Source organism: Flavobacterium sp. K5-23 (assembly GCF_023278045.1).
Taxonomy (GTDB): domain Bacteria; phylum Bacteroidota; class Bacteroidia; order Flavobacteriales; family Flavobacteriaceae; genus Flavobacterium.
Window position 1 is genome coordinate 3,415,998 of the sequence record NZ_CP056783.1, and the last position, 57,671, is coordinate 3,473,668.

The 57,671-nt window shown below is 33.4% G+C and carries 53 protein-coding genes and 4 tRNA genes (1 of these 57 only partly in view); 29 read left to right on the plus strand and 28 right to left on the minus strand.

Annotated elements, in window-relative coordinates; all coding sequences use genetic code 11:
- The 6 genes from FLAK523_RS14830 to FLAK523_RS14855 all read left to right on the plus strand — a co-directional run.
- Positions 1–276: the end of a serine protease gene (locus FLAK523_RS14830; protein WP_248904913.1), read on the plus strand. It extends 291 nt beyond the left edge of the window; only the last 276 of its 567 coding nucleotides appear in the window; its start codon lies off the left edge, out of view; its stop codon occupies positions 274–276.
- Positions 277–288: 12 nt separating this feature from the next.
- Entirely contained in the window at positions 289–1,806 is a 1,518-nt protein-coding gene (locus FLAK523_RS14835) for a flotillin family protein (RefSeq protein WP_248904915.1), read from the plus strand.
- Between the two features lie 289 nt (positions 1,807–2,095).
- Complete coding sequence (locus FLAK523_RS14840) at positions 2,096–2,383, plus strand: rhodanese-like domain-containing protein (protein ID WP_248904917.1); 288 nt, start codon at positions 2,096–2,098, stop codon at positions 2,381–2,383.
- Position 2,384: 1 nt separating this feature from the next.
- The gene (locus FLAK523_RS14845; protein ID WP_248904919.1) at positions 2,385–2,696 is read left to right on the plus strand and encodes a rhodanese-like domain-containing protein; all 312 of its coding nucleotides are present in this window, start codon (positions 2,385–2,387) and stop codon (positions 2,694–2,696) included.
- A gap of 235 nt (positions 2,697–2,931) precedes the next feature.
- Positions 2,932–3,780, plus strand: coding sequence for a transketolase (locus tag FLAK523_RS14850; RefSeq protein ID WP_248904920.1), 849 nt, complete (start codon positions 2,932–2,934; stop codon positions 3,778–3,780).
- A gap of 86 nt (positions 3,781–3,866) precedes the next feature.
- Complete coding sequence (locus FLAK523_RS14855) at positions 3,867–4,820, plus strand: transketolase family protein (protein WP_248904922.1); 954 nt, start codon at positions 3,867–3,869, stop codon at positions 4,818–4,820.
- 105 nt (positions 4,821–4,925) lie between these two features.
- On the opposite strand, the gene FLAK523_RS14860 is transcribed toward FLAK523_RS14855, so the two are convergent.
- Entirely contained in the window at positions 4,926–5,906 is a 981-nt protein-coding gene (locus FLAK523_RS14860) for an FKBP-type peptidyl-prolyl cis-trans isomerase (RefSeq protein WP_248904923.1), read from the minus strand.
- A 78-nt stretch (positions 5,907–5,984) separates the two neighbouring features.
- On the opposite strand from FLAK523_RS14860, the gene FLAK523_RS14865 reads away from it, so the two are divergent.
- The gene (locus FLAK523_RS14865; RefSeq protein WP_248904925.1) at positions 5,985–6,377 is read left to right on the plus strand and encodes an RNA-binding S4 domain-containing protein; all 393 of its coding nucleotides are present in this window, start codon (positions 5,985–5,987) and stop codon (positions 6,375–6,377) included.
- An 83-nt stretch (positions 6,378–6,460) separates the two neighbouring features.
- The gene (locus FLAK523_RS14870; protein WP_248904927.1) at positions 6,461–6,961 is read left to right on the plus strand and encodes a phosphoribosyltransferase family protein; all 501 of its coding nucleotides are present in this window, start codon (positions 6,461–6,463) and stop codon (positions 6,959–6,961) included.
- On the opposite strand, the gene FLAK523_RS14875 is transcribed toward FLAK523_RS14870, so the two are convergent.
- Positions 6,953–7,471, minus strand: a complete 519-nt coding sequence (locus FLAK523_RS14875; RefSeq protein WP_248904929.1) for a shikimate kinase — start codon at positions 7,469–7,471, stop codon at positions 6,953–6,955. The two genes, FLAK523_RS14870 and FLAK523_RS14875, sit on opposite strands and share 9 nt — an antisense overlap.
- Before the next feature lie 129 nt (positions 7,472–7,600).
- On the opposite strand from FLAK523_RS14875, the gene FLAK523_RS14880 reads away from it, so the two are divergent.
- From FLAK523_RS14880 to FLAK523_RS14895, 4 genes are all read left to right on the plus strand, one after another.
- Positions 7,601–7,673, plus strand: a tRNA-Lys gene (locus FLAK523_RS14880).
- A 36-nt stretch (positions 7,674–7,709) separates the two neighbouring features.
- A tRNA-Lys gene (locus tag FLAK523_RS14885) sits at positions 7,710–7,782 on the plus strand.
- Between the two features lie 39 nt (positions 7,783–7,821).
- Positions 7,822–7,904 (plus strand) — tRNA-Leu (locus FLAK523_RS14890).
- Between the two features lie 34 nt (positions 7,905–7,938).
- Positions 7,939–8,011, plus strand: a tRNA-Lys gene (locus FLAK523_RS14895).
- Between the two features lie 126 nt (positions 8,012–8,137).
- Here FLAK523_RS14895 and FLAK523_RS14900 read toward each other — a convergent pair.
- The 4 genes from FLAK523_RS14900 to FLAK523_RS14915 all read right to left on the minus strand — a co-directional run bounded on the left by FLAK523_RS14900 (position 8,138) and on the right by FLAK523_RS14915 (position 10,276).
- Positions 8,138–8,671: a DUF4252 domain-containing protein gene (locus FLAK523_RS14900; RefSeq protein WP_248904930.1), complete on the minus strand. Its 534-nt coding sequence runs from the start codon at positions 8,669–8,671 to the stop codon at positions 8,138–8,140.
- A gap of 5 nt (positions 8,672–8,676) precedes the next feature.
- A complete protein-coding gene (locus FLAK523_RS14905) occupies positions 8,677–9,255 on the minus strand; it encodes a DUF4252 domain-containing protein (RefSeq protein ID WP_248904932.1) in 579 nt (192 codons plus the stop codon).
- Between the two features lie 78 nt (positions 9,256–9,333).
- A complete protein-coding gene (locus FLAK523_RS14910) occupies positions 9,334–9,780 on the minus strand; it encodes a hypothetical protein (RefSeq protein ID WP_248904934.1) in 447 nt (148 codons plus the stop codon).
- A complete protein-coding gene (locus FLAK523_RS14915; protein ID WP_248904936.1) occupies positions 9,767–10,276 on the minus strand; it encodes an RNA polymerase sigma factor in 510 nt (169 codons plus the stop codon). Before FLAK523_RS14915 ends, FLAK523_RS14910 begins: the two co-directional genes overlap by 14 nt.
- Positions 10,277–10,399: 123 nt before the next feature.
- Here FLAK523_RS14915 and FLAK523_RS14920 point away from each other — a divergent pair, with 123 nt between their 5' ends.
- A complete protein-coding gene (locus tag FLAK523_RS14920; RefSeq protein WP_248904939.1) occupies positions 10,400–11,845 on the plus strand; it encodes a S41 family peptidase in 1,446 nt (481 codons plus the stop codon).
- Positions 11,846–12,126: 281 nt separating this feature from the next.
- On the opposite strand, the gene asnB is transcribed toward FLAK523_RS14920, so the two are convergent.
- From asnB to FLAK523_RS14935, 3 genes are all read right to left on the minus strand, one after another.
- The gene (gene asnB / locus FLAK523_RS14925; RefSeq protein WP_248904940.1) at positions 12,127–13,803 is read right to left on the minus strand and encodes an asparagine synthase B; all 1,677 of its coding nucleotides are present in this window, start codon (positions 13,801–13,803) and stop codon (positions 12,127–12,129) included.
- A gap of 194 nt (positions 13,804–13,997) precedes the next feature.
- On the minus strand, positions 13,998–15,623 hold the full coding sequence (locus FLAK523_RS14930; RefSeq protein WP_248904942.1) for an amidohydrolase: 1,626 nt from the start codon (positions 15,621–15,623) through the stop codon (positions 13,998–14,000).
- A gap of 85 nt (positions 15,624–15,708) precedes the next feature.
- Positions 15,709–16,158: a hypothetical protein gene (locus tag FLAK523_RS14935; protein WP_248904944.1), complete on the minus strand. Its 450-nt coding sequence runs from the start codon at positions 16,156–16,158 to the stop codon at positions 15,709–15,711.
- Between the two features lie 198 nt (positions 16,159–16,356).
- Between FLAK523_RS14935 and FLAK523_RS14940 the strand changes: the two genes are divergently transcribed.
- Positions 16,357–16,902, plus strand: a complete 546-nt coding sequence (locus FLAK523_RS14940; protein ID WP_248904945.1) for a DUF2911 domain-containing protein — start codon at positions 16,357–16,359, stop codon at positions 16,900–16,902.
- Positions 16,903–16,998: 96 nt separating this feature from the next.
- Here FLAK523_RS14940 and FLAK523_RS14945 read toward each other — a convergent pair whose 3' ends face one another.
- Together FLAK523_RS14945 and FLAK523_RS14950 are read right to left on the minus strand one after the other, a co-directional pair.
- On the minus strand, positions 16,999–18,765 hold the full coding sequence (locus FLAK523_RS14945; RefSeq protein WP_248904947.1) for a TonB-dependent receptor: 1,767 nt from the start codon (positions 18,763–18,765) through the stop codon (positions 16,999–17,001).
- 111 nt (positions 18,766–18,876) lie between these two features.
- Positions 18,877–21,891, minus strand: a complete 3,015-nt coding sequence (locus FLAK523_RS14950; protein ID WP_248904949.1) for a tetratricopeptide repeat protein — start codon at positions 21,889–21,891, stop codon at positions 18,877–18,879.
- 279 nt (positions 21,892–22,170) lie between these two features.
- Between FLAK523_RS14950 and FLAK523_RS14955 the strand changes: the two genes are divergently transcribed.
- From FLAK523_RS14955 to FLAK523_RS14965, 3 genes are read left to right on the plus strand one after another with little or no spacing between them, the layout of a single operon-like run.
- Positions 22,171–22,854, plus strand: coding sequence for a cell division ATP-binding protein FtsE (locus FLAK523_RS14955; RefSeq protein ID WP_248904951.1), 684 nt, complete (start codon positions 22,171–22,173; stop codon positions 22,852–22,854).
- Complete coding sequence (locus tag FLAK523_RS14960) at positions 22,854–23,744, plus strand: glycosyltransferase (RefSeq protein WP_248904953.1); 891 nt, start codon at positions 22,854–22,856, stop codon at positions 23,742–23,744. The genes FLAK523_RS14955 and FLAK523_RS14960 overlap by 1 nt, the downstream gene beginning before the upstream one ends.
- The gene (locus FLAK523_RS14965; protein WP_248904955.1) at positions 23,745–24,695 is read left to right on the plus strand and encodes a glycosyltransferase family A protein; all 951 of its coding nucleotides are present in this window, start codon (positions 23,745–23,747) and stop codon (positions 24,693–24,695) included.
- On the opposite strand, the gene FLAK523_RS14970 is transcribed toward FLAK523_RS14965, so the two are convergent.
- Positions 24,679–25,086 carry an FdtA/QdtA family cupin domain-containing protein gene (locus FLAK523_RS14970; protein WP_248904957.1) on the minus strand — a complete coding sequence of 136 codons (408 nt, stop codon included), beginning with the start codon at positions 25,084–25,086 and terminating at the stop codon, positions 24,679–24,681. The genes FLAK523_RS14965 and FLAK523_RS14970 overlap by 17 nt on opposite strands.
- Before the next feature lie 4 nt (positions 25,087–25,090).
- Complete coding sequence (locus FLAK523_RS14975) at positions 25,091–26,194, minus strand: glycosyltransferase (RefSeq protein ID WP_248904959.1); 1,104 nt, start codon at positions 26,192–26,194, stop codon at positions 25,091–25,093.
- 40 nt (positions 26,195–26,234) lie between these two features.
- Between FLAK523_RS14975 and FLAK523_RS14980 the strand changes: the two genes are divergently transcribed.
- A complete protein-coding gene (locus FLAK523_RS14980) occupies positions 26,235–27,371 on the plus strand; it encodes a glycosyltransferase (protein ID WP_248904961.1) in 1,137 nt (378 codons plus the stop codon).
- Here FLAK523_RS14980 and FLAK523_RS14985 read toward each other — a convergent pair.
- From FLAK523_RS14985 to FLAK523_RS14995, 3 genes are read right to left on the minus strand one after another with little or no spacing between them, the layout of a single operon-like run.
- Positions 27,368–28,636 carry an O-antigen translocase gene (locus FLAK523_RS14985; protein ID WP_248908105.1) on the minus strand — a complete coding sequence of 423 codons (1,269 nt, stop codon included), beginning with the start codon at positions 28,634–28,636 and terminating at the stop codon, positions 27,368–27,370. The genes FLAK523_RS14980 and FLAK523_RS14985 overlap by 4 nt on opposite strands.
- Before the next feature lie 7 nt (positions 28,637–28,643).
- Entirely contained in the window at positions 28,644–29,750 is a 1,107-nt protein-coding gene (locus FLAK523_RS14990) for a DegT/DnrJ/EryC1/StrS aminotransferase family protein (RefSeq protein WP_248904963.1), read from the minus strand.
- Positions 29,747–30,724, minus strand: coding sequence for a GNAT family N-acetyltransferase (locus FLAK523_RS14995; protein ID WP_248904964.1), 978 nt, complete (start codon positions 30,722–30,724; stop codon positions 29,747–29,749). The genes FLAK523_RS14990 and FLAK523_RS14995 overlap by 4 nt, the downstream gene beginning before the upstream one ends.
- Positions 30,725–30,839: 115 nt before the next feature.
- Between FLAK523_RS14995 and FLAK523_RS15000 the strand changes: the two genes are divergently transcribed.
- Complete coding sequence (locus tag FLAK523_RS15000) at positions 30,840–32,639, plus strand: gliding motility-associated C-terminal domain-containing protein (RefSeq protein WP_248904966.1); 1,800 nt, start codon at positions 30,840–30,842, stop codon at positions 32,637–32,639.
- Positions 32,640–32,658: 19 nt separating this feature from the next.
- Here the strand turns inward: FLAK523_RS15000 and FLAK523_RS15005 are convergent, their stop codons facing one another.
- Positions 32,659–33,261, minus strand: a complete 603-nt coding sequence (locus FLAK523_RS15005; RefSeq protein ID WP_248904968.1) for a trimeric intracellular cation channel family protein — start codon at positions 33,259–33,261, stop codon at positions 32,659–32,661.
- Positions 33,262–33,468: 207 nt separating this feature from the next.
- Between FLAK523_RS15005 and FLAK523_RS15010 the strand changes: the two genes are divergently transcribed.
- The 7 genes from FLAK523_RS15010 to FLAK523_RS15040 all read left to right on the plus strand — a co-directional run bounded on the left by FLAK523_RS15010 (position 33,469) and on the right by FLAK523_RS15040 (position 40,534).
- Complete coding sequence (locus FLAK523_RS15010) at positions 33,469–34,254, plus strand: RNA methyltransferase (RefSeq protein WP_248904970.1); 786 nt, start codon at positions 33,469–33,471, stop codon at positions 34,252–34,254.
- Between the two features lie 51 nt (positions 34,255–34,305).
- A complete protein-coding gene (locus FLAK523_RS15015) occupies positions 34,306–34,698 on the plus strand; it encodes an acyl-CoA thioesterase (protein ID WP_248904972.1) in 393 nt (130 codons plus the stop codon).
- Positions 34,699–34,788: 90 nt separating this feature from the next.
- Positions 34,789–37,008: a bifunctional (p)ppGpp synthetase/guanosine-3',5'-bis(diphosphate) 3'-pyrophosphohydrolase gene (locus FLAK523_RS15020; RefSeq protein WP_248904974.1), complete on the plus strand. Its 2,220-nt coding sequence runs from the start codon at positions 34,789–34,791 to the stop codon at positions 37,006–37,008.
- A gap of 164 nt (positions 37,009–37,172) precedes the next feature.
- Complete coding sequence (locus FLAK523_RS15025; protein WP_248904976.1) at positions 37,173–37,652, plus strand: Fur family transcriptional regulator; 480 nt, start codon at positions 37,173–37,175, stop codon at positions 37,650–37,652.
- Positions 37,653–37,714: 62 nt separating this feature from the next.
- Complete coding sequence (locus tag FLAK523_RS15030; RefSeq protein ID WP_248904977.1) at positions 37,715–38,986, plus strand: adenylosuccinate synthase; 1,272 nt, start codon at positions 37,715–37,717, stop codon at positions 38,984–38,986.
- Positions 38,987–39,043: 57 nt separating this feature from the next.
- Entirely contained in the window at positions 39,044–39,625 is a 582-nt protein-coding gene (locus FLAK523_RS15035; RefSeq protein ID WP_248904979.1) for an NUDIX domain-containing protein, read from the plus strand.
- A gap of 21 nt (positions 39,626–39,646) precedes the next feature.
- Entirely contained in the window at positions 39,647–40,534 is an 888-nt protein-coding gene (locus FLAK523_RS15040; protein WP_248904980.1) for a DMT family transporter, read from the plus strand.
- Between the two features lie 16 nt (positions 40,535–40,550).
- Here FLAK523_RS15040 and FLAK523_RS15045 read toward each other — a convergent pair whose 3' ends face one another.
- Positions 40,551–41,462, minus strand: a complete 912-nt coding sequence (locus FLAK523_RS15045; RefSeq protein ID WP_248904982.1) for an AEC family transporter — start codon at positions 41,460–41,462, stop codon at positions 40,551–40,553.
- Positions 41,463–41,633: 171 nt separating this feature from the next.
- On the opposite strand from FLAK523_RS15045, the gene meaB reads away from it, so the two are divergent.
- Positions 41,634–42,719 carry a methylmalonyl Co-A mutase-associated GTPase MeaB gene (gene meaB / locus FLAK523_RS15050; protein ID WP_248904984.1) on the plus strand — a complete coding sequence of 362 codons (1,086 nt, stop codon included), beginning with the start codon at positions 41,634–41,636 and terminating at the stop codon, positions 42,717–42,719.
- A 115-nt stretch (positions 42,720–42,834) separates the two neighbouring features.
- On the opposite strand, the gene FLAK523_RS15055 is transcribed toward meaB, so the two are convergent.
- From FLAK523_RS15055 to FLAK523_RS15080, 6 genes are all read right to left on the minus strand, one after another.
- A complete protein-coding gene (locus FLAK523_RS15055) occupies positions 42,835–45,915 on the minus strand; it encodes a hypothetical protein (protein ID WP_248904986.1) in 3,081 nt (1,026 codons plus the stop codon).
- A gap of 139 nt (positions 45,916–46,054) precedes the next feature.
- Positions 46,055–46,792, minus strand: coding sequence for an outer membrane lipoprotein-sorting protein (locus tag FLAK523_RS15060; protein ID WP_248904988.1), 738 nt, complete (start codon positions 46,790–46,792; stop codon positions 46,055–46,057).
- A 204-nt stretch (positions 46,793–46,996) separates the two neighbouring features.
- Positions 46,997–47,218: a hypothetical protein gene (locus FLAK523_RS15065; RefSeq protein ID WP_248904990.1), complete on the minus strand. Its 222-nt coding sequence runs from the start codon at positions 47,216–47,218 to the stop codon at positions 46,997–46,999.
- A gap of 20 nt (positions 47,219–47,238) precedes the next feature.
- Positions 47,239–47,469, minus strand: coding sequence for a hypothetical protein (locus tag FLAK523_RS15070; protein ID WP_248904992.1), 231 nt, complete (start codon positions 47,467–47,469; stop codon positions 47,239–47,241).
- A gap of 72 nt (positions 47,470–47,541) precedes the next feature.
- A complete protein-coding gene (locus FLAK523_RS15075; protein WP_248904994.1) occupies positions 47,542–48,450 on the minus strand; it encodes a prohibitin family protein in 909 nt (302 codons plus the stop codon).
- Positions 48,451–48,529: 79 nt separating this feature from the next.
- Complete coding sequence (locus tag FLAK523_RS15080) at positions 48,530–49,918, minus strand: MATE family efflux transporter (protein WP_248904995.1); 1,389 nt, start codon at positions 49,916–49,918, stop codon at positions 48,530–48,532.
- A gap of 224 nt (positions 49,919–50,142) precedes the next feature.
- Here FLAK523_RS15080 and FLAK523_RS15085 point away from each other — a divergent pair, with 224 nt between their 5' ends.
- The gene (locus FLAK523_RS15085) at positions 50,143–50,694 is read left to right on the plus strand and encodes a hypothetical protein (protein ID WP_248904997.1); all 552 of its coding nucleotides are present in this window, start codon (positions 50,143–50,145) and stop codon (positions 50,692–50,694) included.
- A 76-nt stretch (positions 50,695–50,770) separates the two neighbouring features.
- On the opposite strand, the gene FLAK523_RS15090 is transcribed toward FLAK523_RS15085, so the two are convergent.
- From FLAK523_RS15090 to FLAK523_RS15100, 3 genes are all read right to left on the minus strand, one after another.
- On the minus strand, positions 50,771–52,543 hold the full coding sequence (locus tag FLAK523_RS15090) for a cytochrome-c peroxidase (RefSeq protein ID WP_248904999.1): 1,773 nt from the start codon (positions 52,541–52,543) through the stop codon (positions 50,771–50,773).
- Between the two features lie 93 nt (positions 52,544–52,636).
- Entirely contained in the window at positions 52,637–54,079 is a 1,443-nt protein-coding gene (locus FLAK523_RS15095) for a hypothetical protein (protein WP_248905001.1), read from the minus strand.
- A gap of 186 nt (positions 54,080–54,265) precedes the next feature.
- Positions 54,266–55,147: a PPK2 family polyphosphate kinase gene (locus FLAK523_RS15100; protein ID WP_248905002.1), complete on the minus strand. Its 882-nt coding sequence runs from the start codon at positions 55,145–55,147 to the stop codon at positions 54,266–54,268.
- Between the two features lie 315 nt (positions 55,148–55,462).
- Between FLAK523_RS15100 and FLAK523_RS15105 the strand changes: the two genes are divergently transcribed.
- Positions 55,463–56,179, plus strand: a complete 717-nt coding sequence (locus FLAK523_RS15105) for a 3-ketoacyl-ACP reductase (RefSeq protein ID WP_248905004.1) — start codon at positions 55,463–55,465, stop codon at positions 56,177–56,179.
- Positions 56,180–56,327: 148 nt separating this feature from the next.
- Here the strand turns inward: FLAK523_RS15105 and mtaB are convergent, their stop codons facing one another.
- Positions 56,328–57,656 carry a tRNA (N(6)-L-threonylcarbamoyladenosine(37)-C(2))-methylthiotransferase MtaB gene (mtaB, locus tag FLAK523_RS15110; protein ID WP_248905013.1) on the minus strand — a complete coding sequence of 443 codons (1,329 nt, stop codon included), beginning with the start codon at positions 57,654–57,656 and terminating at the stop codon, positions 56,328–56,330.
- Between the last annotated feature and the right edge of the window lie 15 nt (positions 57,657–57,671).

Sequence of the window (57,671 nt, forward strand, 5' to 3'; positions counted from 1 at the left end):
TGTTTGTTCGTATATCTATTTTTTATAATTATTAAACAAGTTCAGAAATTAGAAGAAGATAATTCTTTTAAAATTTCAAATACATTAAATAAAACAGCCGAAGTTTATTTAACCATTCCAGAGAGAAAAACTGGTAAAGGAAAAATAATGATAAGTGTAAACGGCGCATTCCATGAACTAGAAGCAATGACTGAAAATGAAGCTATAGTTTCAGGCGCTCTAGTTAAAGTTGTGGCAATAGAAAATGAAAATATTATAATCGTTAAACCTTTTTAAACCAAATTAATAATGACACCAGTAATAATTATTGTAGTTGCCGCAATTGTGTTTTTTGCAACTATATCAGCCTTAGTATCGAGATATAAAAGATGTCCTTCTGATAAGATATTAGTAATATACGGAAGAACCGGAGGCACATCAGCAAAATGTATTCATGGAGGAGGAGCATTTATTTGGCCAGTGATTCAAGACTTTGCTTTCTTAGACTTAAAACCGCTTTCAATTGAAGCCAATTTAACAAATGCGTTGAGCCGTCAAAACATTCGGGTTGACGTTCCTTGCCGTTTTACCATTGCGATCTCTACTGAAACAGAAAGTATGAATACCGCAGCGGAAAGATTATTAGGATTAACCTATGAACAAATTCAAGAATTGGCTAAGGACATTCTGTTTGGTCAATTGCGTTTGGTTATCGCTACAATGACAATCGAAGAAATCAATTCTGACAGAGACAAGTTTCTTGATAATATATCTAAAAATGTTGATAGTGAACTGCGTAAAATTGGTTTGAAATTAATCAACGTAAACGTAACCGATATCAAAGATGAATCCGGTTATATTGAAGCTTTGGGTAAAGAAGCTGCTGCAAAAGCAATAAATGAAGCTAAAATTAGTGTTGCCGAACAAGAAAAAATAGGGGAAACTGGAAAAGCATTGGCAGACAGAGAAAAAGACACTCAAATAGCGGAAACACATAGAGACAGAGATGTTAAAATTGCTATTACACAAAAAGACCGTGAAATTAGTATTGCCTCAGCAGCAAAAGATGAAGCCATTGGTAAAGCTGAAGCACAAAGAGATACGAGAGTAAAAACGTCTGAAGCAAATGCTATTGCAATTAGAGGAGAAAACGAAGCGAAAATTGCCATTGCTAACTCTGAAGCGCTTCGAAGAGAAAAAGAAGCGGAGTCCTTACGTATAGCGATTACTGCTGAAAAAGTACAACAAGCAAAAGCACTTGAAGAATCTTATGTTGCTGAACAAAAAGCAGAATTAGCCCGTTCCGAAAGAGAACGTTCCACTCAGATTGCAAATATTGTAATCCCTGCAGAAATTGCTAAACAGCGTGCCATTATCGAAGCTCAAGCTGATGCTGAAAGAATAAGAGAAAATGCTAGAGGAGAAGCCGATGCGATTTTCGCAAAAATGGAAGCCGAAGCAAATGGACTTTACGAAATATTGACAAAACAAGCAGAAGGATACAAACAAGTAGTTGCAGCGGCAGGTGGAGATCCTACTAAAGCTTTTCAATTATTATTGATCGAAAAACTTCCTGAATTGGTAAGAACACAAGTAGAAGCTGTTAAAAACATCAAAATTGACAAGATTACCGTATGGGATTCTGGAAATGGTAATGGTGAAAACGGGAATTCATCGACTGCAAATTTCGTTTCAGGTATGATGAAAACAGTTCCTCCTTTAAATGATTTATTTAATATGGCCGGTCTAAATCTACCTAACTACCTTAAAGGAGAAGATCCAAAAAACGATAAAACAGAAGACATTAACCAAAAAGATGTAATATAAAATACTTAAACTAATGTGATTTAAATTTTAAAAAACATAAAGTTTATTTCCAAATTAATTTATAGCCCTGCTTCAGCGGGGCTTTTCTATTGATTCCAAATGAATAAAATCAAATTTAATAATAATGATAACTTCCTTTTAATTTCAAAAAATCATTATGTAACATATGTCACTGTATAGCCATAAAGGATATTGTACATTTGCCTTATCAAAAAACAATTTAAATTCATCTGGCAAGAGGTAATATTAATCCAACTTGCTTTTGAAAACAACTAATTTTATATTTACAATGAGCTTAGAAAAAATAATCCAAGAGAATCAAGGTACTATCGTTGATGTACGTTCTTATGCTGAATTTACTGGAGGAAATGTTGTGGGATCAATAAACATAGCATTAAATGAAATTCCAGAAAGAATTGAAGAGTTGAAAAAACTAGATTCCCCATTAATATTATGCTGTGCTTCAGGAAATAGAAGCGGACAAGCACAACATTTTCTTTCGCAACACGGAATTGAATGTTACAATGGTGGTTCATGGCTAGACGTTAATTATTACAAATCTAAAATATCCGAATAAAATGATAAATACCTTAAAGAAAATATTTGGCTTCGGCCCTAAAACTGACTATGCCGCTCTACTTAAACAAGGAGCTATAATCCTGGATGTTCGTTCCCCTTCTGAATTCAAGCAAGGGCATATTAAGGGATCTGTAAATGCGCCTTTGAACTCCATTACTAATTATGCGTCTAAACTAAAAAAAGAGACTCCTATTATTTGTTGTTGCGCTTCAGGAATGCGTAGTGCATCGGCAAAAAATATTTTGATAACCATTGGATTCAAAGAAGTATACAATGGCGGTGGCTGGAGTAGTCTAGAACAAAAAGTTTAATAATACCACTAATTCAGGAGAAGCTCTCCTAAATTATTCAATGATTTCAAATTAAAGTAGTCAACATTGGAAAACAAAACTCAAAAACAATGATTTCAATCCTCTTAATGCGTAAATAAAGTCCTGAAAAGGGCTTTTTTTATACCCATATATTCCATTACAACTAATGCCTAAATCATTTGTCTTACGCCAAAATAAAAATTACCTTTGCCACAGTTTAACTTTTACACACACAATGAAGCCTAACACACAACAATTAAACGATTTAACTATCCAAATCAGAAGAGATATTCTTCGAATGGTACATGCAGTAAACTCAGGACACCCAGGAGGATCTCTTGGTTGTACAGAATTTCTTGTCGCTTTGTACCAAAATCTAATGGATCGTAAAGAAGGATTTGACATGGACGGAATTGGAGAAGATCTTTTCTTCCTTTCAAACGGACATATCTCTCCAGTTTTTTACAGCATTTTAGCAAGAAGTGGTTATTTCCCTGTTTCTGAATTATCGACTTTCCGTCTTATCAATTCAAGATTACAAGGACACCCTACAACACATGATGGTTTACCTGGAATAAGAATGGCATCTGGATCACTTGGACAGGGATTATCTGTAGGTATTGGTGCTGCACAAGCTAAGAAACTAAACGGTGACACTAATTTAATTTACACACTTCACGGTGATGGAGAATTACAAGAAGGTCAAAACTGGGAAGCAATTATGTATGCATCTGCTAAAAACGTAGACAACCTTATTGCAACAATCGATTTAAACGGAAAACAAATTGATGGCCCTACTGATGAAGTATTAGCAATGGGAAGTATCCGCGCTAAATTTGAAGCTTTTGATTGGGATGTTCTTGAAATAAAAGAAGGAAACAACATCGAGGCGATTATTGCAGGAATGACTGACGCTAAATCTAGAACAGGAAAAGGAAAACCAGTTTGTGTATTACTTTATACTGAAATGGGTAACGGAGTAGATTATATGATGCACAGTCACGCATGGCACGGAAAAGCACCAAATGATGCTCAACTGGAAAATGCTCTAGCTCAAAATCCAGAAACTTTAGGTGATTACTAAATAATTTTAAATTTTGAATTGTAAATTTTGAATTACCACTCAGAATCTTTCAATTATTAAATTTTTAAATCTTTGAATTTAAAAAAATGAAAAAATATACAAATACAGGAAGTAAAGATACTCGTTCGGGTTTTGGAGCGGGAATGACTGAATTAGGTCAAAAGAATGAAAATGTTGTAGCACTTTGTGCGGATTTAATTGGTTCATTAAAATTTGATGATTTCAAGAAAAACCACCCAGAGCGTTTTTTCCAAATTGGAATCGCTGAAGCAAATATGATCGGAATCGCTGCAGGTTTAACTATTGGTGGTAAAATTCCTTTCACAGGAACTTTTGCTAACTTTTCAACAGGAAGAGTGTACGACCAAATTCGTCAATCAGTAGCTTACTCTGAGAAAAATGTAAAAATTTGTGCTTCACATGCTGGATTAACATTAGGAGAAGATGGAGCTACACACCAAATTCTTGAAGATATTGGTTTGATGAAAATGTTGCCAGGAATGACAGTAATCAATACTTGTGATTACAATCAAACTAAAGCAGCTACACTTGCAATTGCTGATCATCACGGACCAGTTTATTTGCGTTTTGGACGTCCAGTAGTGCCTAACTTCATGCCAGCTGACGAAGAATTCGTAATTGGTAAAGCAATCCTTTTAAACGAAGGTAAAGATGTAACTATTGTTGCAACTGGACATTTAGTTTGGGAAGCGCTTATTGCTGCTGAAGCATTAGAAGCAAAAGGAATTTCTGCAGAGGTAATCAACATCCATACAATCAAACCACTTGACGAAGAAGCTATTCTAAAATCATTGGCTAAAACTAAATGTATTGTTACTGCTGAAGAGCACAACATCCTTGGAGGTCTTGGAGAAAGCGTATCTAGAGTACTTGCTTTAAATAACCCAGCTCCTCAAGAATTTGTTGCTGTAAATGACAGTTTTGGAGAATCAGGAACACCTGAGCAATTAATGGACAAATACAAATTAAACAATCAAGCGATTGTTGAAGCTGTAGAAAGAGTTCTTGCAAGAAAATAATAAAATACATTTATCACCTTTCCTTTTGGAGAAGGTAATAAAAACCAAAAAAAATCCCATTCGTTTACCGAATGGGATTTTTTTATGACTCGTTGTCATTATGTATTAATGACAATTTTTATCTAAATGTTTTCTAACTCTAGTTGTATTTGTTGTATTACCACTACAATCAGGAACATTAATAAAAGGTATTAAAACACCATTTGAACCTGTAATTTCAAATCTAGTTGTATAATTATCTCCATCATCATCTATGTCTAAGAAATTAGGTATTCCATCACCATCAGTATCGTCAGGATTAACAACACCTTTTGCTAAAACTCGCATAAAATTATCACCGTTCACATCTTCAAGATAAGAAGGAATTCCATCTCCATCTTGATCTAATCGTTGTATTTCATAAAGTTTAAAACTAAATACTAACGGAGAATAAGAAGGAATTGAACCTTGTCCAGCATTATAATAGGCTAATCCAGATGGTAAAAACATTACCCCTGAGCCATAATTACTAAACGATACAGTACCGTCATTATTTGTTACATAGGTTCCTTTTTTAAACATTGGAAAAACTTCATTCCATCCTATAATTACGTTTAACAATCCAAAGAATTGCTGCGGCTTTGTATTTTGTTCAAAGAACGTAGGAGTAACTGTAGTTACACTAGCCTCTGTTTTACTTGTTAAGTATTCTCCTTTATATGCAGTTAATACAGCATCAGCATTACACGGAGATTCTCCAGTTCCTTCTCTCAATACTAAATAATATAATTTATAAGTAATATCATGTAACTTCACATCTTTACTTAAAAGTTTTGGAAATGTTGTTTTATTCAAATAAGACCAGATTGAAGGCTGAGTAGCTGCATTGGTGATTTTTAAAATCTCCACATCTTTATCAGCAAAATTCGGATCTGTAAAATCTATATAATACGCTTTTAAATAGGTTTCGATATCTACAATTTCAGTAGCATATTGTGCCGCATAATCTCTTGGCAATGCAACTTCTACAGTGTCCTTATCTTTCGAACAAGAAAATAGTGAGATAGATGTAATTATTAAAATAAAATAATACTTAAATTTGTTCATTATTGATGATTTTTAAGTGCGCAAGATACAATATTGATTTATTTTTGTAAACTATTTAACTCCGATTTTAGAAAATTTATGAGAATTGACAAATATTTATGGTGCGTTCGATATTACAAGACAAGAAATATGGTAACAGAGGCTTGCAAAAAAAACCATGTTACCGTAAACGGTCAGGTTGCCAAGCCCTCAAAGGAAGTTTTTCCAACTGATAAGATTACATTTAGAAAGGACCAAATCACGCAAATAATAACAGTGTTAGATATCCCAGAGAGTCGTGTGGGAGCTAAACTAGTTGACATTTATAGACGTAATGACACCCCTGCCGAGGTATACCAACATCTTGAATTATTAAAATTGTCTAAGGAGCATTACAGAAAAACCGGAACAGGAAGACCTACCAAAAAAGACCGAAGAGACATTGACGAATATGGAAATGAGGTTAATTCAGAGGAAGACGAAGTTGAATAAGACGCTACTAATCAACTTATCATAATCTCAAACAAAATAAAAAAAACCAAAAAAGGATTAGTCCTTTTTATATATTAAAAAAAATGAGCAAAAATATCATCCTGACAAATCAAGAAATAGAACATAAAACAAAAAGAATCGCTTACCAGATATACGAAACTTTTGCAGATGAAGAGGAGATTGTATTAGCAGGAATTGCCAATAGCGGCTTTATTTTTGCAAAAAAAATTGCCGAAACCCTTGAATCCATTTCGACATTGAAGGTTTCGCTTTGTGAAGTTCAAATCAACAAACAAAATCCAGAATTAGAAATCCATACTTCTTTAACAAAAGAGCAATACACTAATAAAGGTTTAGTTCTTATTGACGACGTGTTAAACTCAGGAACAACATTAATCTATGCAGTAAGACATTTTCTGGACGTGCCTTTGAAAAAATTCAAAACCGCAGTGCTAGTAGATCGAAATCATAAAAAATACCCTGTAAAAGCCGATTTTAAAGGAATATCACTTTCCACCTCTTTATTAGAACACGTTCAGGTAGTTTTTGACGAAAATGGAGAAAGCTATGCTTACCTAAGCTAGAATGGCCTGAATATCCAGCACCGTTTGATGAATTGATTTATTATCCACACTAACTATGTACTGGGCCTGGTTGTAATAATAGCTTCTTTCAAAAAGATGCATTGCAACAAACTCTTTTAACTCTTCCTCAGATTTATCCGCAACAAGCGGTCGTTTGCTTCTATTAGACATTAATCTATCCACCAGAGTCTCTATAGAAGCTTTTAGATATATAGACAGTACGCCATCCCCTTTTAACAATTCGTGGTTATTAGCATAACAAGGAGTCCCTCCTCCTAATCCAATGATCATTTTTCCAGGAGAATTCAATAATTCAATAAAAAGTTCGTGTTCTAATTTTCTAAAATAAATCTCCCCGTGCTTCTCGAAGATAGCGCTAACAGGTAAATTTACCTTTTGTTCGATGTATTTATCTAAATCGACGAAAGGAACACTACTGCTTTTTGACAGTGAATTTGCGATTGTCGATTTTCCACAACCCATATACCCTAATAATATTATTTTTTTCATGAGAATAAAAGCTTATAAACTAATGCGTTAAGAATAATTATAAAAAAAAGACAAATTTATAATAAAATTACTTGGAAAACTCCGGAATAAGTCCTTATATTTGCACCCGCATTCAAGCAAAGAAATTATGACTCGATAGCTCAGTTGGTAGAGCACATCACTTTTAATGATGGGGTCCTGGGTTCGAGCCCCAGTCGGGTCACAAATTGTGATCAACACATAATTTTCTTGAATGATTGACTCGATAGCTCAGTTGGTAGAGCACATCACTTTTAATGATGGGGTCCTGGGTTCGAGCCCCAGTCGGGTCACAATAGGTCAGGTATTTCACTACTTGACCTTTTTTTATAGGCCACGTGGAGAAACGGTAGACTTGCCATCTTGAGGGGGTGGTGCTCGTAAGGGCGTGTGGGTTCAAATCCCACCGTGGTCACGAATCATTAGCCTTCTTATATTTTTTTATTATAGACTCGATAGCTCAGTTGGTAGAGCACATCACTTTTAATGATGGGGTCCTGGGTTCGAGCCCCAGTCGGGTCACAATAGGTCAAGTATTTTATACTTGGCCTTTTTTATTGGAATTCAATTTAGAATTACAGCATTAACATAAATGAAAAAAGCGTCCAGATAAATTATCTGGACGCTTTTTTATATTTAGAAAACTATCTATTTCAATAATTGCTGCAAAGGCTTCAATTGTTCTAAATCGATATTTGATTTTTTAAGAAGTTGCAACATGGTCACAATATTAGTTGGATTCATATCTTTTCCTAATACACGTACCACCGCAAAACCATTTTCATTTTTATGAGCATAGAAAACAAACTCCTCGATATGCTCATCGGCACCAATATAACTCACCGAAGCTCCTTCTTTACCGGAACTAACCTTCATTAGTTGCTGATACTTTTCGTCCTTTAAAATCAAATTTACCTTCGCTCTTTCAATTTCAAATTCAACTTGGTTTTTATCATTTCGCTTATAAGCTAAAACATTCATCTTTTCAAAAGATTCCAGCGCCGTCTTTTGGTCTGCCGATAATGTTGCTTTATCAACATTCAAAATCGTAGGCGATATATCCAAAGCTATGAAATCTTTGTTTTCAGTGTTTTCAACAAAATACTTTTGCAAGGACGGTTCGCTTTTACAACCTCCAAGAGCAAGACTTATCACAATCGAAACTACATATATCTTTTTCATATTTTTTATTTTTTATTTTTTGCTGCCTTTTTTAAATCGTCCCCACCAGGAATTCTCATCTTATCAGTAAGAATAGAAATTTCATTCAAATCAAAATTACCGGTAAGAGACATTAATACCGTTTCATTTGCCTTGCTTCCTCCTTCAATAAACATCAACAACTCTCTTATTTGTGTATCTGTCGCTCCTGATTTCACAAATATTTTTACACTCTTACCACTATCATTCACTCGCATTAATTCCTCTAACCCGGAAGTTTTTATATATCTCTCAGCAGTTGCTTTCATATCAGCAGTTGTTGTGACACTTGTTGTTGTGAACACTTTAAGATTGTCTAATTTCTTTATCAGGTTCATATACTGCTGCGTTTCTCTGTCTGAAGTATCTACTTTCACCTTACTCATCAAGTCAAACATTTTTCTATTTACGATCAGGAAAGTTACCTCTTTCTGCCCTTCATATTTGTCAAAAGCATTTTGAGCGAAAAATGGGCTCGAAATTAAAACTAGCATTAATGTGATTATAAACTTTTTACTCAAGTTTAACTTACTGTTCTTTCTGTTTTCGTTTGTTGTTGATTTCATTTTATTTATATTTAATTTGATTGAATTCTGTTAATTGTTACTATTCAGGTTTTATTGCAAATCAAACCCATTCTATTTTTAATGCTTAACAAATATTTTATTCTTGGCGTTTTCATATTCCTTAACATATATTACACTTTCTATGCCAACATTCACCTGGCCTGACAACATCGCTAATGCTTTTTGCGTTTCTTTCAAAGCTACCTCTGGATCATCGTAAGTTCCTAGCTCTTTACTCATAACTTTATCCTCAGTAAAAACAAAAGTTATTATCCCAAATAAAACAACTATGGATGCTGCAATTGATACCCAAGCAACATAGCGTTTATTAGCTAATAGAGGAATTTCCTTTTCGAATTTCTGTTCTTTTCCTGCTCCAAAATAAGAAAACATTGGTTTATACTCCTCTAAATGCGGCGCAATATTCGAAGAAGAAAAATATGCCTTCAATTCATTTTCTTCAGAAATACTGGTTTCTCCTTGAAAGTATTTTTCCAGTATTATATCTATTTTATCTAATTCCATAATTATGTGTGTTTGTCATACTTTCTCTAATCGTTTTCCTTGCCCTGGAAAGCGCCACGCGAATGGCAGTTTCATTCATACCTACAATAACAGCAATTTCTTTAAATTCATATTGCTCGATATCACGCAACTGTATTATCAATCGTTGTTGTTCAGGCAAATTCTTAATAATTTTTTCCACCCATTTTAAACTATCAACATCCTCAACTTTTTTATCTAAACTAGGTTCTCTGCCAGTATAATTGTTATGGACAATTTTCAAATTCCCTGCTCTTTTCGATTTTAACTGATCTAAACAATAGTTTTTAGTCATTGTCATAGCAAATGCCTCCATATTATTATACTCTGACCAGCCTTCTTTTCTACCCCATAGTTTAACCAAAACCTCCTGAGTAGCATCTTCCGCTTCTTCTGTACTTACAAGTAATCGCTTAGCTAAGCGAAAGACTTTGTCTTTGAAAGGAGCAATTAAAAGAACAAACTCGTTTTGATTCATTGCATTAGATTTAGTAAATCGGTTATACTATCAAGACGAACCAATGTTAATTTTGTTACAAAGTATAGGAAATAAAACTAAAGTTATTAATTTTACGTTAAGTATACTATTAAAATACCCCATATGAAAACCACATACAAGTTTATCCTACTATTATTCTTAGCCGTTTTTTCTTTCCAAAGCTGTCAAGACAATGATGATTTAGGACCGCCAGCAAGTCTAGAAATCCAAAATTTCATTTGGAAAGGACTTAACCAATACTATTTATGGCAACAAGATGTTCCAAATTTATCTGATGATAGATTTGAATATCAAGACCAATTAAACACTTTTCTAAAAGGGAATCCTGTTCCAGAAGATTTATTTAATGCATTAAGAGTAGATAAATCTATAGATAGGTTTAGCTGGATTGTAAATGACTACGAAACATTAGAACAATCGCTTCAAGGAATCACTAAAAACAGTGGTGTAGAATTTGGTTTGAGCTACAAGGCTGGCAGTAGTACTGAAATTTTTGGTTGGGTACGTTATATTCTTCCAAATTCAGATGCTTCAACAAAAGACATCCAACGCGGAAACATTTTTTATGGTATCAACGGAACTCAACTTACCGTTAGTAATTATCAATCCTTATTGGCTCTAGAAAATTACACCTTAAATCTAGCCGATTATAACGGAGGAGCTATTACTCCAAATGGAGAATCAGTATCACTAACAAAAACCGTTTTATCCGAAAATCCTATTTTCATCAATACAGTAATTAATTCTGGCGACCACAAAATTGGTTATTTGATGTATAATGGATTCTATGCAGACTTCGACACAAAATTAAATGAAGCCTTTGGAACATTAAAAGCAGCAGGAATAACTTCTCTAGTGCTAGATTTAAGATACAACTCAGGAGGTTCAGTTCTTACAGCCACTAGACTGGCTAGTATGATTACTGGACAACATACCGGAAAAGTATTTGCTAAGCAGCAATGGAATTCTAAAATCAATTCCTATTTTGAATCTAACAATCCTGACTTGCTTAAAAACTTTTTTACTGACAAAATAGGAACTACACCTATCAACAGCTTAAATTTGACTAAGGTTTATATTTTAACATCTAAAAGTTCTGCTTCAGCATCTGAACTAGTGATAAATGGATTAGAACCACATATGAGTGTAATTCAAATAGGCGATATTACCACTGGTAAAAATGTTGGTTCAGTTACCCTATATGATTCTCCTACTTTTGGTAAAGAAAAAAGAAGCCCAAATCATAAATATGCAATGCAGCCTATTGTTTTAAAAATTGTTAATTCAGATGGTTTTGGGGATTATTTCAATGGACTTGAACCTACTTTTGCTTTAAAAGAAAACATAGGTAATTTAGGAGTTCTTGGAAACAGCACGGAACCTTTATTAAGTACAGCAATAGGTAAGATTACAGGAACTACAAAAATGATAATGAAAAGTCCTGAAAAAGATTTCGATTACTTTAAAGACACTAAATCAATCAACGGGGTTCTAAACCAAATGTACATTGAAAAAGCACCAGAAGGTTTATTAAAAGCATTAGAATAGTACAACTTAATAATAAAAACTGCCCAATCTTACGATTAGGGCAGTTTTTTTTTGTGTATAATTATGGGATAGACAACCGTTTTAACTCACTCAATTTTATTGTTCATTCATAATACAATTGTAAATACGCATCAACATCAGCTTACAAGTGAACCCTTTTAACTCTAGCTCTCGGATCTTTAATTTCTACTTATTTCAGGACGGGACAACCACAAAAAAAAGCCCTCAATAAATTGAGAGCACTTTTCCACTATATTCAAACCATCAATATTAATATAAAACTAAGCTTTTGCATAAGCATCATCATGAACACTTGCAACTGCTCTTCCTGAAGGATCATTCATATTCTTGAATGCTTCATCCCATTCCAAAGCGATTTTAGTACTACAAGCCACACTTGCTTCTTGAGGAACACATAGTGCCGCAGCATCACTTGGGAAATGTTCCGTAAAAATGGAACGGTAATAATATTCCTCTTTGGATGTTGGTGTTTGTAAAGGGAATTTGTATTTCGCATTAGCTAATTGCTCATCCGAAACTTCTACCGCTACCACTTCTTTCAAAGTGTCAATCCAGCCGTATCCAACACCATCAGAAAACTGTTCTTTTTGTCTCCAAGCTACACTTGGCGGCAACATATCTTCAAAAGCTTTACGAAGCACCCATTTCTCCATTTTGCGTTCGCCAGTTATCATTTTATCTTGAGGATTAACTCTCATGGCCACATCCATAAATTCTTTATCTAAAAATGGCACACGACCTTCAATACCCCAAGCAGCTAAACTTTTGTTAGCACGCAAACAATCGTACATGTGTAATTTACTCAACTTACGTACTGTTTCCTCGTGAAATTCTTGAGCATTTGGCGCTTTATGAAAATATAAATACCCCCCAAACAATTCATCAGCTCCTTCACCGGACAATACCATTTTGATACCCATGGATTTAATTACCCTAGCCATTAACCACATAGGTGTTGAAGCTCTAATGGTAGTTACATCGTAAGTTTCCAAACTATAAATTACATCACGCACTGCATCCAAACCTTCTTGAATAGTGAATTTAACCTCGTGATGAATTGTCCCAATATGATCTGCTACAATTTGAGCAGCCGCTAAATCTGGGGAACCCTCTAAACCTACAGAAAAAGAATGCAGCTGTGGATACCAAGCATCGGCAACATCATCTGACTCAATACGTTTTTGTGCATATTTTTTGGCTACAGCCGAAGTGATAGAAGAATCTAAACCTCCTGAAAGCAAAACTCCGTAAGGTACATCACTCATCAATTGTCTATGAACTGCTGCTTCTAATGCTTCTTTAATTGCAGGAATACTTGTAACATTATCTTTTACAGCATCATATTCAGTCCATTCTCTTTTATACCATTGTACAAATTCGCCGTTTTTACTCGTCAAGTAATGTCCTGGAGGAAATAATTCTATTTTGGCACAAAACCCTTCCAAAGCTTTCAATTCTGAAGCTACATAAAAAGTTCCGTGTTGGTCCCATCCTATGTATAAAGGAATTATTCCCATATGATCTCGAGCAACAAAATACTCGTCTTTCTCTACATCATAAATAGCAAACCCAAAAATACCATTCAGCTCATCAATAAAATGAGGCCCTTTCTCTTTGTAAAGTGCTAAAATAACTTCACAGTCACTTTCCGTTTTAAAGTTATATTTTCCTTCAAATTGCTTACGCAATGCTCTGTGGTTATAGATTTCGCCATTTGCCGCCAAAACTAAGTTTCCATCTTCGCTAAATAAAGGTTGTTTCCCAGATGCTGGATCTACAATTGCTAATCTTTCATGAGACAAGATTGCTTTATCATTACTAAATATTCCGCTCCAGTCCGGACCGCGATGACGAATGATTTTAGACATTTCTAATACTTGCGGTCTTAAAACTTCCGCTTTTTGTTTTAGGTCAAAGGCACATACTATTCCACACATAACTATATATTTTAAACGTTTTGTTTTACTTGATAAGACAAAGATGCAATAACAGTTATAATCGAGAAACACTATTGTTGTTTTTGATTACAAATTATAACCGTAACTGCAATTTTACGACTAGTATGTAATCAAAACAGGAGTAAATCTATCTTTTGCGGGAAATATTGTAAATTTTTCTTTTTATCAAAAGTTTAATTCATTTTGATTCCTTTCAGAAACGTTTGCGTTGGTTTCATTTTAACCATTTGATTTTCATTAATTTTCATTAAATCTTTATCATAAATTACAAAATCAGCCCATTTCCCAACTTCGAGACTTCCTTTTTCCTTTTCTTCAAAATTAGAATAAGCTGCCCAAATGGTCATTCCTTTTATCGTTTCCTCTCTAGTCAAAGCGTTTTCCATTTGAAAACCACTTTTGGGATATCCTTTGATGTCTTTTCTGGTTACGGCGGCATGAAATGTCAGCATTGGATTTACTTCTTCAACCGGAAAATCAGTTCCTAAAGCTATAATTCCAGCCTTTTGCAATAATTTTTTATAAGCATAGGAATTTTTCAACCTTTCTTTTCCCAATCTTTCTCCAACCCAATACATATCAGATGTAGCGTGGGTAGGCTGTACAGATGGAATAATCCCTAGTTTAAAATAATCAAAATCGGCTTCCTGTATAACTTGCGCATGTTCAATTTTCCACCTTCTGTCTTTCTTCCACTTTAAAACTTCTTTATAAATTTTCAAAACAACTGTATTAGACGAGTCTCCTATAGCATGTGTATTCAATTGAAAATCTGAAGCTGCAATTTGTTTCGAGAACGATTTCATTTCAGAAAACGGCGTTGTTAGCGCTCCGTATTGTTTTGGCATATCTGAATATTCTTTGTGAAGGCAAGCACCACGAGAACCTAAAGCACCATCTCCGTACATTTTAAAAGACCTTACATTTAAATTATCAGTTTTATAAATCCCTTTTTTAAGATAATCGTTCAGATTCTTTTGATTTGCAGAAACCATGGCATAAATATTAATTTTCAATTTCTTTGCCTTTTGCAAACTATCCATTAAATTAATAATATCTGGATCCAAACCAGCATCGTTAACCGTTGTTAATCCGTAATCGAACATAACTTTTTCAGCAGCCAATAGCGCTCTTATTTGAACCTTCCTACTTGGAGCTGGAATAATTTTATTAATTAAATTCATTGGGCCATCAACTAAAATACCTGTTGGCTCCCCGTTTTTCATTTCTATTTGACCACCTACAGCTTTTGTCTTATTGGTTATTCCGGCTAGCTTCAAAGCTTTACTGTTTACAACCATTGCATGACCATCTACCCGCCTTAAAACAACAGGGATGTCAGGGAATGCGATATCTAAATCAGATTTTGACGGATATTTTTTGTTATCCCAATCATTCTGATCCCATCCATTTCCGACAATAAAATCTGTTTTATTTTCTTTTTGAAAAGATTTAATGCGTGCGACTATTTCTTGAATGCTTTTTGTTCCATTTAAATCTACTTCTTGCAAAAAAAGACCATAATAATAAAAATGACAATGGGCATCTATCAATCCTGGATAAATGAATTTATTCTTGGCTTCTACAGTATTATTGGATTCATACTTATTTGTGATTTCATCGTTGGTACCAATAGCAACAATTTTACCTTCATTGATTGCCATCGCAGATGCTTTATCAAATGTATTATTTACGGTATAAATAGTAGCATCCGTAATAATGGTATCAACGGAAATTTTATTTATTTGATTACAGGATAACAACAAAAACAAAGCAAGAAGTGATGTAATACATTTCATAATAAAAAATTTAGAAAGGATAAATTAAGGAAAGAAGCCTGGATAGCACTAAACTGCAATCGGAATTATTCAGGCTGAAAAAAGTTTATAAAATTTCTTCAATCAAATATTTAGTGGTGTTGATCTCAAAAGTGAAACCAACTTTATTCCCCATTAAATGAGCCCCCAATGGTGATTGTGGAGACAAAGCAATAACATTTATTCCTTCAATATTAATTTTCGGGAGTGCCAGACTCAGGTAAAGATAAATTCCATTGGCTTTAACCAAACTACCTATAATAATTATTTCAGCAACTTTTGTAGAATCTATCTTATCCAAAACGGCTTTTTGGCTCAGTACTTCTCTTAATTTAGTATTGAGCTTTTCCTGTTCGATATGCATCATTGACAAAGCTGTTTCGTGCTTATCTCCAGCTGATCCTTTGGCATCGTTCTTTGAATCTTCGGTCAAAGCAGTAATCATATCTCTGAACACATCTATTCTATCTTGAACCAATTGGGAGTAATACTTATATATTTTTTGCTTGAAAGTCATTTTTGGGTTTTATAAAAATTAAGATGCGATATGCAATACTCTAATCACACCTATTCAAAGCAGTCAAAGTTATGTTATTATTCTAAAGTTGCACTAACTTTTTTCAATGGAGATTCAGATCTAAATTTTAACATGATTTTTTACATATATCAAAACACAATCGATAATTTTAGCATTCTAATCATTTTAATACAAAATATGAAAAAATCGACACTTATTGCCACAATGGCATTTGCCTTTACAACGCTTTTATCATCGAATATGAATGCTCAAAAATTTCCAGATCTTGACAAAAGTCCAATGGATGTAGCTTCATTTCCAACAGATTACAAAAATGCCGATAAAATCGCAAAAGTTACTTATAGCAGACCCGTATTAAAAGGACGTAATGTTAGCGAATTAGCTCCAAACGGAAAAGTATGGAGAACAGGAGCTAATGAAGCAACCGAAATCACTTTATACAAGGATATGAAGTTAGGACAAACTAAAATTAAAGCAGGAACTTATACCTTTTATGCAATTCCTGAAAAAGACACTTATACCATTATTATTAATAAAGACCTTAATGTTTGGGGTTCTTATTTTTACAAAGTAGAAAATGACGTGGCTCGCCTAGTTGTTCCTGTAACCGAAGGTAAAGAATCATTAGAAGCATTTTCAATGGTTTTTAGCAAATCAGACAATGGAATAATCCTAAATATGGGTTGGGACAAAGTAAGAGTTGCAGTTCCTTTTACGGAATAACAATTAATAAGAACATAAAAAAAATGGCTTCCAAAATAAAGGAAGCCATTTTTTTTATGCCAATTTTAAAAATCTTTATTCATTTATTTAAACGAATTAAAAATCAAATTTATAATTAGCTCCTACAGCTATTTGAAAACCCTGAACAGGATAATCCATCCATTTTTGATAAGAATTATTCAGGATATTATTTGCTTTTAGAAATCCTGATAACCTTTCGCTATATTTAAATCCAATGTTAGCATTAACATCAAAATAACTATCTAAGGTAGTTGGATTTGTACCTGGAGCGGTTATGAAAACAATATCAGTGTTGTTTTTTTGGTCTTTACGATCTCCAACATAAAATACATTAACCCCTGCATTCCACTTTTTAGTGATATTGAAGTCAATATTCGAATTCAGTTTTATCGTAGGCAGATTCCAAGCTTCTAATTCCATATCACTTGTATAATCATTATAAGAACCACCAATTCCAAAACTCACGTTTTCAGAGAAATCAGCTTTTAATTCCCCCGAAAAACCTAATGTTCTCACATCATCATAGGCAACACGCATAGAATTCCCAAAACCATAATCTTTATTTGAGCTGTCTTCATTATAATCATTACTTAAGAACAAGGCTTTGTTTCTTTCATTTAAATATGAAGCGCGAAGGTTATAACTAACATTACTAGCCAGTTTTCCTTTCAATCCCGCGTATATATCAAATTGTTTGTCAGTAGGCGCAATATTCAAAGTAGGAGAGACATAAGGATTTTTAGCTACAAAATCCATATAGGTGTTTTGTTCTAAATTCCCTTCGGCTCCAGCGTAAAAAAGCATCAAATCACCAACAACTTTATACGATGCTGAAATATTTGGATAGACGAAAAAAGAATTCTTACTGTTTTCAGTATCCAAACTATAGAACACAGATGCCCCAATGTTTAAGGTCCAATCGTCTTTAAGCATTACAAAACTTGGAGAAATCCCAAAATTCGTAAAACCATATTTTAAAGGTTGTGTATTTGTATTCGAATAATTATTTTTAAAACTTCCTCCTAGATAATCAACTGTAATATTAGTCGTTATAGATTCATCCATTACGGCAAATCGCAATGAAGGCTTTGCATAAAATCTATTTTCAGCAGAACCAAAACCGTCCGTAAAACGATTAAATCGAATTTTAGCTTCATCCAAAAGCCCTTCATTAAAATCAATTTTTCCGCCAGCTGTAATTGTATTGTACGACTGCATTGGCTCTATTCCTGTAACCAAACTAATTCTATCAGCCGGACTTAAACCTGAACCAAATCCTTTAGGCAAACCATACCAATTATAAATTTCATTATGATATCCTAAATCTAATTTCCAGGACATATTGTTTTGATTTGCTCCATACACAACATCTATAGCACTATCATAAAACTGATCGTCAAGCTCTACTCCTTTTATTCCTCCTTGTGATGAAAGGTGACGAAACATACCACCTACATAATTGTTATTGTCTAATGGCTGATGAACATACAATTCTCCTATTAGTTTGCCGTAATTACCAACACCAAAAGTCGCATAATTATTAAACAAATGTTCCTGTTTTGTTTTCTCCACTCCTTCCGCTTTCCCTTTTGAAGGGGTAAAAGTCGAAGCTACCGGAAAAGAAAAAATGGAGTATTTCACATTTTCTTTTTTAGCATTCCCCGCATCATCCAGCACAGCAGTTTCCTGTACCTTGAACGCATCTGATAGTGTGGGAGTATATGGCTTAACAACATTGACAACCTCAGCTCCTATATTGTCCTCTTTTTTCTGGGCAAACGAAAACTGAAATGCTATTAATACTAAAATTACAGTACTCTTATTTTGGAAATTGAATTTCATATTATATTTTTTTTGAAGGATAAAAGAAAAAAAGAATCTTTTAATTTGTGACTAAATGCTTCTTTCCTTCTTTTTATTTATCTTTTGATACTTATGTCTTGACTCTTCTAACTACTTTGAAATCGATGAATTTGTTTTTGACTCCTCGGCTTTAATAGTCTCAAGCTCTTTTTTAGCTTCGTTTATTACTTCAGGATATTCTGAGAAGTTTTGAATTACATTTTCCAAAATATAAGTTGCTTGAAAACTATCTTTTAATCCATAAAAGTTTTTTGCCATAAGTATTAATCCTTTGGCACCATAAAAACGATACCCTGAATAATTCTTCGCTAGTTTTTGAACTACAGTATTTGATGCTTCGTACTTCTTGTCTTTAAATTTAAAGTAAGCATCGTAATACAATGCTTCAGCAGCTAGTTCCCCTTTAGCAATGGTAAGCACTGTAGCATAAGCAGAACGAGCTCTCGACTCATCACCTGTTTGCATAGCAGAACGGGCAATTATAATTTGAGCATCACTTTTTACATTATCATCTGTCTTAGAATTATTCAATACTTTTTCAGCATAATTAACTGCATTCGAATAGTCCTTTGCATCATAATAACATTTCATCAAATTCGACTGTGCGAAAACTTTATTTTGAGGAAAATCGGCTTCATTTTCTAATCGAATTAAAACCGGAATTGCTTTTTCATTTTCTTTGTTTTTCAATAAAACCTGAGACAAGCGAGCCAAAGACTGCTCTGTAAACTCACCTCTAGGCTGTCCTATCACATATTCATAATTCGGTATTGATTTGTTTTCTAAACCTCCAGAGAAATACGATTGTGCCAGATAAAAATTAGCTTGCACTGCGTGAATCCCTTTTGGAAAACTAGAGATATAAGCACTAAAACCCGTAATTGCTTGTTTATTGTTGTTTTGCTCGAATTGTTTAAAAGCCGACTCATATGAATCATTATCTAAATCAGCATTAGAAATAGAAACAAAGTCAAGACCTCTAACCCAAGTAGCATACTCTTCCACTCTACCACTATCAACATAAATCAATCTTGCTGTCGCTACTGCCTCAAGCGCCTCAGGTGTTTTAGGGTATTCAGCAACAACTTTTTTGAATTTCGATAAAGCCTCTTCATTTTTGTCAGAGTTATAATAAATCAATCCCTGACGTAAAATTGATTTTGAAGTATAAGAACTGCTTTTAAACTCGCTTATTAAACGATCATACGTTTTTATGGCTAAGTCTGGTTTTTTTTCTGCAACATAAGTATTCCCTAATTCATAAAAGGCATCATCTCTATAACTGGATTTTTGAAACAACTGTAAAAAAGCATTTAGCTCCTCTATCTTCTTGTCGTTTTTAGCCACAAAACCATAACAAATCGCTTTTTGAAAATAAGCATAGTCAGCATCTGATTTTTTAAAGTCTATCACTTTATTATAAGCATCCATAGCTGGCCAATACTTAGATGTCACAAAACGACAATCTCCTAATCGTAAATAAGAATCATTCAAACGCACATAGTCCTCTTTCACTGAATCAATTTGATTTTGAAAATAAGTAGCCGCTTGATCGTATTCTTTCAATTTGAAATAAGCATAGGCAATATTATAATTACTGTTTTTATATTCTGGTGTTGCTGAAGCACGTGACATACCGGTAAATTGTCTATAGCTCAACAATGCATTTTTAAAATCGTCCAAAATATACTCCGTTTCCCCTTTCCAGAAAGTAGCTCTGGCAGCAAACTCAGGATCTATTTGACCATCAATAGATTTTTTAAACATTTTTGCAGCATCTTGATAATATCTATCCGCATACAATTCTAATCCTCTATAAAAAGTCACTTTTTGATAAGCCAGTTTATTTTCTGGTGTTTTATTCTTTTCTAATAATACTAAAGCCTCTTTATAGTTTTTTGAAGAGATATAAGAATCAATTAGCAATTTTTCAATAACTGAACGGCTGGCATTGTTTGGATATTTTTTTAAAAAACTTAACAAAACCTCTGGTACACTTTGATAAGAGTTCCCAATCTCGTAACTCAATTTAGCATAATTCAAACTAGCATCTTCTTGAATAGAAACATCAAATGCCATTTCCGAAGCATTTTTAAAAGCATTCAACGCCTGTGGTTTTTTATCTGAATTCAAATAACTTTCCCCTAAATGGTAATAAGCATTTTGAGCCACAAAATCTTTACCGTTTATGATTTTATTGAATTGAGAAATGGCGTTTTCATAATCATTTTGCTTGTAATAAGCATATCCCAGTTGATAAAAATCAGTATTACTCCACCTCCCTTTTTTTCCTTTATATTGAGCTAAATAAGGAATTGCTGCATCGTATTTTTTTAAATTAAAATAGCTTTCTCCAATAATTTTATTTAGTTCTGATTTTTCAATAGCACTAGATTTAGCCATCGCTTTTTCACCCAGCTCTATAGCTTTTTGAAAATTTCCCAACTTAAAATTCATATCAGCCTGATAATACGAAAGCTTCTCTTTGTATTTTTCTTCGCCTGATACCTCATCAAAATATTTAGTAGCTTGCTTGTAATCATCCCCTTCGTAAGCCATAAAACCTAAATAATACTTAGCTTGAGAACCATATTCAGCTGAATTTACAACTTTATTAAGATAAGTTGTCGCTTCTTTTTTCTTTTTGGAACTAAAATAACTATATCCTTTTTGAAAGTTAAACTTATCTCTTTCCGTACCGCTTAATTGGTTTTCGTTTACCTTTTCAAACCATTGTAAGGCTTGAGGATAATACCCTTGTTCAAAATAAAAGTGAGCCACTTCTTTAAAAGCCTGATTACTTTTTACACTTGTAGGATAATCAGAAACAAAACGCTCCATCAGCTCATCAGCATTGGGTTGATTATTCCTAATCGCACAATTAGCATAGTAATACGAACAATCGGATTTTAACTCTTCGTTAGCCGTTGTTGCTTTTACTTTATCAAAAATAACCTGAGCCGAAGCATATTGTTTTTGATTGAATAAAGAAAGTGCCGTATTAAAATCCTTCAACTCATGGGTGTAAACAGTTGATTTTTGTGCCGAAATACTAATTGAGGAGACAAAAAACAATAAAAAGAGGAATCTATTAAGTTTGTGCATTTTGATTTTTTTTAATATTCAAATGTATTATATTCTATGGTCTATAACGGGTAGGATCCCCGTTTTATTATGAACAATTGTTTTAACAACAACTTTGCCAACATTTAGGTAAAATATTCTTTTTTAAAAAAATTCGTACTTTACAGTTGTAGTAGATTGAATACAACTCTTTATTTAACTATTAAGCGTTTATATTTACATCTATCCCATTTTAATGACGAAATATATTTTGAATACAACCGTTTACTTATTACTTTTACCCAATAAACAATTTCAATTATGTCTCAACCGGTACTTTCATTAAAAAACACAACCATTTATCAAGGTCAAAAGGTCATATTATCTAATATAAACCTGGAGGTAAATCATGGTGAATTCTTATATATTATTGGAAAAACCGGATCTGGAAAAAGTAGTCTGATGAAAACTCTTTATGCTGATCTCGCTTTAACAGAAGGTGAAGGACATATCGTCGATTTTGATTTACATACTTTGAAAGAAGATGACATTCCTTATTTGAGAAGAAAAATCGGGATTGTATTTCAAGATTTTAAATTATTACCGGACCGTACTATAAAAGACAATATGTTATTTGTCCTAAAAGCAACTGGATGGGTTGACAATGAGGAAATGCAACGTAAAATTGATGAAGTATTGGATAAAGTTGGGATGAAAGATCATGCTAACAAGATGCCGCATCAAATCTCTGGTGGAGAACAACAACGTGTTGCCATTGCAAGAGCTTTGCTTAACGATCCTGAACTTATTCTTGCAGATGAGCCTACAGGTAACCTAGACCCACAAACTAGTGCGGAAGTACTTGAAGTTTTAAGAAACATCAATGCCAACGGTAAAACAATCATTATGGCCACTCACGATTATGCCTTATTGATGAAATACCCATCGAAAACTTTAAAATGTGAAGATACTAAAATTTTTGAAGTAGTTCAGAGACCAGCATAATGCTTTCCATTCTTATTCCAACATATAATTACAATGCTTTTCCTTTAGTTTTAGAATTGCATAAGCAGTGTGTGGAATCTAATCTAGTTTTTGAGATTTTATGTTTCGATGATTCTTCCACTTTTGAAATCCCCGAAAATAATCAAATCAATAGTTTAGATAAATGCAGTTATATAATCTTAGATAAAAACATTGGTAGAAGTAAGATTCGAAATTTACTGGCTTCGAAGTCGAATTATGAGTGGTTGCTTTATATGGATTGCGACACTTTACCTGAAAATTCTAATTTTATTTCAAATTACATCAGCCAAATTAATTCATCAGTCAAAGGTGTTTTTTTTGGAGGAATTATTTATACTGAAAACAAACCTGATAGAGACAAATTATTACGATGGGTATTTGGAAAAAAAAGAGAAGCTATTCCATTATCTGAACGAAAAAAAAATCCTTATAAAACTACATTCATCTCTAATTTTTTAATAAAAAAATCTATTTTTGAAACAATTTTGTTTGATGAAAAAATCAACACTTACGGCTATGAAGATTTTACTTTTATTCATTCATTAAAGGATAAAAACATAGAAATTCAACATATTGAAAACCCATTGTATCATCTGAATTTGGAAACTTCCGAATTGTTTATTTCCAAAACAAAAACTGCTCTTGAAACCCTTTTATTTATTTCAAAAAACAATTCGAAAATTAAAGTCGATAGCAAACTAATTAAAATCCACAAGGTACTTTCCCTTTTCAAAATCGAATTCTTGGCGGCAATGTTGTTTCAGGGATTACATATAAGGTTAGAAGAAAACTTAACTTCAAAAAAACCGTCATTATTGTTGTTTGACTTCTATAAAATAGGCTATTTTTGTTATTTAAACATAAACTAGATGCCTTTTTTTTCTGTCATAATTCCGCTTTTCAACAAGGAGAAACACATTGAAGCCACTTTAAAAAGTGTACTTAACCAAACATTTAATGACTTCGAAATAATAATAATCAATGACGGGTCAACTGATCAAAGTGTCGAAAAAGTATTGCCTTTTGAATCTAAAAAAACAACCCTGTTTCATCATCCGCAAAACAAAGGCCTCTCAGCATCCAGAAATACAGGAATAAAACACGCTTGCTCATCCTATATTGTTTTTTTGGACGCTGATGATATCTGGAAGCCAAATTATTTACAAAAAATATCTTCCTTAATAAACAACTTCACAGAAGCAAGAATATATGCAACAAATTATCTTGAAATTTACGCCAACACCATTGCTATTAAGCCTAAACTCAATCTAAAAAATTTTAAAAACGATGGAATTGTAGCTGACTTTTTCGAAAGCAGTTTATCCCAACCCATTTATTGCCCATCAGGTTTATGTGTCGAAAAATCAGTTTTAGAAAAAATAGGCTTTTATAACGAACAGATCACTTTTGGAGAAGACGTGGACTTTAATATTAGGGCCAATAATTTATTTAAACTGGCTTATTCACCTGAAAATCTGGTTGAATACACTATGTTTTCAGAAAATAAAATTACAAATTCTGAATTAAGAAACAAAACAATAACCGATTTTGATTCATATGAATCTCTTACCCAAAACAATCGAAGTCTAAAAAAGTACCTAGATTTCAACAGGTACATAATGGCTAAACAATATAAGATTGAAAATGACACTCTCAATTTTGATAAAATAAAAAAAAGAATTGATTCCAATCCTGAAATTTCCGGATTAAACTACAAACAACGTTTTTTATTAAATTCCCCTTTGTTTCTGTTGAAAATTATAAAAAAAATAAAAATTGGTTTGTTAGAAAAGGGAATCCGAATTACAACATATGATTAAACTTCAAATAATCTAAATATTCCTGAAAATCCCGAATATAATCGCCTTCAGAAAACACATCAGAGGCCATAACAAGGCAAACCGCTCCAGAAGAAAAATTCTCCAATTCACGCCAAACATTACTGTTTATCAGCAAGCCTTTGTCCGGCTTATTTAGTGTGACAATTTGTTCTTGGCTTCCATCTTTTAAAACAACATCAAAACTTCCTGAAATAGCAACCAGCACTTGTTTTAGCTTTTTATGTGAATGCCCTCCCCTTTTTGCAGAACTCGGGATATCATATAAATAATACACCCTTTTTATATCAAATGGAATTGCATTATGTTCAATAACAGCAAGATTTCCCTGGCTGTTTTCAATTTTTGGGATATTAATGATTTCAATATTCATAAGGCTAACTTACATCAATTTTAAGATATTCTAACCACTGATTGCCTATATTTTCCAATGAAAATTTTTCGATACTTTTAAGTGCGTTCTGTTTACAAAAATGATACAACTCAATGTCTTCTATCATCAAATTCATAGCTTGGGTCAATTTTTCAATATTTTGATCTTCTACTAATAGTCCGTTGTATCTATCAATTACAATTTCAGCAGGACCAGAAAGACAATCAAAAGAAATTACCGGAGTCTGGCAAGCAAGTGATTCTGCGAGCACATTCCCAAATCCTTCGTTCTTACTGGACAAAACAGTAAATACTGCATTTTTCATAAAACAAAACGGATTTTCTTTCCAACCCAGAAAATGAACCTTATCGACAATGTTAAGTTGGCCAACTTGCTCTTCTAATTTTTCACGAAAAACACCATCCCCTAATAAAACAAGATGAATATTCTCTTTTGGTAAATTAGAATGGTAATAAGCGGTTATCAGTTTATCAAATTGTTTGATATTATCCACCATTCTTCCTACTGCCAGGATATATTTAAAGTCGACATCAATCTCTTCTCTAGATTGTCTTTGAATACTTTCTATATCTATGGGATTGTTAATCGTAAATAAATTATTGTATTGTAATTCCTTTTGGATTTTCTCTTCTATTTTTTTAGAAACGGTGACAATTCCATATGCATCGGAATATATTTTTTTGGCTAGAAACTGCAATTTAGGGAAATACATCTCAGTCATATAGCTATGAACCGTCATTATATAAGGCGATTTGTAGAGTAACTTAGTAGTCAAAAACTCCTGAAACTGATTGTTTTTAACCCTAAAATCAATTATGTAATCAAAGGAATGCTCTTTTAAATATTTTCTAAGAATATTGAATCTTTTCAGTTTATTGAAGAGTCCATTTGTTTTGTTCTTCTGTTCTCCTAGATTTAAAAGCTGACCTGAATATTCGTATTCAATTATATCCAAAATTGTGACATGATGGACTTCCACATTCTTGTTTTCGAAAAATTGAGACAATAATGCGGCACAGCGTTCAGCACCGCCATTGGCGAGTTGTTCACTAATAAGACAAATTTTATAAACTTTCTTTTGAGTCATAAACCAAAATACCTAATTTCGAAAACAAATATAGACATTCATGAGGATTTTACTAGTAGGCGAATACAGTGGGTTTCACAATACCCTAAAAGAAGGGCTTATTCAGCTTGGCCATGAAGTAATTCTCATAGGGGATAATGATTTCAAGAACTACCCCTTGGATATTTCTGTTTATGCAAAAACCTTCAAAGACAATTATGTATTAAATAAAATACGGCAAGCCATTTTTAGGTTGACCACAATTGATCTCGCCCAATTAGAAATTGCCTTTCGATTCTTTTTAAACAGAAAAAAGCTAATTGGTTTTGATATTGTTCAGTTGATAAACGAATATCCTTTGCATTCTAATTTGTATTTGGAAAAAAAAATGTTGAATTATATTTTTAAAAACAATAAAAAAACATTCCTTTCCTCTTGTGGAGATGATTATCCAAGCGTAAAGTATATGCTTGAAGACAAATTTAAATATTCGGTATTAACACCATGCAAAACAAACCCAAAACTTGGGCATTGCCAATATACACTTTGCTATGCAACGAAACCCTTTAAAGAGTTACACGAATTTGTGTATCAAAATTGCATTGCCGTAATTCCTGGGGATTTAGATTACGCCATTCCGTTGCAAAATCATCCGAAAGCTCTTCCTTTGATTCCCTATCCTATTAACATAGATAAAAACGAATTCAGTCCTCTTATAATAAAAGACAAAATCATTATTTTTCACGGAATTAATGAGGCCAATTACTATAAAAAAGGAAATAATTATTTTGAAAAGGCACTAGAAATCATTGAAGAAAAATATGGTGATAAAGTCGAAATAACTACCACTCGAAGTATTCCTTATGCCACTTACATTAAGTTATACAATAAAGCACATATTTTATTAGACCAAACCTTTAGTTATGATCAAGGATATAATGCACTTGAGGCTATGGCAAAAGGTAAGGTGGTTTTCACAGGAGCAGAACAAGAATTCACAGCTCATTACAATTTAAAAGAAAGAGTTTGTATTAATGCGCTCCCAGAAGTAGAAAGTTTAGTGACTGAGTTATCCCATTTAATTGAAAATCCTGAAGAAATAATAGCCATTAGTAAAAGAGCTAGAGCTTTTATCGAAAAGGAACATGATTATATTATAGTTGCTAATAAGTATTTGGAAGTTTGGAAAAAAAACTAAAACAAGCTTTTCCTGAAATAAACCACTAATACGGTTAAGTAAACAAAATACGTTAGAGCGTGTGCTATAACAACTCCTTCAACACCAAAAACTGTAATTAGATATTTACTCGAAAAATAGAGTGTCGTAAGCGATAGTAATTCAGTTAATACAAATGGAACAGTCAGTTTTTTAGCAAAAAATTGAAACCCTAAAATCAAAGATGCCACTTTTAAAACATCACCAACTATCTGCCAAAAAAACAGGGTTGTTACAGGAAGAAATTCATCTGTAAAAAGAAGTTGAACAATAAAAAAGCGAGCAAAATAAATCAAGGTTACCCCAACAACAAAAAGAGGAATTATATTTTTATAAAAACTCCAAAACACCTTTTTCGTTTCCAGATTATTCTTGGACTCAACTAATTTAGGCAAAAAATAAACAGATAAAATAGTACTTACAAAAAGTAAATAGTAAGTCGATATTCGCATCATTGTTTCCCAAAAACCGGCTTGTTCAATCCCAATAGATTGTATTAAATTAGTCCTGATAGCTAAAAAAACCAGAGGCCCAAAAACGGCAGAAACCAAAACCATTACTGAATAAGAAGCCATTTTTAAAATAAAATGAAAATCAAAATATCGAATTCTAACACTGTTCCAAAAAGGAATTTCCTTATTTATGTAATAAAAAGTCACAAAGAACAATAAGGCTGGTGAAATTACAATTGACAATAATGCTCCTAAAGTCCTGAACTGTAAAATCAAAACCAGTGACAAAATCAGTCCTATTACATTACCAATACTATTTATCCAGATTACTTTTTTAAATCTACCCTTTCCATTAAGTACAGATGCCAAAAATATGGAAATACTATACCAGGGTAAGGCTAGAGCCAAGGCTTTAAATACAATTAAGTACTCATCGTTATTACCTAAAATTTTAAAACACCAATAATCCGCAAAAAAAAACAAGAAACCGCTTAAAAAAAAACCAACAAACAACAAACTGAAAAAGACCGTTGAAATTATTTTTTTTAATTGATTGTTGTCGTCTTTATTTTCAGCAACATATTTGACTATTCCGTTTTGAAATCCCAAAGTAGAAATCCCTTCCAGTGAAGATATAAAATTCCTGAGATTCCCAACTAAAGCTATACCTGATGGACCAACAAATACCGCTAACAATTTAGAAGTCACCAGCCCGATACCTATTTTTAACAGAACACTCATACTGTTTAAAGAAGTGATTTTAAACAAGCTTGACTGTAATATGTTTTTTAACACTCTCAATTTAGTATTTGTTTAAAACGGAGATAATAACATCAACTTCACCTGAAGTCAAGACAGGACTTATTGGCAAACTCAATACGGTATCGTGTATTTTTTCGGTAATTGGGAACGATAAATTATTCCATTGCTTCAAAGCTTTTTGTTTATGAGGCGGAACCGGATAATGAATCATTGATTGAATCCCATTTTCTAATAAATAATTTTGTAAATCGGCTCTTTTTTCTGTTCGAATAACAAATAGATGAAAGACATGACTTGTAGAAAAATCCCATTGAGGTAGAATTATTTTCTCGTTTTTAATTTCGGATAAATATCGTTTTGCAATTACTCTGCGTTTTTCATTGTCCAAATCTAAATTAGGTAGTTTTGCATTTAAAAAAGCGGCTTGCAGTTCATCGAGTCTCGAATTCACACCTACATAATCATTATAATATTTAGTTTCCGAGCCGTAATTCCGAAGCGAAAACAAGACTTTTGCCAAGGCTTCATCGTTTGTGGTTATTGCTCCACCATCGCCAAGAGCACCAAGGTTTTTACCAGGATAAAAACTGAATGCTTGGGCATTCCCTATTTTGGCTTTCGCCTTTTGGCTTTCGGTTTCAAAAAAAGCGCCATGAGCTTGGGCAGCATCTTCAATTACTATTAAATTATGTGCTTCGGCAATTTCGTTTATGGAATCCATTTCTGCCAACTTTCCATACAAATGAACGACCAGAATCGCTTTGGTTTTCGAACTTATATTGGTTACAATTAAATCGGTATTAATATTGAAAGTTTCCAATTTTGGCTCGACCAAAACAGGAATTAAATCCGATTGTAAAATTGCCAGAATACTGGCGATATATGTATTTGCAGAAACTATGACTTCGTCTCCTTTTTGAAGTAACCCCAACTGAATATAGCCTTTGAAAATTAGCACTAACGCATCCAGGCCATTCCCAACACCAATACAATATTGAGTTCCGCAATAACTGGCAAAATTAGCTTCAAACTCTTTTACTTCATTTCCTAAAATGTACCAACCACTTTCTAATACGCTTTTCATTTTTTCCTGAAAGGCAGTTTCGTAAGGGGAATTTATTAATTTTAAGTCAAGAAATGGTATCATATAATTACGTTATCCAGTTTAGAATAATGGGCCGTTTTTACTTCATAAAAATCATGTACAATAGTACTCGCTCCGAAACTCTCTTTCCAATAAGACAATCCTTCATTGAGTTTTTTACCCTGAGACACATTCGATATTCCAAAATCAAAATAACGTTTAGAAACAAATTTTTTGGTTATTAGAAAATGGATTAGAAAGTCTAAACTACCTAGCTTACTGAACTCTGGATTCATTGAAATATATTGGCAATGAGCGACTGTTGTGGTTTCAAAAACAGTAATTCCAGCAACGATTTTATCGTTATGATATACATTAAACTGACGTATATTCATTGGAAAAAACCTCTTTAATCTATTTATTTCATCCAAAGAATGAACAGGATTCTCATTGTGTTTGCTATTCAAATTCGGAATCAGTATTTCGTTCCAAAAGGCTTCAAAACTATGTTCTTCTTTTATTTGCAGATTATTATCAATTCCTTTCTGCACCCCTCTTTTTCTTATTTTCGAATAATTGATTTCCTGCGATAAATCAATAACCACAAGGCAATCACGACGTACTAGAAGGGCATCTACAAGAAATAACGCATATTGAATTTCTTCGGCAGGTTTACTGTGATAAATAGATGGAATTGTCTTAAGATATAAATGGTCAATTCCATTACTATTCAAATAAAACAAAACGTTTTTAAAAATCTCAATAACCGAAATCAATTTTGTTTTTTCTTTATAAATCAATCCACCATAAGTCAATCCTTGATGTGAATATACTGTAGCGTCAACTTTATTTGCAGGCAATAGAGCCACTAGTTTTTCCTCATGAAACACAAGCAACGAAAAATCCATAAATCGATCTCCATGATATTCCATAAAATCCCTATGAAATAGAAATGTTGCATTTTTAGTTTTGACTATAAATGCATTCCAATCATTATAATATTTGGCTTCGTATTGTTTTACTAAATAAGTTTTCAAAGTGATTTTTTAAACATTGGAAAATTAATCAATTATATCATAAAAATTTAATGAATGGGAACTTTAATAATAATTAAAATAAATTACTATCTTTAAAACACTTAACCTATATTTCATGAGACAAAGATTACGCTACCTAGCTATTAGTCTTATTTTTATTACATCATTTTCATTGTCTGCCCAAGAAATTTCGTTATTCAGGCAGTACAATGGACGGTATGATTTTCTGTTTTTTGGTAATACACTGAACAAAATGGAAAATGGCACAGGTGGTCCGTGTGAAATTTTCACAACTTCCTCAGCTATATTAAATCTTAAATCATCTGATCAAATAGAAAATGCTTATCTCTATTGGTCTGGCTCTGGAACAGGTGATTTTAATGTTAAGTTAAATGGCATAGACATAAATGCTCAAAGGACATTTTCAGTGATTCAGGACAGATCGGGTCTCCCTTTCTTTAGTGCATTCACTGATGTAACGGAACAACTTAAAACGTCTGGAAGCGGACTGTATGTTTTTAGTGACCTAGATTTAACCACTACAATAAAGAGCTATTGTTTTAACGGTACAAACTTTGGCGGCTGGGCAATTGTTCTGGTATATAAGAACAATACTCTTCCTCTAAATCAACTTAATGTCTATGATGGGTTACAATATGTCCCAAATGAAATAAATATTACACTTGATAATTTAAATGTTATTGACAACCAAGATGCCAAAATTGGTTTTTTAGCTTGGGAAGGAGATCGTTCCATAAGTGTAAATGAAACATTACGAATTAATGGCAATCCTATAAGTAATCCGCCATTAAACCCAGTAGACAATGCTTTCAACGGAACCAATAGCTTTACAGGTTCCAGTACTTTATACAATATGGATCTGGATGTGTATAACGTCCAAAATAACATTAAGATAGGCGACAAATCAGCGCAAATCCAACTAACATCAGGCCAAGATTTCGTGATGATAAATACCATTGTCACCAAATTCAACAGTCAATTACCCGATGCTACAATTCATATCGACGAATTCAAATTAGAATGTGACTCCAGGGAAATTCTTGTAGATTATACTGTTTTCAATTCGAAAAGTACAAATCCATTACCTTCAGGAACTCCTATTGCAATTTATGCTAACGGTGTGTTTATACAATCAACTAAAACAATATCGACAATATCAATTGATGGTAAAGAAAGTAATCAAATCAAAATTATAATTCCAAATTCAGTTCCTTCTGTTTTTGATTTAGAATTTGCGGTAGATGATGATGGCACTAGAAATGGTGTTGTAACGGAACTTAATGAAAACAACAACTCTTATATTGTAAAAGAAATAGCGCTCCTGTTTTCACCAAAAACTAATAAGGTTCCTAATCTAGACTCTTGTAATCTAGGCTTTGGAAAAGGTTCTTTTGACTTTTCAAATTATGATGAATTAGTGAAAATCGATCAAGGTGATTCAGTTCGTTTTTACAAAAGTCTTGAAGATGCCAATACCGAAATTTCACCAATATTAAACACAAGTAACTATACCACTACTACTTCTCAAACAACAATTTATATAAGAATTAATAACAAATATTGCTACAGGATCAACACATTTGAATTAATTACGTCAAACTGCCCTCCAGTTATTTACAATTATTTCACTCCAAACAATGATGGAAATAATGATAAATTCACTACTAAGGGGATACGAGACATCTTCATAAATTATAAAATTACCATCTACAACCGTTGGGGAGTTTTAATATGGACTGGAAATAACAACACTAATGATTGGGACGGATTTGCAACAAAAGGATTGTTATTAGACAATAAAAATTCGCCTGACGGAACTTATTATTATGTTATCGAATTAAATGACCCTAATTATCAAACCCCGTTAGTAGGCTTTTTGTATCTAAATAAGTAATACTTTTAATTCTAGAAAACTATTTTTTTTCTAAAGTTGGCAAATACCATTTATATTTAACAGCCATCAAACGAACAGTAATAATCACTAAAGAAGTAATTAAATATAAAATATCATTATTTAAATTGAATCGTTTCAGGGCAAAAAACACAGCACCGCCAAGGATACAAATGGTAGCATAAATCTCTTTTCTGAATATTACAGGAATCTCTGTACATAATATATCCCGAATTACACCTCCAAAACAGGCTGTCATTGTTCCAAGTGCAATACAAATAACAGGATGCAATCCAATATTTATCCCTTTTTCAAGACCAATTAAAGTAAAAACACCTAATCCAATTGTATCAAAGAGAAACAATGAAGTACGCAATCGGTCGAATTTTTTTCGAAAAATAATAGCTAAAAAAAAAGCGATTAGTATGGCATAAACATATTCTAAATCAAGCATCCATCCCACGGGTGTTCTCCCTATCATAATATCCCTCAAAGTTCCTCCTCCCACTGCCGTTACAAATGCAATAATGAAAACCCCAAAAAGGTCCATTTTTTTATTCATGGCAGTCAAAGCACCAGACAAAGCAAAAGCAATCGTTCCTATGATGTCTAATAAATGAAACATTTGATTTTTTTGGTTTTAATGAGAGAAATAGAATTGCAACAACATAATATACGGCAAAATTAGAGAAAATTACTCGTGAAAAAGAGTAATAATCCATTTATATATCTAATCTGTTTTATAATTTTAAATATTCCTTTTATAATTTATAAAACTGAATTTTCTCTATGTATCTTTGTTTGATATTTAATTATTAAATTTTCTAATATCTTGAAACAAATCACTTCAGTTCAAAATCCTTTTATAAAATCTCTAGTATTATTACAAGAAAAGGCTAAAAACCGAAAACAAACGGGAACTTTCATAATTGAAGGAAAGCGGGAAATTGAAATTGCCATTAAAGGCGGATATGAAATAGAAACTGTTTTATTCTATCCGGAAATCTGTTCAGAGACTGAAGCAAAAAATATTGCAAAAAACACTGAGCTAATAGAGATCAATAAAGATGTCTTCCAAAAACTCGCTTATAGAGATACCACCGAAGGAATTCTGGCTATAGCCAAAACAAAATCACTACACCTTTCTGATTTAAAATTATCCGAAAACCCATTGATTTTAGTTGCTGAAGCTCCAGAAAAACCAGGGAACATAGGTGCTTTACTGAGAACCGCAGATGCTGCTAACCTCGATGCGGTAATTATTGCGAATCCAAAAAGTGATCTTTATAATCCAAATATCGTACGCTCTAGCGTAGGCTGCTTGTTTACAAACCAAATAGCTACTGGAACAACGGCCGAAATTATTGCCTTTCTGAAAGAAAGAAAAATCAATTTTTATTGCGCAACCCTGCAAAATTCAACGTCCTATCACACTCAGGATTACACTACTCCAACTGCTCTGGTTGTTGGAACTGAAGCTACTGGTCTGACTCAGGAATGGAGAGATGCAGCCACACAAAATATCATTATCCCGATGCAGGGTGAAATCGATAGTATGAATGTATCTGTAGCAGCGGCCATTTTAATTTATGAGGCCAAAAGACAAAGAGGATTTTAATTTTCAACAGGTCTATTTCTTAAAACAAAATTTAATTCACATCCTACTATAATGAATCTAGAAGAAAAAATCGCACAGGCAGAAACACGAATTTTCAAAACGGTTTTCCCAGGCACAACTAATCATTACGACACCTTATTTGGAGGTACAGCTATGCTAATGATGGATGAAGTTGCATTTATTGCCGCAACGCGATTTACAAGAAAAAGATGTGTTACGGTTTCTTCTGATCGAATAGATTTTAAAAAGCCTATCCCTTCTGGAACAATTGTAGAACTTATTGGGAAAATATCAAAAATTGGTAACACCAGCTTAGATGTAAAAGTGGAAATCTATATCGAACAAATGTATAGCAATCATAGAGAAAAGGCGATTTCAGGAAACTTTACTTTTGTTGCATTGGATGAAAATAAAAAACCAACACGCATTTTAGATAATAACTAATTAATATAGTTACTTCATATTTTTTAGATATAAAACCCACTTGTTTATCTCGTTTCTAATGCTTATTTTTAGAAATTGAACCATGCCGTTATGATAGAAATTGATATAGAAAAAGAGAACAAAGCAATTGCTCAAGAATATAAAGAATTATTACGCATCAGTTATCAAACTTTAACTGATGAGGACAAAAAAATAATTCGGAAAGCTTTTGATGTTGCCGTAGAAGCGCATAAAGATCAACGCCGAAAATCAGGTGAAGCCTATATATTCCATCCTATTGCAGTGGCAAAAATTGTCGCTTCAGAAATAGGTTTAGGAGCTACTTCTATTGCTGCAGCTTTAATGCATGACGTGGTTGAAGACACGCCTACAACGGTTAAAGACATCGAACGAATGTTTAATCCTAAAGTGGCACAACTTGTTGAAGGATTAACCAAAATCGCTTTAGTTCAAAAAGACATGAATATTTCGATGCAAGCCGAAAATTTCAGAAAAATGCTTTTGACTCTAAATGATGATGTACGAGTAATTTTGATTAAAATTGCTGATAGACTGCACAATATGCAAACTATGGAGTCTATGGAGAATCATAAGCAAGTCAAGATTGCTTCAGAAACTTTATATATATATGCCCCCCTAGCCCATAGATTGGGTTTGTACAACATTAAATCCAAACTTGAAGACTTAGGTCTAAAATACACGGAGCCTGCTGTTTACAATAACATTGTAAGCAAAATAAGAGAAACAAAAGAAGAACAGGATATTTACATTAAGGATATTTCTAATGTCTTAAAGGCCTCATTAGACGCCGAAGAAATTGATTATGTTATCAAAGGTCGTCCAAAATCAATCTATTCAATTAGAAGAAAAATGGAAGCGCAAAATGTAAGCTTTGACGAAGTTTATGACAAATTTGCCTTGCGAATTGTATACAAATCAAATCCTCACGAAGAAAAATTTATCGCTTGGAAAATATATTCTATAGTTACAGACCATTATAGACCTAGTCCAAGTAGATTGAGAGACTGGATTTCTTCTCCAAAATCAACTGGTTACGAAGCATTACACATCACTGTTATGGGGCCTAAAGGTCGCTGGGTGGAAATTCAGGTTCGCAGTGAGCGTATGAATGAAATTGCCGAAAAAGGGTATGCAGCTCATTATAAATACAAAACAGGTGCTACTGAAGAAAGCGGCTTAGACGTATGGCTTAATTTATTAAAAGAAGCACTTGAAAATTCAGAAAGCAGTGCTGTCGATTTTGTTGAGGATTTCAAAATGAATTTATATTCCAAAGAAATCTACGTTTTTACCCCTAAAGGAGACATCAAATCCTTACCCAAAGGCGCAACATCACTCGACTTCGCTTTTAGCATACATTCTGAAATAGGTATTAGAACACGCGGTACTCGAGTAAACGGGAAATTAGTCCCATTAAATTATGAGCTGAAAAGCGGTGATCAAGTAGAAATAATCACTTCACAAAATCAAAAACCAACCATAAACTGGCTTGATTATGTAACTACATCTAGGGCTAAGAATAAAATTAGAAATGTTCTAAACGAAAATACCAAGAAAATTGCCGAAGACGGTAAAGAACTTCTAACTCGTAAATTAAAACATCTTAAAGTGACTTTAAACGAGACGGTTGTAAATGAACTAGTCAACTTTTTTAAACTAAAAACCAGTTTAGATTTATTTTACAGAGTTGGAATTGGTTCTATTGAAAACCAACAGCTTAAAGATTTCGCTGCTCAAAAAAGCAATACTTTAATCAATTTCTTCAAAAACAAAATCAAACGTTCTGGCCAGACTGCTGACGAAGACATTCACAAGCAAATACTGAACAGTAATTTTGACATGCTTGTTTTTGGTAACGAACAGGATAAATTAGATTATAAATTATCTGCTTGCTGTAACCCAATACCGGGAGATAAAGTTTTTGGTTTTGTTACTATTAATGAGGGTATAAAAGTGCATAAAAAAGATTGTCCAAATGCCATCGCAATGCAATCAAATTATGCCTATCGAATTATGCAGGCCAAATGGATTGATTCTACTGAACAAGAATTCAAAGCTATAATTAATATTATTGGAATGGACTCTTTAGGATTAACAAATGAATTAACAAAAGTGATTTCAAATAATATGAATGTAAATATTAAGAGCATTTCATTGAATGGAAATGCTGGTATCTTTAAAGGGCAGGTAACGGTTATTGTACAAAACATCACCATTTTGAAAAAATTAATAGACAACATTAAAAAAATTGACGGAATAGAAAAAGTAACCCGAGTTTACAAAAATTAAGAACTCAATTGTGTTTATCACAAAGTAAAGCCTGATTATAATCCTATTACCGAAATAATATCAAAGTAGTAAGTTTATATTATTGTTCCAAATTTCACAAAATTATGGGCTTATATATCCTTAAACTTGAAAACAATTAAAATAAAAAATTATCTTTGCCAGATATGACACTCATTTCAATAGATAACAATAAAAATCAGGAAATTGTAAAAAATGTTTTTACAATGTATCTTGAAAATAAAGGACATCGTAAAACCCCTGAACGCTATGCTATACTTCAGGAAATATATGAAAACGAAGAGCATTTTGATATAGAAAACCTCTATATTAAAATGAAAAACAAAAACTACCGTGTCAGTAGAGCCACACTATACAACACAATCGAATTATTATTAGACTGTGCTTTAGTTCGCAAACACCAATTTGGGCAAAACCAAGCGCATTACGAGAAATCATATTTTGACAAACAGCACGATCATATCATTATGACCGATACTGGTGAAGTAATCGAGTTTTGTGATCCAAGGATTCAAACGATTAAAAAAACTATCGAAGAAATATTCGATATTGAAATAACAAACCACTCATTATATTTTTACGGAGTAAAAAAAGCACCTAAAGAAGATATAATTTCAGAAAAATAAAAAGTGCTGACAATATAAAAACAGAAGCACTCAATAAACAACTAATAAAAATAAGAAACAGAATGACTGTAGATTTATTACTAGGATTACAATGGGGAGATGAAGGTAAAGGAAAAATTGTTGATGTTCTTACCTCAAATTACGATATCATTGCTCGTTTTCAAGGTGGGCCAAATGCGGGACATACTTTAGAGTTTGACGGAATAAAACATGTACTTAGAACAATTCCATCTGGAATTTTCCATGAAAAATCTATAAATATCATCGGTAATGGGGTAGTTATTGATCCTGTTGTTTTTCAAAAAGAAATTGAAGGACTTGAGAAGTTTAATTTAGACATCAAAAGCAAATTAATCATTTCAAGAAAAGCACATTTAATCTTACCTACACATCGTTTACTAGATGCAGCTTCTGAAGCTTCAAAAGGGAAAGCTAAAATTGGTTCTACTTTAAAAGGTATTGGACCAACTTACATGGATAAAACAGGAAGAAACGGTATTCGTGTTGGAGACATTGAATTAGAAGATTTTAAAGAAAGATATAGAGCTCTTGCTGACAAGCACGAATCTATGATTAAATTTTACGATGTTGCTATTCAATACAATTTAGAAGAATTAGAAAAAGAATTTTTTGAATCTATCGAAGAACTAAAAAAATTAGATTTTATTGATAGTGAAGAATATCTACACCAAGCTCAAAAAGCAGGTAAATCAATATTATGTGAAGGTGCTCAAGGTTCATTATTAGATGTTGATTTTGGAACATATCCTTTTGTAACTTCATCTAATACTACTGCTGCTGGTGCTTGTACTGGTTTAGGTATTGCTCCAAATAAAATTAAAGAAGTATACGGAATCTTTAAAGCATACGTAACACGTGTAGGTAGCGGTCCTTTCCCTACTGAACTTTTTGACGAAGATGGTTCAACAATGGCACGAGTAGGTAATGAATTTGGATCTGTAACAGGAAGACAAAGACGTTGTGGATGGTTAGACCTTGTAGCTTTAAAATATGCTGTTCAGGTTAATGGTGTAACACAATTAATGATGATGAAAGGCGATGTCCTTTCAGGATTTGAAACATTAAAAGTATGTACAGATTATAGTTATAAAGGAGAGAAAATTTCTCATTTCCCTTATAACATCGAACCAGAAAATGTTACTCCTATATACAAGGAATTCAAAGGTTGGAAAGCTGACTTAACAGCTATGACCACTTATGATGAACTACCATCAGAATTAAAAGAATATATCGAGTTTATAGAAAAAGAAGTTGAAGTTCCTATTAAAATCGTTTCAGTAGGACCAGACAGAAAACAAACTATACTTAAATAAAAATAACTAACGCTCTGAAAATTCAGAGCGTTTTTTTTTCCTAAGAACAATCTTTGTATGAACAATCCCGAAATAAAAATACAAAAAACCGAACTGCTTTCGGACAATTGGTATATACTAAGTAAAGTAACCTTAGATTATAAAAAAGAGGACGGAAGCTGGCAAACCCAGAAAAGAGAAGTGTACGATCGAGGGAACGGATCTGCAATTTTATTGTACAATTCACAAAAAAAGACGGTCATCTTAACACGTCAATTTCGTTTACCTACCTACCTAAACGGGAATAAATCAGGAATGATGATTGAGGTTTGTGCAGGAATGTTAGACTTAGACAATCCAGAACAATGCGTCATTAGAGAAACAGAAGAAGAAACCGGCTACCGCATTACTAAGGTAGAAAAAATAATGGAAACCTATATGTCCCCTGGAGCAGTGACTGAAATTTTACATTTATTTACAGGAGCATATGATGAATCTATGAAAGTGAGTGAAGGAGGCGGAGTGGCTCATGAACATGAAAACATTGAAGTAATTGAAATGCCATTCGAAGAGGCATATGCTTTGATCGAATCAGGAGAGATTCAAGATGCCAAAACAATTGTATTATTGCAACATGCTAAAATAAAGCAGCTATTGTAAATCACTCTGATTACAAACCAAATGAACAATCAAACAAAAGGAGTCCTTTTTGCCCTGACCGCTACTCTATTGTGGTCAGTAAATATGGTAATTGCCAGCGGAATTAAAGGACACATACCGCCTGTTGGATTGGCGTTTTGGAGGTGGACAATTGCTTGTATTGTTTTGATGCCTTTTGCTATTCGAAGTACCATCCGAAATTTGGCAGTAATTAAAAAAAACATACGCTATTTAATAGCGACCGCAATACTGGGGATTACGATTTTCAACACACTCATTTACTTTGCAGGAAGAACCACAACAGCTGTAAATCTATCTTTAATTGCCATTTCTATTCCTATCTTTATTGTAGCCATTTCCAGAATTGCATTTAAAGAAAAAATATCAGTACATAAGATGATTGGTATAGTAACAATCATTACAGGAGTCCTGGTTTTAATTACCAAAGGATCGCTTCAATCATTACTACATATTAATTTTACCCGTGGCGATCTGTTAATGTTGGTTGCCTGTTTCTTCTTTGCCAGCTACACGATATTAGTCAGACTTAAACCTGAAGAATTACCAGCCAAAGTATTTTTATTTAGTGTATTTACTTTGGGCGTTTTATTCCTATTCCCCTTTTATCTATGGGAACATTTATTTTATAACAAAGTGGTTTTAGACTCCACTACCTTTTTTGCGACAACTTATGTTGGCATCTTCGCTTCATTAGTTTCCTATTATCTATGGAATGAATCTATTCGTTTAATTGGCACTAATAATACCGCTTTAATATATTATCTCATCCCGGTATTTAGCGGAATAATTGCTTATTTATTTTTAAACCAAAAAATCGTTTTGACCCAATTTATAAGTATGGGAATTATTGTTTCAGGTTTAGTGATTACCAACCGGGCTAAATCTTAAAACTAACAATTCCATTTTAAATCAATTGTAGCACAAGATACCAAAAAGCCAAAGTGACAAAGGACAGCGGTATTCCAAAACCTATCATCATACTACATAATCGGGGTTTCAATCCATAAGTGGATGCTAATATACAGCCCGTAATCATGGGCGCCATAGCCGATTCCATTATGGAAACCTGAATAATCTCGGAATGCTGATTAAGAACAACTGCATACAACAAATAAATTATGGCGGGTGTCAGGATTAATTTATACAAAAGTCCTAAACCCAGAAAACGCCAGTGTTGGCTTCTTATATCGAAACGCAACTGTAAGCCAACAGATAAAAGGGCTAAAGGAGTCACACCACTTCCCGTTTTTTGCAACACAAACTGCATCCCGTCCTGAAAATCAAAATGGAATAAATTCATAAAACAAGCCACCATAAAAGCTATGAAAGGAGGAAACAACACGATTTTTTTTGCAATCAATAAGCCGTTTGGTTTTCCTGTCGAATAAAACATAGCCACCAAAATTCCTAATGTAGAAAGCACAACAAAAGAACCCGGCTGATCCACTAAAATAGCCGTCTTCATCCCTTCTTCACCATACAAGGCTTCTATTATTGGAAATCCAAGAAAAGAGGTATTACTCAATCCAGCAGTTAAAATTAAACATCCAGTCAATTTCTTTGACCAACCGTATTTATTTCCAAGAAAACGAAAAAGGAAGAACGAAATTATAAACCCAATCCAAGCAACACCAACAGGATATAGTAATTGATTGTTCCATTGAATTTTTGGAATGTAGTAGAGCGACAATGCCGGAAGACAAACATTGATAACTATCTTGTTTAATAACTTATAACTGTTAGCCGGAAACTGTTTTACTTTTTGCAAAACGATTCCAAGGATTAAAAAAACGAAGATGATAATGAAATTATTCATAGTAGGTAAAGATATTCACTAAATTAGAAAATATGCATTCCCAAAAGTAAACATCTTTTTAATTTCACACTTGATAATCAAAGAAAGACTGTAGAATTATTCGCCATAAAATCAAAATTAATTCTTGTTATTCACCTATAAATACTAATTTTACTAAAACGCACATAAGTTTTGGAAAACAACAAGAAAATACATTCTGCTCTACAAGAAAAAGCTGGAATTTCACCTCCTGAAATTTTCAGTCAAAAAGTTGTAGATAACATCCAGAAATCCAGAAAAAGACAACCAAGTTCACAAGAATTAGTAGAGGGAATTTTATCAGGTAACATAACCGCTTTAAGTCGGGCAATTACATTGGTTGAAAGCACAAATCCTGATCATTTGGCTAAAGCCAATGAGGTAATTAATGCCTGCTTGCCACACGCTAATAAATCTGCAAGAATAGGAATCACAGGCGTTCCCGGCGTAGGCAAGAGTACTTTTATAGAGGCTTTTGGAAAACACTTGACAACATTAGGAAAAAAAGTGGCCGTACTTGCTGTAGACCCAAGCAGCTCTATTTCTCACGGAAGTATTTTGGGTGATAAAACCCGGATGGAAGAATTAGTAAAAGATAAAAACGCCTATATCCGTCCTTCGGCATCAGGAGACACTCTTGGCGGTGTAGCCAGAAAAACCAGGGAAACAATCAGTCTTTGTGAAGCCTGTGGATTTGACACCATTATTATCGAAACCGTAGGTGTTGGTCAAAGTGAAACGGCAGTTCACTCTATGGTCGATTTCTTTTTACTTTTAAAAATTGCAGGTGCTGGTGATGAATTACAGGGCATCAAACGAGGCATTATGGAAATGGCTGATTCTATTGTCATTAATAAAGCTGATGGAGATAATATTAAAAAAGCAAAACTAGCCAAAACAGAATTCAACAGGGCCCTGCATCTTTTTCCAGCCAAAAAATCGGGTTGGATACCTACTACAGGAACTTGTAGTGCTATTACTCAAGATGGAATATCAGAAGTTTGGGAAACAATATCAAAATTTCTTGAGCTCACAAAAGGCAATAATTACTTCTTTGAAAAACGATCCCAGCAAAATGAGTATTGGCTATTGGAAACCATCAATGAACAATTGAAATTAAATTTTTACAACCATCCAGAAATTCAAAAACTACTGGATGAAAATAAAAAAGCGGTGCAAAATGATGAAATTTCACCCTTTGCAGCCGCTCAAATTTTATTAGAAAAATATTTTAAATAATCAATTTCTGTTCTTAAATAACATCAATTTCTTTTATCTAAAAATACATAAAGCATAGTATTAAAAACAAAAAACGCTGGCATAGCCAGCGTTTTTAATATAATTAGAATTTCAATTATTCAGTTACAAATTCATCAAAAGATTTCAATACAAAAGGCACATTGTTTTCTTTTGCTTTCTTTTGAAAAGCTGTACCATATTTGGACTCTAAACTTTTATACTCTTGTATTCCTTTTTCGAAACGTAATTTTATCACTTCTAAGTTTTCCATTTGTGAAGCTGAAGGCGCAGTAAAATTACTTGCTATTGTAGCATATAATTCACCTAGTTTTTCTCTTAACTGAGGTTCAGCTGCTCCTACATAACTATCCCCAGTAGTCACAACTAATTTAGCTTTAAGGGTCTCAAAGACAGCTTTAACTTTAGCTCCTTCTTTTGCATATCCTTTGTCCTTCTCCATAAGTTCCGTAATTAAAACTATATCTTGATCTATTTGATAAACAGTATAAGCTAATTCTTCGTTCATATTAAACAATACACGCGTTATTTCGCTTTGGCTTTTTCGATCAGCTGCACTAACACTACTTTTAGGATCGTTTACTACTTTAAAGGTATGAGAATATGTTTCTTTCCCTTTTGTAATTACCGCTTTGTAATTTCCTTCAGCTACTCTTGGTGCAGTGAATCCAGAAAAACTAATCGTTTTACCAGCTGCAGTTTTTGGGGTTTTCATATTGTAATTCCAATTTACAACGTTGATTCCTTTTTGTTTACCTGGAGTCAAAGAAGTAATTTTATTTCCTTTATCATCCTGAATTTCAAGATCCATTTTCCCTAAAGTATGACGCTTTTTAAGATAATAAATGATTTGCGCACTTGAAGATGGGTTATTCCCAACGAATTCTAATTCAGTTGCAGTTCCACCAAAATTAGATTGCTCTTCTATAACTGCTGCTTTAAGATCAAAGAAATGCAAATCTTTGTTCAATACAACTTGATCAATTTGACGCAATGGACTTATATCATCCAAAATGATAATTCCTCTTCCGTGAGTCGCCATAACTAAATCATTCGTTTTCTTGCTCATCTCTATATAATGAACAGCTACAGATGGCATATTATTAGTGAAATGTGACCAGTTAGCCCCACCATCAATAGTAATATACAGTCCTTTTTCAGTACCTAAGAATAATAAATCTTCGTTTACATAATCTTCTTGAATATTTCGAACAAAACCATCTACATCAGCAGTGATAATTGATTTCCAGGTTTTACCAAAATCGGTTGTTTTATATGTATACGGAGTGTAGTCATTACTAGAATGTCCTTCGAATACAGCATACGCAGTTCCTTCTCCAAAAACACTTGCTTCAATATGATAACACCAAGTGTTTTTTGGCAATCCAGGAATGTTTGCAACTACATTAGTCCATGATTTACCACCATCTTTTGTAACTTGAATATTTCCATCATCTGTTCCTGCCCATATTACGTTCTCATTTAGAGGTGATTCAGCAATCGTGAAAATGGTACAATGATTTTCGGCACCAGAATTATCTTTAGAAAGTCCTCCAGAGTTTTCTTGGTTCATTTTCTTAGCATCATTTGTAGTTAAATCTGGAGATATTTTACGCCATGTACGACCCATATCCTCTGATTTATGAACAAATTGACTTCCCATATAAAAACGATCCGTTTGCTTAGCACTAACTTCCATCGGAGCATTCCAGTTGAAACGCAATTTAGGATCTCCTTTTACAGCCAAAGGCTGAACAGTAACTAATTCTTGACTATCAGTGTTATATCTCCATACATTCTCAGCACCTTGCATTTCACTGTAAATAATATTCTTAGTTGGGTGTTTTACAACTCTAAAACCATCTCCTTGACCTATACGAGTCCAGTCCTTAGCTTCAATTCCTCCTGGGCTTTTAGATAGTCCATACCAAGAACCATTATCTTGTAATCCTCCATAAACATTATAAGGCTCTTTATCATCAATACTTACGTGATAGAATTGAGAAACGGGTAAATTACTAACCATTTCCATAGTAGATCCTCCATCCCAGCTTCTATAAACACCTCCATCAGTACCACAATACATTCTATTACTATCATTAATATCAAAAGTAATATCATGAATATCAGCGTGCATATACCCTAAACTTTTAAATGTCTTTCCACCATCACGGCTTATTGAACCTGATAATCCTCCTTTTACAACAATATCCGGATTCTTTGGATCAACAACAATTCTAGAAAAATAAAACGGACGTACAACTAGCCCAAAATCACTATTCAAGTGTTTCCATGAAGCACCGGCATCCTCTGAACGGTACAATCCATTTTTATCACTTTTCTCAGTTTCAAGAACAGAATATAAAATATTCGAATTAGACGGAGCTATTGTAATGGCAATTCTCCCTAATTTCCCTTGTGGAAAACCGTTGTGGATTTTATTCCAAGTTTTTCCACCATCAATAGTTTTATATAAAGCAGATTGTGATCCACCAGAACTAAATGACCATCCCGTTCTTCTGAATTCCCAAAAACTCGCATACATAATATTGGAATTATTGGCATCCATTATTAAATCCGAGCAACCTGTTTTAGCATCTAAATAAAACTCTTTATTCCAGGTAATTCCTCCGTCATTAGTTTTATAAATTCCTCTTTCAGTACTATCACCCCATAAAGCTCCTAAAACCGCAACCCATACAACATCACTGTTCTTTGGATCAACAACAATAGAACCAATACGATCAGATTTTGGCAAACCCATATTTTTCCAATTCTGTCCACCATCAGTAGTTTTGTATATTCCATCACCCATAGAAACACTATTTCTAGTCCACGTTTCTCCGGTTCCTACCCATATATTCTGATCTGGTTTTGAAGGATCAATTGCGATACAACCAATAGACTGAATGTGTTCGTCAAAAATTGGGGCAAATGTTGCTCCACCATCACCACTTTTCCACACACCTCCACCTGCAGTAGCGGTATAAAGTATTCTATTATTTGTTGGGTGCATTTCAAGATCAGTGATACGTCCACTCATCAAGGCTGGACCAAGGTGTCTAGCGGAAATATCTCCAAATAATTCTTTTCCCTTCAAAATAATTTTCTCTTGAGCATCAATAGTTGATGCAGCAAAAAGAAATAAAGTTGCTAATAATAAATTAGATTGTTTCATCGATAATTACGGTTTTATTAATAATAAAATCTGTTTTAAGATGGCCACAAAATATTGAGATTTAGGACAATTCTTAAAAAAAATAGATTAAAAAATCCCCAACTAAAAAGTTGAGGATTTTCTATATAATAATATTTATTTATTCTGTTGGGAAAGCAAAAGATGTTTCGGCAACAGTAGGGTTTAAAGTAATCTTTTTAATTTTCATAGTTTGTCCTCCCATATTCATTGAGAAAGGAAAATAAATTCCATCTACTTCTTGATAATCACTCATTGTAGAAACTGCTTTTTGACCTTTCATTGGTCCTGCTTTGATTTCTGTTTCAGTTACTATAGGTAAATAGTTTTCAGTGTCAAAATAGTAATATGAAACATCATCCATTTTTACTCCATTAATAGTAACAGGCTTTTTAGTGAATTTCAATTTGAAACATTCAGTCCCTTCTTTAGTTTCTTTACCTACAAATTCTGCAGCATAACCTTTAGCTTTATAATCTAATAAAGCATCTGGAAAATCGTTGTTACTTAACAAAGCATTTGCAGTTGTTTCAGCATCACTTTTTTCAGCTTTCATTGTCATGAAATTTGTACTCCAAATCGTTTTTCCATCAGATGCCATTTGAGTAATCTCTTTACCTTGCAAAGAAAGTTTAACATACATTTTACCCCCAGCTAATTGAACCATTTCAACAGGAATTTCCATACCTTGAGCATCTATACTCATATCCATTTTAATTCCCTTAAGTGGTTTCAATTTTTCTACACCACCAATTGTAGTAAAATATTTAGCGATTACTTCATCAGCACTTTGTGCAAATATAGGAGCACTTATAACTGAAAATAAGAATGCGAAAATTGATAATTTTAAAGTTTTCATAGTAATAATAGTTTTGTTTACAATTATTAGTATCCCATTTACAACAAACGTTACAGTTTTATTTACACTTTCTTACTTTTCTTGCCAATAAAACACAACGAACTGTTTTTCAATGCAATTGACTTGTACTTAAAACATAAAAAAGGTTTAAAATAGATAGTCTCTATTTTAAACCTTTATACTTCGAAAAACGAATTGTACTTTTTAATCTACTTTTTTGAATTCCTCACAATATTTATCATATCCTAATTTTAGAAGAAAGGCACCTATTGCAATCCCTCCAATTTTTCCGATAAAATATCCAACATTATAAGCGATTTGATCATTTGAAATTGAAATTAATTCAAAAGGCAAAATCTTAAAAACCCCTTTAACGATTAAAAACAAGCCTAATAACACATATAAAACAAAGTATCCTTTTTTCATGTGTTTAACTAAACCAATTATTACTCTTTCTCGTAACGTTCCATTTCCCTGTCATAAAAAGCATTGGCTGCTTCAATCAGGCCTTCCATCTCAGTGTTTAATTCAGCTTCATCAAGGTCTTCCGCTTCTTCCATAAATTCAACCTCATCATCTTTAAGATTGATAATAAATCTTGGATAATCTAAGTGTATAATGAAGATGTCTTCTTGAAAATCAGTATTGTCTCCTAGTAAAAATTTTGGTAATTCCATTTTGTAATGTTTAATCGTTATTTTGTTAATTCAGTTATTCGAATAAATTAATAATCGAATACCCTCTGTATTTTATTTATCCGAAAGTATAATTGGGGCACCACCTTTACCATTCATAAAAATAATTTTAGTGTTTGGTGAAGCCGCCAATTCTTTTTGGGCTTTTATAGTTTCATATTGCAATTGCTTATCCGTTAGTCCCGTAGAAATAATTCTTTGATAATCAGCAATACCTTGTGCTTCTACTCTTTTACGTTCTGCTTCTTGTTTTTCTTTTTGCAAAACAAATTGCATTTTTTGCGCATCTTGTTCAGCGTTTATTTTACTTTCAATTGTAGTTTTTACTGATGCCGGAAGATTTATATTCCTAATCAACAATTGTTCTAAAATCAAACCTCTTCTTTTAAAATCAGCTTCAATACTTTTAAAAATTCGATCTTGAAATTCATTTCTTTTTGTCGAATACAAAGCAACTGCATCATAATAAACAGCATTGTCACGAATACGTGTACGAGTTACTGGTCGCACAATTTTATCTGAATAACTGATTCCAATTTGTTTAAAAATCATAGGTGCATCGTTTGATGAAACACGGTAAAGTACAGTTAAGTCAATTACCACTTCCAGGCCGTCATTAGACAAAACCCTAATAGCATCATCTCCTTCTTGTGCTCCTTCACTTTGTGCGGCTGACATCGTATAATTTTGTGTTTGAACATCAAAAATAGTTACATCCAACAGTGGATTAATCACATGCAAACCACTTTCAAGAATATCTGGCTGTACATTCCCATAAAGTGATTTCACACCTACTTTCCCAGCATCAATTTGCTGAAAAGTCGAAGAAAAAACTCCTAGAACAATTAACAATGTCCCAATGATTTTAATCGTTTGAGAAAATTTAGAAAATTGATTTACGTTGTTTTTTAATGTGAAGCTCATAATCAACATGAGTATTCCCAAAATAATAAATACTATCATTTTTTTTTTATTTAGAGGTTTTCTAATCAATTAGACAACAAACTCAATTAGAAGTTACATTGTGAGAATAACTATATTTTTATGGCTTTTCTAAAGCTAACTTCCGAGTCAATCGTGCAAAGCGAATATACAAAAATATAGCTGCAGTCGTCAATCCTCCTAAAAGTCCTATCCAAATCCCCACTGCTCCCATAGAAGTATATTTTCCTAAATAAAATGAAATAGGAAATCCCACTACCCAGTAAGCAATAAAGGTAATGTACATGGGGATTTTCACATCCTGAAGTCCTCTTAAAGCGCCTAAAACAACGACTTGAATCCCATCTGAAACCTGGAATACAGCCGCAACCAAAAGTAACTTTGCAGTGATTATTATGATTTCTTGGTTATCTATCGCCTGCTTAGCATCTGACATATTTAAAAACAAATGAGGCAAGTAATTATGAAAAACAACGAATATAACACCAAAAAACACTTCCAGAATTATCGCTAACAAGAAGATCGATCTCGCAACTACAATAAGATGTTTGTAATTTTGTAACCCTTTTTGATTGCTAACTCTAATCATTGCAGTAACATTCAATCCCATTGCTACCATAAATGTAGATGATGCTAGGGTAAGCGCAATCTGATTAGCCGCCTGACTGTTTTTCCCAAGTGATCCTGAAAGCCATATAGCAGCTGTAAACAAAGTCACTTCAAATAACATTTGCATAGCAGAAGGAAAACCAAGATCAATAATTTTCTTTAGAACCGATTTTTTAATTTCCTTAAAACTAAAATCCTTAAAGTAATCTTTAAAGTAATCTTTAAAAGATTCATTGTAACGCAAAAGCAAATCCATAAAAACCACCATCATTATTCTTGAAATAACAGTTCCTAATGCGGCACCCATCACACCTAATTTTGGAAAAAACCATATTCCGTAAATCAAAACGTAATTAAAAAAAACGTGAACTACGTTTGCCAATAAAATAGCATACATAGAATATTTAGTTTTGGACAAACCGTCAGCAAATTGCTTATAGCCTTGATAAATAACAACGGGAATAAGTGAAAAAGCAACCCAGTCAATATATGGCGCCGCCAGAGCAACAACTTCCTCCGGTTGATGCATCATATACATTAACTCTTTAGACATTACAGTTAATAAAAACAATGCAATTCCTAAAACAGTACACAATAACAAACCATGGTGAAATATAGAACGTATTTTTTTATCATCTTGCTCCGCATCGGCTTCTGCAGTTAAAGGAGTAATTGCAGTAGAAAAGCCTATTCCTATTGATAATGCAATAAAAATAAAACTGTTCCCTAAAGAAACAGCAGCTAACTCAGTAGAACCAAGGTTACCAACCATAAAATTATCGACAATGCCAATAAGGGTATGCCCCAACATTCCCAATATCACAGGAAAAGCCAGTCTTAAATTATAGGAAAACTCGTTTGTATAGGCAGAAATATTCACTTCACTTTTTTTAAGTTCGCAAAGGTAAGTAGAAGCATTTGATTGTCCCTGTAATAATCAATTAATAAGCACAAATCTTTTATGCTTTTTTTATCGATTCAAGATATTATGTAACAAAATCAAATAATTCTATAACATTTCAAGAACACACTCGATATAAATTTGCAGCAGTCATCAACACAAAAAATTTGATCACGATGACTTTAAAAATAAAACCCCGATTTATGAAAACGACAACAAAAATTAAAACACTACTTGTATTAGCAATCTCAACATTCTTTGCTAATACATCATCAGCACAAGACAACACTACAGCAAAAAATTACGATCAAGGATTTCGTTTGGGTGTTGGTTTGAACGCAGGATATGCTATAAATGACCCATATAAATTGGCTTTAGGAGCTGATGCAAGATTACAATATGATTTATCAAAAAGATACTCATTAACATTAACTACAGGTTTCACAAATTTATTTGTTAGTAAAGCTGACGGAAGTGATTTAGGATTTATCCCTGCAAAAGCTGGTTTTAAAGCTTTCATCTGGAATGATCAATTTTATGTTATGGGAGAAGCTGGTGCTGCCTTTGCAGTAACTAATGACTATAATAAAACGTCATTCTTAATGGCGCCAAGTATTGGTTATGCAACAAAATACATTGATGTTTCATTGCGTTACGAGCACTATTCTGATTTCACAAAATTTAACAACAATGGAACTGTTGGAAAAGGAATTGGACAAGTTGGAGTACGTTTAGCTTATGGTTTCCAACTATAAATTAAAAAAATTGAATTAGTAGAAAAGGCTCTGATAACTCAGAGCCTTTTTGTTTTTTTATATGAATTAAAATATATTATTTTTCTCTAATTAGATCCGTAAGGGTCCTCATAAAAACAGTAAGCTGTTTTTTCTCTAAGGATGTTAAATTTAATTTATCTGTTGGCAATGTCTGATTATCCAGTTTAAAACCAAGCCCTTCTCCTCCTGCCTCATTATAAAAATCGATTACTTCCTCTAGCGTTTTAAATACCCCATTGTGCATATATGGTGCCGTTAATTCTACATTTCTTATAGTTGGAGTTTTAAATGAATATTTATGAATAGCCGCTTTAGTAATAGCATACTTTCCTAAGTCAACATCAAGTACATTGTTCTTATTAGGCACTCCTAACACTTCACTTTCTGATCGATCAAAATGTGGAGGAACGGTTCCGTTAATTAACGGAATAAAGTGGCAGCTCGCACATTTTGCCTTACCTGAGAAAAGATTAAAACCTGCTTTTTCATCAGCCGTAAAAGTAAGCTCCCCACGCATATATCGATCAAACTTAGAGTCGTAATTACTCAGTGATCGGATATAAGAACCCAAAGCATTTTTTATAGCAAAGGCATTAATCCCATTGGCAGGAAAAGCATTTTTAAAACGGGCAACATAATCTTTATTGGTTTTGATTTTTAACGCAGCTGCTTCCATATCCCCATGCATTTCTTGTTTATTAGTAATTACCGCAACCGCTTGATCTTCGAGATAGTTGACTTTAGAATCTGCAAAAAAAGCACGTTGAAAAGCTATGTTTTTAAGTGTAGGTGTATTTCTTTCTACAAATGCATTTCCGTCAAATGAAACTGCTTTTTCCATTCCGTCAGTAAATGCTTTATCAGCATGATGGCAAGAGGCACAAGAGCGACTATTATCTCCAGACAAAACGGGATCTTTAAATAATAACTTTCCTAAAGCTATTTTCTCCGGCGTTGTTTTATAGTCCGGAAAACCTGAAAAAGCCTCTGGATCAAAAACCTCCTTATCAAATAATGTTTGTGCAGTTGTACGCAATCCTCGAACTTCTTTAAAAACAGGAATCCCCAACTTCATTTGCGCTTGATACAAACTCCTACTCAATGGATTGGCAGTATTAAGAATAAAGGAAGCCCGATCGAAACTGTCAAAATCAGTATTACGCTTTAAGGATTTAATTCCGTCTTCAATGGTTTTCAAAACTAATGTTGCTGTTCTATCCTTCTTATTTTCTGCGTAAACCTTAAAGTATTTCTGAATACTTTGTAACGCCGGGATTGCTTCGGCAATAGAATTTTTAGCAATAGGAGAATCAAAACCTGTGATTCCTAACGTCATAATTCTAAAAACCTCTAAACGCATAGCGTCAAAAACATGTGCGTCGGTTAGTGTGTTTGTCGCTGCTGTTTTTTGAATGCGTTTTAAATTAGCATTAAGAATTCCTATTTGCTTTAAAAGTTCGTCTTTAGATTGTTTCTCATAAACAGGAAACAGCAATTCTTCGATTACTTGAAACCCTTCTGGAGCAATTACCTTTCCATCATTCTCTTCAAATTCAGGAATTGCGGGACCATTTACTGCCTTAGCAACCGAAGGGAAATAATACTCCGTAAGCATTTCAATACCTTTGTAGTTTTGATGAGTTTTTAAAAATTGACTCTGAAGCTTTAGCGGACTTTGATTAGTAACTATTGCAGTTTGCAACTGATCTACATCTTGAATTAAATGCTGAATATCCGCTTTAAACAGGATATTAATTTCTTGTGATTTTTCTTTTTTCTGACAAGAAAATAAAAAAATCAATAAGAATAAGGAAAAATATTTTTTCATGATAATTTGAAAAGTAATGATAATTTGAAAGCCAAAAGCCCCGATTCCAACTAAGAAACCGTAGGCTTTTTAAAATTTATTTTTTTTTAATAATTATCTGGCTAATCCTTTGATTAATACAATTTGGCTTGCTTGATTTTCATTAGGACGACCTGTCCCTCCATCAACCCCTTTGTATTTATCCCCTGTCCAAGTATGTGGCTGAACACTTAATAAAAAAGTGTCTTCAACTCCTAATTGATCTGACACGTCAATCATAGCGCCGTACTCCCAATCTCCAAAAGCAGAAATTCCTCCCACATTATATTTTGCAGCGTCAGCAGCAGTACGACGGTGATCTAATTCTACAACTACTTTCAACTGTTTAGTGACGATATTATATTGATAGATGTAAGCATCATGTGTTTCGTCTCCGTATCCATTAGCGTCTTCCTGAACATACACATAGTTTTTAGTCACACATATATTATCAGGATTCTGAAATTTCCCTGCAATACCATTACGATCATCCCCATCAAGTATCACCTGTAAAGTTCCTGAAAGTGGATTAACCGCGTCTAAATTTAATTTATAAACTCTTCCGTATTTCGTTCTTGAAGCATCCGCATTGTTACCTGTTGTATTTTGACCTGTAACATTAAAATAGATTTCCCTGTCAGCTGCTTGCCCGCCTTTACGGTAATCCAAATCCTCAACTCTACCAAATTTAATCGCTTTTAGCGTATTAACCGAAGCATTGATTTGAGCACCTGTCATTGTAGTATGATTGTCAATCTTCACAAAAGAAACGGCATAACCCTGATTAGAAACCATATCTTTTTCTCTTTGATTGCCATCGTTTCTTTTCATCATGTACAAAGATCCATTTGCCAAATCTCCCACTGTATTTGACACATACATAAAAACCTGTCCCCCATTGGTTCCTGAATCGTCATCCCCAATTACAACCACCGTTTTCCCGGCAAATGCAGTGGCTTTTAAAGGCAATGCATTTTCTGCACTCAAACGCCCTAATCCAGGTAATTCCTTGGACACATTTGCTGAGCCTATATCTCCATAAGGATTTAATCCATGGGTACGAGATTCCTGACCTGATTCCCCACAGGTTAAATAAAGCGGCCCAAAACCGTGCTCAGCAGGTGTTGCCATAGTAGCCCCGCACAATCTCCAAGTACCACCATTAGAATTCAATAAATATTCTCCTTTTACAGGTTTGAAGGTTTTGTCTAAGGTAACTCTTGAAACTGCAAAGTTGTCTTCATGGTTCACTAAAAAAGTAAAAGTACCATCAGTGTTTTTTAACAAACCCGTTCCATCAGCAGATCCTCCGAAAACAAAATTTGGGCTGGCAGCCAAAACATCATCGGACGTAATTAAAGAATAAAGCTCAAGGTTTTCAAAACCTGCTTGTTTTTTTAATAAAACTGGTGTTGAAGATTGATTTGATAAAACCACATCGGTTTTAACTGAAGTTTCATCATTGTTACATGATAGTAAAGTGACAAAAAAAAGCACTGGAATAATAATTCTTTTCATTTTTGGTTGTTGTTTTAATTCGAAGCAAAGAAACACTCCTAATTTAAATACCAAATGAATAGAACATTAACAAAACATAAAGAGTTTTCCGAGTTTCCAGATTTAAGAAACATTAAATTTACATCCTAACTTTATACTAACAATAGGATATAATAGAACTAACAATAATCAAAATAAGCTGTCGTTCTAATTTTCCTTAGCCAGTTTATCTTTATACATAGCAAAATTAATTTTTACCTTTTCGTCAAGTGTTGGCTCTTTAATATCAGTATGTTTTTGCATCTCTTCCCAGATGATTTTGGCGACAATATATCGAGCCACATCCTTATCGTCTGAAGGAATAATGTACCAAGGCGCATTTTCGGTGGCAGTATTATTTATTGCTTCTTCGTAAAATTTCATATAATCACCCCATCGGTCCCGTTCTTTTAAATCTCCCGCCGAAAATTTCCAATGATGCTCCTCATTTTCCAGTCTTCGAAGCAAGCGTTTGCGCTGCTCCTCTTTACTCATATGAAAATAAAATTTCATAATAATTGTTCCGTTCTGAGTGACGTGCTTTTCAAAATTATTGATTTGAACCATCCTATCATCCCAGAATTTAGACGAAATATCCTCTACTGATTCAATACCTGGTAAATTCTCATTCAAGATGTACTCTGGGTGCACACGCGTCACTAAAACATTCTCGTAATGTGTTCTGTTAAAAATGGCAAACTTCCCTTTTTCTGGCAAAGCCAAATAATGTCTCCATAAATAATCGTGTTCTAATTCCGTTGAACTTGGCGTTTTAAAACTATGTACAACGACCCCACGTGGATTAAATTCTTTAAAAACTTCTCGAATCAAACTGTCCTTGCCCGAAGTATCCATTCCCTGTAAACAAATCAACACGCCATATCTATTGTGTGCATACATTACATCCTGAAACTCACTCAACTTATCACGAACATTGTCTAATTTATCCTCTTTATCATCATCGCTAGCATTAATATTGAGATTAGTAGGGATTTTAGCTAATTCAATTTTGCCTACTACTTTAAAATCATCTGGGTTTATTGATTTCATAAGAAATAATTTATCTTTATAAACTCAAATATAATAAATAATTAGGATTAATCCTGATGAATTTCAGGAGCTCCTTCCGGCTATCCGCTGCAATCTTTTTAGCTGTAAAAACAGCTAAAAAGGATTTCCACTTTTATCCGGGCTAGGGCATCCATTTGCATAATTATATTTATGAAAAATTTCACACTCGAATTATTATTTAAAATTTTAGAATACATTAGTCTGAACACGATGAAAATCAATTTTGTCCAAAAAATCAGCAGTAAACAGAAATTTACAAATTGACTATAGAAAAAAACTTAAAAAATCAATAAAATGACTGACTTAAAAAACAAAAATGCGCTGATCACTGGAGCCGGAAAAGGAATTGGAAAAGCGATTGCTTTAGCTTTGGCAAAAGAAGGCGTAAACGTAATATTGCTTGCCAGAACTCAAGAGGAAATCGATAATGTAGCTGCAAAAGCGCGTTCGTTAAGAGTAAAAGCATTAGCAGTAACTGCTGATGTTGCCGATATTAATTCTGTGAATTCTGCCGTTGAGAAAGCATTAGCCGAATTTGGAACCATTGATATTTTAATAAACAATGCCGGAATTGCCGCTTTTGGGAAATTCTTAGAATTAGAACCCGCTGCTTGGGAACGCATCATTCAGGTTAATTTAATGGGAACCTATTATATGACTCGCGCCGTTTTACCTAATATGATTGAAAGACAAACAGGAGACATCATCAATATTTCATCAACTGCAGGATTAAGCGGAAACGCTTTAACAAGTGCTTATAGCGCTTCTAAATTTGCCGTTTTAGGATTGACAGAATCGTTGATGCAAGAAGTACGCAAACATAATATTCGAGTAACAGCATTAACACCAAGTACAGTTGCTACTGATATGGCCAAAGATTTAAAGCTGACCGATGGAAATCCTGATAAAGTAATGCAAGCGGAAGATATGGCCGAATTAATTATCGCCCAGTTAAAACTAAACCGACGTGTTTTTATCAAAAGCAGCAGTATCTGGTCAACAAACCCTTAAGAATAGTCGAAAGTCAAAAGTCTTAAAGTCGAACGGCCAATCTCAAATATAAAAACCATTAAGAGATTAAGAAAATTAAGCGTAAAACTTAATGAAACTTAATCTCTTAATGGTTTATAAAACTCTTATGACTTATATGTTAAACAATTTACACCAATGTAGAAGCAAATTCCATTCGCACACTTCCGTCTTCGTCAATGTGAGTCAAATTAATTTCGTGTAAAGTATTTACTAATTCTGGGTTCCAAGGTGTTTTTACTTTCACATAGTTCTCCGTAAAACCGTGAATATAACCTTCTTTATTTTCACTTTCAAACAAAACAGTTCTATTACTTCCTAGCTGGCTTTCATAAAAAGCACGACGCTTTTTAACAGATAATCCACGCATCATTTTACTTCGTTTTGAACGTACGTTAGCAGGAATAACTCCGGGCATATCAGCAGCCTCCGTATTATCACGCTCTGAATAAGTGAAAACGTGCAAATAAGAAATGTCCATATCATTTAAAAAATGATATGTCTCTAAGAAGTGCTCATCTGTTTCACCTGGAAACCCAACAATTACGTCCACACCAATACAAGCGTGAGGCATTACTTCCCGAATTTTGTTAACTCTTTCCGTGTAAACTTCACGTTGGTAACGACGTTTCATTAACTTTAAAATGTCATTGCTACCTGATTGTAACGGAATATGAAAATGAGGCACAAAAGTTCTACTTTTCGATACAAATTCAATCGTTTCGTTTTTCAATAAATTCGGTTCAATAGACGAGATTCGTAATCTTTCAATTCCTTCCACTTTATCTAATTCTTGTACCAATTCAAGAAAAGTATGCTCGTGCTTTTTATTTCCGAATTCCCCTTTTCCGTAATCTCCAATGTTTACACCGGTAAGAACAATTTCCTTGATGTTTTGTTTCGAAATCTCGTAAGCATTCTTCAATACGTTCTCCAGTTCATCACTTCGAGAAATCCCTCTTGCTAGCGGAATAGTGCAATACGTACATTTATAATCGCAACCGTCTTGCACTTTCAAGAAAGCACGAGTTCTGTCTCCTATCGAGTAACTCCCCACATAGAAATCAGCTTCAGATATCTCACAAGAATGCACTTCGCCCATATCGTTTTTGGACAAATCATTGATGTAATCATTAAGCTTGAATTTTTCGGTAGCACCAAGAACCAAATCAACACCATCAACTGCCGCTAATTCTTCTGGTTTTAATTGAGCATAACAACCCACAGCAGCTACAAATGCCTTATTATTGAGTTTCATTGCTTTTTTAACGACTTGCTTGAATTGTTTATCGGCATTTTCAGTTACTGAACACGTATTGATAACATACATATCAGCCACTTCCTCAAAATCAACACGGTCAAAACCTTCGTCTTGTAAATTTCTGGCAATCGTTGATGTTTCTGAAAAATTCAGTTTACATCCAAGGGTATAAAAGGCAACTTTTTTTCTGTTTTCCATAAGTAAGCTCAATTT

Coding starts and splice junctions, on each gene's coding strand:
- FLAK523_RS14835 (WP_248904915.1), top strand. CDS start 289: ATGACACCAGTAATAATTATTGTAGTTGCCGCAATTGTGTTTTTTGCA.
- FLAK523_RS14840 (WP_248904917.1), top strand. CDS start 2,096: ATGAGCTTAGAAAAAATAATCCAAGAGAATCAAGGTACTATCGTTGAT.
- FLAK523_RS14845 (WP_248904919.1), top strand. CDS start 2,385: ATGATAAATACCTTAAAGAAAATATTTGGCTTCGGCCCTAAAACTGAC.
- FLAK523_RS14850 (WP_248904920.1), top strand. CDS start 2,932: ATGAAGCCTAACACACAACAATTAAACGATTTAACTATCCAAATCAGA.
- FLAK523_RS14855 (WP_248904922.1), top strand. CDS start 3,867: ATGAAAAAATATACAAATACAGGAAGTAAAGATACTCGTTCGGGTTTT.
- FLAK523_RS14860 (WP_248904923.1), bottom strand. CDS start 5,906: ATGAACAAATTTAAGTATTATTTTATTTTAATAATTACATCTATCTCA.
- FLAK523_RS14865 (WP_248904925.1), top strand. CDS start 5,985: ATGAGAATTGACAAATATTTATGGTGCGTTCGATATTACAAGACAAGA.
- FLAK523_RS14870 (WP_248904927.1), top strand. CDS start 6,461: ATGAGCAAAAATATCATCCTGACAAATCAAGAAATAGAACATAAAACA.
- FLAK523_RS14875 (WP_248904929.1), bottom strand. CDS start 7,471: ATGAAAAAAATAATATTATTAGGGTATATGGGTTGTGGAAAATCGACA.
- FLAK523_RS14900 (WP_248904930.1), bottom strand. CDS start 8,671: ATGAAAAAGATATATGTAGTTTCGATTGTGATAAGTCTTGCTCTTGGA.
- FLAK523_RS14905 (WP_248904932.1), bottom strand. CDS start 9,255: ATGAAATCAACAACAAACGAAAACAGAAAGAACAGTAAGTTAAACTTG.
- FLAK523_RS14910 (WP_248904934.1), bottom strand. CDS start 9,780: ATGGAATTAGATAAAATAGATATAATACTGGAAAAATACTTTCAAGGA.
- FLAK523_RS14915 (WP_248904936.1), bottom strand. CDS start 10,276: ATGAATCAAAACGAGTTTGTTCTTTTAATTGCTCCTTTCAAAGACAAA.
- FLAK523_RS14920 (WP_248904939.1), top strand. CDS start 10,400: ATGAAAACCACATACAAGTTTATCCTACTATTATTCTTAGCCGTTTTT.
- asnB (WP_248904940.1), bottom strand. CDS start 13,803: ATGTGTGGAATAGTATGTGCCTTTGACCTAAAACAAAAAGCGGAAGTT.
- FLAK523_RS14930 (WP_248904942.1), bottom strand. CDS start 15,623: ATGAAATGTATTACATCACTTCTTGCTTTGTTTTTGTTGTTATCCTGT.
- FLAK523_RS14935 (WP_248904944.1), bottom strand. CDS start 16,158: ATGACTTTCAAGCAAAAAATATATAAGTATTACTCCCAATTGGTTCAA.
- FLAK523_RS14940 (WP_248904945.1), top strand. CDS start 16,357: ATGAAAAAATCGACACTTATTGCCACAATGGCATTTGCCTTTACAACG.
- FLAK523_RS14945 (WP_248904947.1), bottom strand. CDS start 18,765: ATGAAATTCAATTTCCAAAATAAGAGTACTGTAATTTTAGTATTAATA.
- FLAK523_RS14950 (WP_248904949.1), bottom strand. CDS start 21,891: ATGCACAAACTTAATAGATTCCTCTTTTTATTGTTTTTTGTCTCCTCA.
- FLAK523_RS14955 (WP_248904951.1), top strand. CDS start 22,171: ATGTCTCAACCGGTACTTTCATTAAAAAACACAACCATTTATCAAGGT.
- FLAK523_RS14960 (WP_248904953.1), top strand. CDS start 22,854: ATGCTTTCCATTCTTATTCCAACATATAATTACAATGCTTTTCCTTTA.
- FLAK523_RS14965 (WP_248904955.1), top strand. CDS start 23,745: ATGCCTTTTTTTTCTGTCATAATTCCGCTTTTCAACAAGGAGAAACAC.
- FLAK523_RS14970 (WP_248904957.1), bottom strand. CDS start 25,086: ATGAATATTGAAATCATTAATATCCCAAAAATTGAAAACAGCCAGGGA.
- FLAK523_RS14975 (WP_248904959.1), bottom strand. CDS start 26,194: ATGACTCAAAAGAAAGTTTATAAAATTTGTCTTATTAGTGAACAACTC.
- FLAK523_RS14980 (WP_248904961.1), top strand. CDS start 26,235: ATGAGGATTTTACTAGTAGGCGAATACAGTGGGTTTCACAATACCCTA.
- FLAK523_RS14990 (WP_248904963.1), bottom strand. CDS start 29,750: ATGATACCATTTCTTGACTTAAAATTAATAAATTCCCCTTACGAAACT.
- FLAK523_RS15000 (WP_248904966.1), top strand. CDS start 30,840: ATGAGACAAAGATTACGCTACCTAGCTATTAGTCTTATTTTTATTACA.
- FLAK523_RS15005 (WP_248904968.1), bottom strand. CDS start 33,261: ATGTTTCATTTATTAGACATCATAGGAACGATTGCTTTTGCTTTGTCT.
- FLAK523_RS15015 (WP_248904972.1), top strand. CDS start 34,306: ATGAATCTAGAAGAAAAAATCGCACAGGCAGAAACACGAATTTTCAAA.
- FLAK523_RS15020 (WP_248904974.1), top strand. CDS start 34,789: ATGATAGAAATTGATATAGAAAAAGAGAACAAAGCAATTGCTCAAGAA.
- FLAK523_RS15025 (WP_248904976.1), top strand. CDS start 37,173: ATGACACTCATTTCAATAGATAACAATAAAAATCAGGAAATTGTAAAA.
- FLAK523_RS15030 (WP_248904977.1), top strand. CDS start 37,715: ATGACTGTAGATTTATTACTAGGATTACAATGGGGAGATGAAGGTAAA.
- FLAK523_RS15035 (WP_248904979.1), top strand. CDS start 39,044: ATGAACAATCCCGAAATAAAAATACAAAAAACCGAACTGCTTTCGGAC.
- FLAK523_RS15040 (WP_248904980.1), top strand. CDS start 39,647: ATGAACAATCAAACAAAAGGAGTCCTTTTTGCCCTGACCGCTACTCTA.
- FLAK523_RS15045 (WP_248904982.1), bottom strand. CDS start 41,462: ATGAATAATTTCATTATCATCTTCGTTTTTTTAATCCTTGGAATCGTT.
- FLAK523_RS15055 (WP_248904986.1), bottom strand. CDS start 45,915: ATGAAACAATCTAATTTATTATTAGCAACTTTATTTCTTTTTGCTGCA.
- FLAK523_RS15060 (WP_248904988.1), bottom strand. CDS start 46,792: ATGAAAACTTTAAAATTATCAATTTTCGCATTCTTATTTTCAGTTATA.
- FLAK523_RS15065 (WP_248904990.1), bottom strand. CDS start 47,218: ATGAAAAAAGGATACTTTGTTTTATATGTGTTATTAGGCTTGTTTTTA.
- FLAK523_RS15070 (WP_248904992.1), bottom strand. CDS start 47,469: ATGGAATTACCAAAATTTTTACTAGGAGACAATACTGATTTTCAAGAA.
- FLAK523_RS15075 (WP_248904994.1), bottom strand. CDS start 48,450: ATGATAGTATTTATTATTTTGGGAATACTCATGTTGATTATGAGCTTC.
- FLAK523_RS15085 (WP_248904997.1), top strand. CDS start 50,143: ATGAAAACGACAACAAAAATTAAAACACTACTTGTATTAGCAATCTCA.
- FLAK523_RS15090 (WP_248904999.1), bottom strand. CDS start 52,543: ATGAAAAAATATTTTTCCTTATTCTTATTGATTTTTTTATTTTCTTGT.
- FLAK523_RS15095 (WP_248905001.1), bottom strand. CDS start 54,079: ATGAAAAGAATTATTATTCCAGTGCTTTTTTTTGTCACTTTACTATCA.
- FLAK523_RS15100 (WP_248905002.1), bottom strand. CDS start 55,147: ATGAAATCAATAAACCCAGATGATTTTAAAGTAGTAGGCAAAATTGAA.
- FLAK523_RS15105 (WP_248905004.1), top strand. CDS start 55,463: ATGACTGACTTAAAAAACAAAAATGCGCTGATCACTGGAGCCGGAAAA.
- mtaB (WP_248905013.1), bottom strand. CDS start 57,656: ATGGAAAACAGAAAAAAAGTTGCCTTTTATACCCTTGGATGTAAACTG.